Source organism: Rhodococcus indonesiensis (genome assembly GCF_047782815.1).
Taxonomy (GTDB): Bacteria; Actinomycetota; Actinomycetes; order Mycobacteriales; family Mycobacteriaceae; genus Rhodococcus; species Rhodococcus indonesiensis.
In genome coordinates, this window is the sequence record NZ_CP180630.1 from 57,672 (window position 1) to 113,300 (window position 55,629).

The 55,629-nt window shown below is 68.5% G+C and carries 55 protein-coding genes and 3 pseudogenes (2 of these 58 running past the window's edge); 27 read left to right on the plus strand and 31 right to left on the minus strand.

Annotated features, from left to right (window positions below; all coding sequences use genetic code 11):
* The 3 genes from ACM26Y_RS00250 to ACM26Y_RS00260 form a co-directional block, all read left to right on the plus strand.
* A protein-coding gene (locus ACM26Y_RS00250) for a glutamate synthase subunit beta (RefSeq protein ID WP_416062333.1) crosses the window boundary here: on the plus strand, positions 1-729 show its 3' portion. The gene continues 723 nt to the left of window position 1, outside the view; only the last 729 of its 1,452 coding nucleotides appear in the window; its start codon lies beyond the left edge, outside the window; the stop codon is at positions 727-729.
* 134 nt (positions 730-863) lie between these two features.
* The gene (locus ACM26Y_RS00255; RefSeq protein WP_416062334.1) at positions 864-1,661 is read left to right on the plus strand and encodes a PE-PGRS family protein; all 798 of its coding nucleotides are present in this window, start codon (positions 864-866) and stop codon (positions 1,659-1,661) included.
* A 94-nt stretch (positions 1,662-1,755) separates the two neighbouring features.
* Positions 1,756-2,667, plus strand: coding sequence for a cutinase family protein (locus tag ACM26Y_RS00260; protein WP_416062335.1), 912 nt, complete (start codon positions 1,756-1,758; stop codon positions 2,665-2,667).
* A 7-nt stretch (positions 2,668-2,674) separates the two neighbouring features.
* On the opposite strand, the gene ACM26Y_RS00265 is transcribed toward ACM26Y_RS00260, so the two are convergent.
* Both ACM26Y_RS00265 and ACM26Y_RS00270 read right to left on the minus strand, forming a co-directional pair.
* Positions 2,675-3,136: a DUF523 domain-containing protein gene (locus ACM26Y_RS00265; RefSeq protein WP_416062336.1), complete on the minus strand. Its 462-nt coding sequence runs from the start codon at positions 3,134-3,136 to the stop codon at positions 2,675-2,677.
* Positions 3,137-3,321: 185 nt separating this feature from the next.
* The gene (locus ACM26Y_RS00270; protein WP_416062337.1) at positions 3,322-4,236 is read right to left on the minus strand and encodes an SDR family NAD(P)-dependent oxidoreductase; all 915 of its coding nucleotides are present in this window, start codon (positions 4,234-4,236) and stop codon (positions 3,322-3,324) included.
* A 62-nt stretch (positions 4,237-4,298) separates the two neighbouring features.
* Between ACM26Y_RS00270 and ACM26Y_RS00275 the strand changes: the two genes are divergently transcribed.
* Together ACM26Y_RS00275 and ACM26Y_RS00280 are read left to right on the plus strand one after the other, a co-directional pair.
* The gene (locus tag ACM26Y_RS00275) at positions 4,299-4,592 is read left to right on the plus strand and encodes a putative quinol monooxygenase (RefSeq protein ID WP_054370876.1); all 294 of its coding nucleotides are present in this window, start codon (positions 4,299-4,301) and stop codon (positions 4,590-4,592) included.
* A 198-nt stretch (positions 4,593-4,790) separates the two neighbouring features.
* A complete protein-coding gene (locus ACM26Y_RS00280) occupies positions 4,791-5,084 on the plus strand; it encodes a hypothetical protein (protein ID WP_416062338.1) in 294 nt (97 codons plus the stop codon).
* Positions 5,085-5,198: 114 nt separating this feature from the next.
* Here the strand turns inward: ACM26Y_RS00280 and ACM26Y_RS00285 are convergent, their stop codons facing one another.
* From ACM26Y_RS00285 to lysX, 3 genes are all read right to left on the minus strand, one after another.
* Positions 5,199-5,543: a YtxH domain-containing protein gene (locus tag ACM26Y_RS00285; RefSeq protein ID WP_054370877.1), complete on the minus strand. Its 345-nt coding sequence runs from the start codon at positions 5,541-5,543 to the stop codon at positions 5,199-5,201.
* A 182-nt stretch (positions 5,544-5,725) separates the two neighbouring features.
* Positions 5,726-6,325: a histidine phosphatase family protein gene (locus tag ACM26Y_RS00290; protein WP_416062339.1), complete on the minus strand. Its 600-nt coding sequence runs from the start codon at positions 6,323-6,325 to the stop codon at positions 5,726-5,728.
* A 67-nt stretch (positions 6,326-6,392) separates the two neighbouring features.
* The gene (lysX, locus tag ACM26Y_RS00295) at positions 6,393-9,692 is read right to left on the minus strand and encodes a bifunctional lysylphosphatidylglycerol synthetase/lysine--tRNA ligase LysX (RefSeq protein ID WP_416062340.1); all 3,300 of its coding nucleotides are present in this window, start codon (positions 9,690-9,692) and stop codon (positions 6,393-6,395) included.
* A gap of 238 nt (positions 9,693-9,930) precedes the next feature.
* Between lysX and ACM26Y_RS00300 the strand changes: the two genes are divergently transcribed.
* Positions 9,931-11,229, plus strand: coding sequence for a DUF2254 domain-containing protein (locus ACM26Y_RS00300; RefSeq protein WP_416063752.1), 1,299 nt, complete (start codon positions 9,931-9,933; stop codon positions 11,227-11,229).
* A gap of 70 nt (positions 11,230-11,299) precedes the next feature.
* Here the strand turns inward: ACM26Y_RS00300 and ACM26Y_RS00305 are convergent, their stop codons facing one another.
* Together ACM26Y_RS00305 and ACM26Y_RS00310 are read right to left on the minus strand one after the other, a co-directional pair.
* The gene (locus ACM26Y_RS00305; RefSeq protein ID WP_054370885.1) at positions 11,300-11,653 is read right to left on the minus strand and encodes an HPF/RaiA family ribosome-associated protein; all 354 of its coding nucleotides are present in this window, start codon (positions 11,651-11,653) and stop codon (positions 11,300-11,302) included.
* A 105-nt stretch (positions 11,654-11,758) separates the two neighbouring features.
* Positions 11,759-13,831, minus strand: coding sequence for an MMPL family transporter (locus ACM26Y_RS00310; RefSeq protein WP_416062341.1), 2,073 nt, complete (start codon positions 13,829-13,831; stop codon positions 11,759-11,761).
* Positions 13,832-13,905: 74 nt separating this feature from the next.
* Here ACM26Y_RS00310 and ACM26Y_RS00315 point away from each other — a divergent pair, with 74 nt between their 5' ends.
* Positions 13,906-14,325, plus strand: coding sequence for a MarR family winged helix-turn-helix transcriptional regulator (locus tag ACM26Y_RS00315; protein ID WP_003936580.1), 420 nt, complete (start codon positions 13,906-13,908; stop codon positions 14,323-14,325).
* Positions 14,326-14,457: 132 nt separating this feature from the next.
* On the opposite strand, the gene ACM26Y_RS00320 is transcribed toward ACM26Y_RS00315, so the two are convergent.
* The 3 genes from ACM26Y_RS00320 to ACM26Y_RS00330 all read right to left on the minus strand — a co-directional run bounded on the left by ACM26Y_RS00320 (position 14,458) and on the right by ACM26Y_RS00330 (position 16,561).
* Complete coding sequence (locus ACM26Y_RS00320) at positions 14,458-15,201, minus strand: anti-sigma factor (protein WP_289380086.1); 744 nt, start codon at positions 15,199-15,201, stop codon at positions 14,458-14,460.
* The gene (locus tag ACM26Y_RS00325) at positions 15,191-15,766 is read right to left on the minus strand and encodes a sigma-70 family RNA polymerase sigma factor (protein ID WP_003936578.1); all 576 of its coding nucleotides are present in this window, start codon (positions 15,764-15,766) and stop codon (positions 15,191-15,193) included. Before ACM26Y_RS00325 ends, ACM26Y_RS00320 begins: the two co-directional genes overlap by 11 nt.
* Positions 15,767-15,931: 165 nt before the next feature.
* Complete coding sequence (locus ACM26Y_RS00330; RefSeq protein ID WP_289380087.1) at positions 15,932-16,561, minus strand: dienelactone hydrolase family protein; 630 nt, start codon at positions 16,559-16,561, stop codon at positions 15,932-15,934.
* Positions 16,562-16,708: 147 nt separating this feature from the next.
* Here ACM26Y_RS00330 and ACM26Y_RS00335 point away from each other — a divergent pair, with 147 nt between their 5' ends.
* The 3 genes from ACM26Y_RS00335 (at position 16,709) to ACM26Y_RS00345 (ending at position 20,078) form a co-directional block, all read left to right on the plus strand.
* Positions 16,709-17,386, plus strand: a complete 678-nt coding sequence (locus ACM26Y_RS00335; RefSeq protein WP_289380088.1) for a fasciclin domain-containing protein — start codon at positions 16,709-16,711, stop codon at positions 17,384-17,386.
* A gap of 23 nt (positions 17,387-17,409) precedes the next feature.
* Positions 17,410-17,991: a lipocalin family protein gene (locus tag ACM26Y_RS00340; RefSeq protein WP_003936574.1), complete on the plus strand. Its 582-nt coding sequence runs from the start codon at positions 17,410-17,412 to the stop codon at positions 17,989-17,991.
* A gap of 227 nt (positions 17,992-18,218) precedes the next feature.
* Positions 18,219-20,078 (plus strand): BCCT family transporter, encoded by a 1,860-nt coding sequence (locus tag ACM26Y_RS00345; RefSeq protein ID WP_054370974.1) that lies wholly within the window; start codon positions 18,219-18,221, stop codon positions 20,076-20,078.
* 51 nt (positions 20,079-20,129) lie between these two features.
* Here ACM26Y_RS00345 and ACM26Y_RS00350 read toward each other — a convergent pair whose 3' ends face one another.
* The 3 genes from ACM26Y_RS00350 to ACM26Y_RS00360 all read right to left on the minus strand — a co-directional run bounded on the left by ACM26Y_RS00350 (position 20,130) and on the right by ACM26Y_RS00360 (position 24,640).
* Positions 20,130-21,674 (minus strand): SDR family oxidoreductase, encoded by a 1,545-nt coding sequence (locus ACM26Y_RS00350; RefSeq protein ID WP_416062342.1) that lies wholly within the window; start codon positions 21,672-21,674, stop codon positions 20,130-20,132.
* Positions 21,671-23,035: a TIGR01777 family oxidoreductase gene (locus ACM26Y_RS00355; protein WP_416062343.1), complete on the minus strand. Its 1,365-nt coding sequence runs from the start codon at positions 23,033-23,035 to the stop codon at positions 21,671-21,673. Before ACM26Y_RS00355 ends, ACM26Y_RS00350 begins: the two co-directional genes overlap by 4 nt.
* A gap of 240 nt (positions 23,036-23,275) precedes the next feature.
* Positions 23,276-24,640 carry a cryptochrome/photolyase family protein gene (locus tag ACM26Y_RS00360; protein ID WP_203011318.1) on the minus strand — a complete coding sequence of 455 codons (1,365 nt, stop codon included), beginning with the start codon at positions 24,638-24,640 and terminating at the stop codon, positions 23,276-23,278.
* A gap of 68 nt (positions 24,641-24,708) precedes the next feature.
* Between ACM26Y_RS00360 and ACM26Y_RS00365 the strand changes: the two genes are divergently transcribed.
* Positions 24,709-24,933 (plus strand): RNA-binding S4 domain-containing protein, encoded by a 225-nt coding sequence (locus ACM26Y_RS00365; protein WP_054370894.1) that lies wholly within the window; start codon positions 24,709-24,711, stop codon positions 24,931-24,933.
* Between the two features lie 3 nt (positions 24,934-24,936).
* Here ACM26Y_RS00365 and ACM26Y_RS00370 read toward each other — a convergent pair whose 3' ends face one another.
* The 5 genes from ACM26Y_RS00370 to rraA all read right to left on the minus strand — a co-directional run bounded on the left by ACM26Y_RS00370 (position 24,937) and on the right by rraA (position 28,121).
* Positions 24,937-26,190, minus strand: coding sequence for an SLC13 family permease (locus ACM26Y_RS00370; protein WP_416062344.1), 1,254 nt, complete (start codon positions 26,188-26,190; stop codon positions 24,937-24,939).
* Between the two features lie 117 nt (positions 26,191-26,307).
* Positions 26,308-26,514, minus strand: a complete 207-nt coding sequence (locus ACM26Y_RS00375) for a hypothetical protein (protein WP_416062345.1) — start codon at positions 26,512-26,514, stop codon at positions 26,308-26,310.
* A gap of 74 nt (positions 26,515-26,588) precedes the next feature.
* Positions 26,589-26,993, minus strand: coding sequence for a hypothetical protein (locus ACM26Y_RS00380; protein ID WP_003936566.1), 405 nt, complete (start codon positions 26,991-26,993; stop codon positions 26,589-26,591).
* A 96-nt stretch (positions 26,994-27,089) separates the two neighbouring features.
* Positions 27,090-27,608: an acyl-CoA thioesterase gene (locus ACM26Y_RS00385; RefSeq protein WP_416062346.1), complete on the minus strand. Its 519-nt coding sequence runs from the start codon at positions 27,606-27,608 to the stop codon at positions 27,090-27,092.
* A gap of 18 nt (positions 27,609-27,626) precedes the next feature.
* The gene (gene rraA, locus ACM26Y_RS00390) at positions 27,627-28,121 is read right to left on the minus strand and encodes a ribonuclease E activity regulator RraA (protein ID WP_003936564.1); all 495 of its coding nucleotides are present in this window, start codon (positions 28,119-28,121) and stop codon (positions 27,627-27,629) included.
* Between the two features lie 146 nt (positions 28,122-28,267).
* On the opposite strand from rraA, the gene ACM26Y_RS00395 reads away from it, so the two are divergent.
* A complete protein-coding gene (locus ACM26Y_RS00395) occupies positions 28,268-29,020 on the plus strand; it encodes a FadR/GntR family transcriptional regulator (RefSeq protein WP_054370897.1) in 753 nt (250 codons plus the stop codon).
* A gap of 119 nt (positions 29,021-29,139) precedes the next feature.
* On the opposite strand, the gene ACM26Y_RS00400 is transcribed toward ACM26Y_RS00395, so the two are convergent.
* The 3 genes from ACM26Y_RS00400 to ACM26Y_RS00410 form a co-directional block, all read right to left on the minus strand.
* The gene (locus ACM26Y_RS00400) at positions 29,140-29,517 is read right to left on the minus strand and encodes a DUF5313 family protein (RefSeq protein WP_003936562.1); all 378 of its coding nucleotides are present in this window, start codon (positions 29,515-29,517) and stop codon (positions 29,140-29,142) included.
* A gap of 19 nt (positions 29,518-29,536) precedes the next feature.
* A complete protein-coding gene (locus ACM26Y_RS00405) occupies positions 29,537-31,375 on the minus strand; it encodes an AMP-dependent synthetase/ligase (RefSeq protein WP_416062347.1) in 1,839 nt (612 codons plus the stop codon).
* A 72-nt stretch (positions 31,376-31,447) separates the two neighbouring features.
* A complete protein-coding gene (locus ACM26Y_RS00410) occupies positions 31,448-31,696 on the minus strand; it encodes a hypothetical protein (RefSeq protein WP_416062348.1) in 249 nt (82 codons plus the stop codon).
* 138 nt (positions 31,697-31,834) lie between these two features.
* Between ACM26Y_RS00410 and ACM26Y_RS00415 the strand changes: the two genes are divergently transcribed.
* From ACM26Y_RS00415 to ACM26Y_RS00425, 3 genes are all read left to right on the plus strand, one after another.
* The gene (locus ACM26Y_RS00415; protein WP_416062349.1) at positions 31,835-33,001 is read left to right on the plus strand and encodes a tyrosine-type recombinase/integrase; all 1,167 of its coding nucleotides are present in this window, start codon (positions 31,835-31,837) and stop codon (positions 32,999-33,001) included.
* A 4-nt stretch (positions 33,002-33,005) separates the two neighbouring features.
* Positions 33,006-34,031 (plus strand): hypothetical protein, encoded by a 1,026-nt coding sequence (locus tag ACM26Y_RS00420; protein WP_416062350.1) that lies wholly within the window; start codon positions 33,006-33,008, stop codon positions 34,029-34,031.
* Positions 34,032-34,261: 230 nt separating this feature from the next.
* Entirely contained in the window at positions 34,262-35,080 is an 819-nt protein-coding gene (locus tag ACM26Y_RS00425) for a hypothetical protein (RefSeq protein ID WP_416062351.1), read from the plus strand.
* A 199-nt stretch (positions 35,081-35,279) separates the two neighbouring features.
* Here the strand turns inward: ACM26Y_RS00425 and ACM26Y_RS00430 are convergent, their stop codons facing one another.
* Positions 35,280-35,636 carry an amino acid permease gene (locus tag ACM26Y_RS00430; protein ID WP_416062352.1) on the minus strand — a complete coding sequence of 119 codons (357 nt, stop codon included), beginning with the start codon at positions 35,634-35,636 and terminating at the stop codon, positions 35,280-35,282.
* A 208-nt stretch (positions 35,637-35,844) separates the two neighbouring features.
* Here ACM26Y_RS00430 and ACM26Y_RS00435 point away from each other — a divergent pair, with 208 nt between their 5' ends.
* Together ACM26Y_RS00435 and ACM26Y_RS00440 are read left to right on the plus strand one after the other, a co-directional pair.
* Positions 35,845-36,279 carry a helix-turn-helix domain-containing protein gene (locus tag ACM26Y_RS00435; RefSeq protein WP_416062353.1) on the plus strand — a complete coding sequence of 145 codons (435 nt, stop codon included), beginning with the start codon at positions 35,845-35,847 and terminating at the stop codon, positions 36,277-36,279.
* A 1-nt stretch (position 36,280) separates the two neighbouring features.
* Positions 36,281-36,832, plus strand: coding sequence for a PIN domain-containing protein (locus ACM26Y_RS00440; protein WP_416062354.1), 552 nt, complete (start codon positions 36,281-36,283; stop codon positions 36,830-36,832).
* A gap of 175 nt (positions 36,833-37,007) precedes the next feature.
* Here the strand turns inward: ACM26Y_RS00440 and ACM26Y_RS00445 are convergent, their stop codons facing one another.
* Positions 37,008-37,274 carry a 5'-nucleotidase gene (locus ACM26Y_RS00445; protein WP_416062355.1) on the minus strand — a complete coding sequence of 89 codons (267 nt, stop codon included), beginning with the start codon at positions 37,272-37,274 and terminating at the stop codon, positions 37,008-37,010.
* Between the two features lie 35 nt (positions 37,275-37,309).
* Between ACM26Y_RS00445 and ACM26Y_RS00450 the strand changes: the two genes are divergently transcribed.
* Positions 37,310-38,118 (plus strand): IS5 family transposase gene (locus ACM26Y_RS00450; RefSeq protein ID WP_375295872.1). Its coding sequence is split into 2 segments (ribosomal slippage): positions 37,310-37,657 and positions 37,660-38,118, totalling 807 coding nucleotides; the frame shifts between segments, so codons are not numbered across the junction.
* Here ACM26Y_RS00450 and ACM26Y_RS00455 read toward each other — a convergent pair.
* Genes ACM26Y_RS00455 through ACM26Y_RS00470 form a run of 4 tightly spaced genes read right to left on the minus strand, consistent with a single transcriptional unit; the run spans position 38,037 to position 42,118 of the window.
* Positions 38,037-38,492, minus strand: coding sequence for an SDR family NAD(P)-dependent oxidoreductase (locus ACM26Y_RS00455; RefSeq protein WP_416062356.1), 456 nt, complete (start codon positions 38,490-38,492; stop codon positions 38,037-38,039). The genes ACM26Y_RS00450 and ACM26Y_RS00455 overlap by 82 nt on opposite strands.
* A gap of 49 nt (positions 38,493-38,541) precedes the next feature.
* Positions 38,542-39,582, minus strand: coding sequence for an NAD(P)-dependent alcohol dehydrogenase (locus ACM26Y_RS00460; protein ID WP_416063753.1), 1,041 nt, complete (start codon positions 39,580-39,582; stop codon positions 38,542-38,544).
* Positions 39,582-40,736, minus strand: coding sequence for a serine hydrolase domain-containing protein (locus ACM26Y_RS00465; protein WP_416062357.1), 1,155 nt, complete (start codon positions 40,734-40,736; stop codon positions 39,582-39,584). Before ACM26Y_RS00465 ends, ACM26Y_RS00460 begins: the two co-directional genes overlap by 1 nt.
* A 14-nt stretch (positions 40,737-40,750) precedes the next feature.
* A complete protein-coding gene (locus tag ACM26Y_RS00470; protein ID WP_416062358.1) occupies positions 40,751-42,118 on the minus strand; it encodes a flavin-containing monooxygenase in 1,368 nt (455 codons plus the stop codon).
* 216 nt (positions 42,119-42,334) lie between these two features.
* Here ACM26Y_RS00470 and ACM26Y_RS00475 point away from each other — a divergent pair, with 216 nt between their 5' ends.
* Together ACM26Y_RS00475 and ACM26Y_RS00480 are read left to right on the plus strand one after the other, a co-directional pair.
* On the plus strand, positions 42,335-42,970 hold the full coding sequence (locus tag ACM26Y_RS00475; protein WP_416062359.1) for a TetR/AcrR family transcriptional regulator: 636 nt from the start codon (positions 42,335-42,337) through the stop codon (positions 42,968-42,970).
* Positions 42,971-43,203: 233 nt separating this feature from the next.
* Positions 43,204-44,070 (plus strand): annotated as a pseudogene (locus ACM26Y_RS00480) (IS5 family transposase).
* Between the two features lie 655 nt (positions 44,071-44,725).
* Here ACM26Y_RS00480 and ACM26Y_RS00485 read toward each other — a convergent pair.
* The 4 genes and pseudogenes from ACM26Y_RS00485 to ACM26Y_RS00500 form a co-directional block, all read right to left on the minus strand.
* On the minus strand, positions 44,726-46,201 hold the full coding sequence (locus tag ACM26Y_RS00485) for an FAD-dependent oxidoreductase (RefSeq protein WP_317551263.1): 1,476 nt from the start codon (positions 46,199-46,201) through the stop codon (positions 44,726-44,728).
* A gap of 82 nt (positions 46,202-46,283) precedes the next feature.
* Positions 46,284-47,122: pseudogene (locus tag ACM26Y_RS00490) on the minus strand (VOC family protein).
* A 198-nt stretch (positions 47,123-47,320) separates the two neighbouring features.
* A protein-coding gene (locus ACM26Y_RS00495; protein ID WP_375295872.1) for an IS5 family transposase occupies positions 47,321-48,129 on the minus strand; the annotation gives its coding sequence in 2 pieces (ribosomal slippage) (positions 47,321-47,779 and positions 47,782-48,129; 807 coding nt in all).
* Between the two features lie 113 nt (positions 48,130-48,242).
* On the minus strand, positions 48,243-48,878 hold the full coding sequence (locus ACM26Y_RS00500; protein WP_416062360.1) for a TetR/AcrR family transcriptional regulator: 636 nt from the start codon (positions 48,876-48,878) through the stop codon (positions 48,243-48,245).
* A 65-nt stretch (positions 48,879-48,943) separates the two neighbouring features.
* Between ACM26Y_RS00500 and ACM26Y_RS00505 the strand changes: the two are divergent.
* The 7 genes and pseudogenes from ACM26Y_RS00505 to ACM26Y_RS00535 all read left to right on the plus strand — a co-directional run.
* Positions 48,944-49,051, plus strand: a pseudogene (locus tag ACM26Y_RS00505) (IS21-like element ISAau2 family helper ATPase IstB); the annotation flags it as partial.
* A gap of 430 nt (positions 49,052-49,481) precedes the next feature.
* Positions 49,482-50,429: a TauD/TfdA dioxygenase family protein gene (locus tag ACM26Y_RS00510; RefSeq protein WP_317550722.1), complete on the plus strand. Its 948-nt coding sequence runs from the start codon at positions 49,482-49,484 to the stop codon at positions 50,427-50,429.
* Between the two features lie 39 nt (positions 50,430-50,468).
* A complete protein-coding gene (locus ACM26Y_RS00515) occupies positions 50,469-51,944 on the plus strand; it encodes an MFS transporter (RefSeq protein WP_416062361.1) in 1,476 nt (491 codons plus the stop codon).
* 258 nt (positions 51,945-52,202) lie between these two features.
* A complete protein-coding gene (locus ACM26Y_RS00520) occupies positions 52,203-52,892 on the plus strand; it encodes a nitroreductase (protein ID WP_317550724.1) in 690 nt (229 codons plus the stop codon).
* A gap of 81 nt (positions 52,893-52,973) precedes the next feature.
* Positions 52,974-54,575, plus strand: a complete 1,602-nt coding sequence (locus ACM26Y_RS00525) for an acyl-CoA synthetase (RefSeq protein WP_416062362.1) — start codon at positions 52,974-52,976, stop codon at positions 54,573-54,575.
* A complete protein-coding gene (locus ACM26Y_RS00530; RefSeq protein ID WP_317550726.1) occupies positions 54,572-55,399 on the plus strand; it encodes an enoyl-CoA hydratase-related protein in 828 nt (275 codons plus the stop codon). Before ACM26Y_RS00525 ends, ACM26Y_RS00530 begins: the two co-directional genes overlap by 4 nt.
* A gap of 93 nt (positions 55,400-55,492) precedes the next feature.
* On the plus strand, positions 55,493-55,629 hold the beginning of the coding sequence (locus tag ACM26Y_RS00535; protein WP_317550727.1) for an aldehyde dehydrogenase family protein. 1,234 nt of this gene lie beyond the right edge of the window; the window shows 137 of its 1,371 coding nt (coding positions 1-137); its start codon is at positions 55,493-55,495; its stop codon lies off the right edge, out of view.

The window sequence follows — 55,629 nt, forward strand, 5'->3', positions numbered from 1 at the left end:
GCTCGTGACCTGCCGATTCCGGGGCGTGAGCTCGACGGCATCCACCAGGCGATGGAGTTCCTGCCGATCGCCAACCGGGTGCAGCTCGGCGACCTGCCGGAGCCGACCATCACGGCGAAGGGCAAGAAGGTCGTCATCATCGGTGGCGGTGACACCGGCGCCGACTGCCTCGGTACCTCGCACCGTCAGGGCGCGGCCAGCGTGCACCAGTTCGAGATCATGCCGCGCCCGCCGGAGGAGCGCGCCGAATCGACGCCGTGGCCGACCTACCCGCTGATGTACCGGGTGTCCTCCGCGCACGAGGAGGGCGGCGAGCGCGTGTTCTCCGTCAACACCGAGGAATTCGTCGGCAGGGACGGCAAGGTTGCCGCCCTGAAGGCGCACGAGGTGCAGATGGTGAACGGCCGCTTCGAGAAGGTCGACGGGACCGACTTCGAGCTCGAAGCCGACCTGGTGCTCCTGGCCATGGGCTTCGTCGGCCCCGAGAAGCCGGGCCTGCTCACCGACCTCGGCGTGGACCTCAACGAGCGCGGCAACGTCGCCCGCTCGACGGAGTGGGCCACCAACGTCGACGGCGTCTTCGTCGCCGGTGACATGGGCCGTGGTCAGTCGCTCATCGTGTGGGCCATCGCGGAGGGTCGTTCCTGCGCGGCGGCGGTCGATCGGTACCTCGAGGGCGCAACGGTGCTCCCTTCGCCGATCACCACCACCACGATGCCGCAGCGCTGAGCGCTCGATTGCGGCAGCGCTGAGCGCTCGATTGCGGCAGCGCTGAGCGCGCGGGGCGCGTCCGCCGGAAATCCGGTGGGCGCGCCCTTCCCGTTTCGTCCGTTCGGGACGGTTCGCGCGTTATGGTCGTGCGCATGGGTCACCGCATCACGATGCGCATAGGTCACCGCATCACGAGACGATCACTTGCGGCAGGTGTCCTCGGCGCCGGCACCGTGGCGGCCCTGGGTGCCGCCCCTGCCGGCGCGCAGGTCCCCGGCGAGTGTGTGCGCAACGTCGGCGGTGCCGTGACCGTCGACGGCGTTCCGCAGGCGCCGCCCGTGGTCGGGTACGACGGCCTTCGGCTCCTCGGAGTCGATGGGGGAGCGGGTAATTCGTGCATCACCAACGTGGGGCCTGGCGTCGTGACCGTGTCCGTGCCGCCGCGTCCGGCTGCCGCTGCGACGCCGTCCGGAGCACCGGTCGAGATGCGCGTGGACGGCGGTAACGGCAACGTCGCGGTCACCAACCTCGGCGTCGGTACGGTGACTGTCGACCGTGACCGGGTCCTGGCGGGTCCGCCCCCGGCTGCGCCGAGCCCGGCGGCCTCGCCGCCCGCGGATCTCACCCCGGAACTCACACTCGACGCCGGGACGGACGGTGTCTACGTGACGAACCTCGGTGCCGGCCACGTGACGATCGCGGACCACGATGCGGCGGCCGGTCCGCTGCCGCCGGAGGTGCTGCCGCCCGGCGTCGTGGTCACGGATCCGTTGACCGGCAACGTCTTCGTCACCAACATCGGGGGTTCGGCGGTGACCGTCGTGGACCGTCCGGGGCAGCTGCAACGGGTCGTCGATCGCGGCACCGTGGGGACGGCAGTCGACTACGGGGCGGGGAACGTGTTCGTCACCAACATCGGTGGGGGAGCGGTGACCGTCCTGCGGGAGTAAAGATGGTCTCCCGTCTCGTTCATCTCTGTGTCATATTGCATGTGCATCATTTCGTGACGACGTCGAGATCGGCAGGAGACCTCAGGGGGCAGCGGTGAGGCTGAGAAGTGCATTGACGCTGGTGGCGGCCGCCGCGGCCACCGTAGTGGGGTCGGTGGTGTCGGCTCCCGCGGTCCAGGCGGATCCGGCCGGGTGCCCGTCGCTCCAGGTCGTCGCCGTGCCGGGCACGTGGGAAACCTCGAACACGCCCGCGCCGCAGCGAGGCAACGGCATGCTCGCGGCGGTCACCTCCGGACTTCCCGCCGGGGCCCGGGTCGACTACGTCCGGTACGCCGCGACGGCCTTCCCATGGGAAGGCGACGTCTACGGCGTGTCACGGCAGCAGGCCGTCGACAATGCCCGCGGGATCATCGCCGCCACCGCGGCCGCATGTCCCGAGGCACGGTTCGCGCTCGTCGGCTACAGCCAGGGTGCCGACGCGGCCGGCGATCTCGCTGCCGAGATCGGCACCGGTTTCGGTGTGGTTCCGCCGCATCGGCTCGCCGCGGTCGGCCTGCTCTCCGACCCCCGTCGGTCCGAGGCGGACATCCTGATCGGACCGCCCGTCGCGGGTAACGGTGCCGGCGGGCCCCGCATCGGCGGATTCGGGTTCGTCAGCGGCGACGTCCGCACCTTCTGCGCCGTGGGCGACCTGTACTGTTCGACACCCAAGGACGATTTCGTCACCCGCGCTGCGGGTTTCCTCGCGATGGCCTCCGGGGGCGACCCGTCCGCCATCGACCGGTACCGTGCCGAGGCCGACGCGATCTACCTGGACCTGATGAGCGCGGGCGGGCTGCCCATCCTGCAGTCCCAGCTCACCGAGCAGGCGAACGACGAGCGCGAGATCAAGATCCGACAGTTCTACGAGTCGCAGATCCACCAGGACTACACGAACTACGTGGTCGAGCCGAACGGCACCTCGGCGACGACGTGGCTGCGGAACTGGCTGGCGTCCAAGGTCTGACGGTCCGTCAGGTCCGCGAGCCGCGTCGCGCGCGCACGGTGATACCGCGCGCGGTGAGCAGAGCGGCGAGCACGCCGTCGCCGTCGGTCACGGTCCCCGAATGCGTTCCGTCGTAGATCGCTCCGCAGCCACAGGAGGGACTGCGTGCCTGCAGGATCGCCTCGCGCACGTCGTGCTCGGCGGCGATCCCGGCGACGATCTCGGCCCCGCGGACGAACGGATCGGTCAGGTCCGCTCCGGTGTCGCTGACGACGCGTGCTCGGCCGGCGAGGACGTCCTGACCGTCGCCGCCGACGATCTCGGCCGGTGGGCGCGGTGTGGGAAGCCCACCCAGCACCTCCGCACACACGGCGATCGCGCGTCCGGCCGCCACGTCGGCGACCACGTCCTCGTCCGGCCGGGCCTCCGCGTTGTATCGGCACGGGACGCCGGCCAGGCAGGCACTGACGAGAATCGGACGATCCGGCACAGGGTCAGGTTACCGGCAGGCCCGAGTCGGGACCCGGCCCGGAGGGACCCACCGCGCTCGACCCGGCGACCACGGTTCCGGGCACACGGCAATACCCGTTCACGGTCATCCCCTGAGCGGTGCGTCGCCGGCCGCCGACAACGTGGAGATCGAGTTCGCCGTGCACGGGCGGGGGCGCACGGCGCTCAGCGGTCCGGCTCGAAGCGGGCGCCGAATCGCATCGCCTCCGGGGCGAGGCGGCTCACCCACTGCCGGGTCTTCGCTTCCGGGGTCACGGTCACCAGCGCGCGGTTGTGCCGCACCGCGGCGACGATCGCCTCGCCGACCTTGTACGGCGGATAGCTGCGCGTGCGGTACAGCGCCGTGACCCGCTCGCGGAGCGTGCGCTGCTCCGGTGCGCCGAGGCCCACCATCTCGGCACCGGGAACCAGGTTCGTACCCACGAGCCCCGGACAGATCGCGCTCACACCGATCCCGTGGACCATCAGTTCGGCCCGCAGGCACTCGGTGAACATCAGGACCGCGGCCTTGCTCGTCGAGTAGGCGACGAGGCTCTTCTGAGGGGTGAACGCCGCCGCCGACGCGACATTGACGATGTGCCCGCCGGTGCCGCGCTCGCGCATCTGGTCTCCGAAGGCCCGGCACCCGTACACCACGCCCCAGAAGTTGACGTCCATGACGTGCTCGAATGTCTGCTGCGGTGTGGCGGTGAACGTGCCGATCACGCCGATCCCGGCGTTGTTGACGACCACGTCCGGCACGCCGTGCTGGGAACGGACCGTCGCGGCGAACCGCCGCACCTGCTCCTCGTCGGCGACGTCGAGTTCGTAGGCGTGCGCGCCGCCACCGAAGACCGCCCGCGAGCCGCCGCCGCCGGGGACGGGCGCGTTGAGCATCTCGGCGGTCTCGCGGGCAGTGTCGACGTTGCGGTCGGCGACCACGACGATCGCCCCCGCGTCGGCGAACGCCCGGGCCGTCGCGCGGCCGATGCCGCTGCCCGCCCCGGTGACCACGACGAGCGTCCCGGTCAGGTCGTGCAGGCGCTGATGTACCACTGTCCCTGCGCGCCATCGACGCATCTCCGCGATCCGCGATCTCATGGGCTACATCTTCCTCGTCCGAGCCGCTCGTGCACGGCAACCGCACGCGGTACCGTCGAGCGATGACGGAACTGCGTGTGGTGGCAACCATTCCGGCGAAGCCCGGTTCGGAGGACGCGGTGCGGGGCGCGCTGGTGGCGCTGGCCGCGGCGAGTCGCGACGAGGACGGCTGCGTCTCGTACGAGCTGTTCGAATCCGGCTCGGCGCCCGGCACATTCGTGACGGTCGAGGTCTGGTCGGGTCAGGAGGCGCTCGACGCGCACATGACCTCCCGACACGTCACGTCCGCCCTGGCGACGGTGGGGGAGCATCTCGCGTCCGCTCCGGTGATCCATCCCCTCACCGCCGTCGCGTAGCCGGACCGGCCGCTCATCGCTCCCCGGATTCCTGTCCCGACACGTCGCGGGCCGGTACGACGACGGTGCTCAGCAGTCGTCGGCGCCGGCCCGGGCCGGGTCCCAGCTCGACGTGACGCGTCAGCAGCTGCCGCATCTCGGTGACCAGGGCGAGGGCCTCCTCGTCTGCGCCGCGCGGGGCGCAACGAACTCGTCGCCGTGCGGCGCGGGCAGCCCGCCCTGCGCATGGAACTGTCGGGGCACAAGCGCGACGCCCTGGTCATCGGCGTGGACGACGCCGAGCAGTGGGCCGAGCGACTGCGAACCCGCGCGGCGCGCCTGATCTCACCCGTTCTCGACGTCGGTGGACGGGCCCTCGTCGGTGGCACCGCCTTCACCGGCCCACTCGGCCGGATCGGACAGGACGTCGTCGTCGGCACCTCGGGAGCCGCTGTCGGTGTCTGCGGTGGCAGGGTCGCCGTCGCCGTCGGGTCGGGTCATGTCGCCTCCTGAATCGATGGTGTGAGCCCCGCCTGCGTGGGCTCGGTGTGCCCGTACGCGAGTGCACCCGGCGGTGCCGCACCGGAACTCACCCGGTGCGGCACCGGGCCGGTATGCGTCCGGGCGCTAGAGGGAGTGCTTGCCCTCGGTCGGAGGCGGGACGATCGGTGCGCCCGCGGCCGGGGGAGTCACAGCCGGTCCGCCCCCGGCGGCGTCGGGAGCCATGTTGCCGCCGCCAGAGATGTGCGCCTTCTCGGCGGCCTTCTTCGCCAGGTCGCCGGCCTTCTCCTGCACCTGGGGCGCCTTCTCCTGCACGGTCTCCTTCGCTTCGGTGACCTTCTGCTGCACCTCGGGCTTGTTCCACAGCTGAACGGACTGATCGCGCATCTTCTCGTAGGTCTCACGCCCGGCCCTGGTGCCCAGCACGAAGCCCACGGCGGCACCGGCGGCGAAGGTCAGAGCTCTCATCATGGCAATCTCCTGCTCGTCGAATCTCGGGGCCCGGCGTCGTCGACGCCGGGCGGTGGTCGCGGCCCCGACGGCTACCTACCGCCCGGCTGCTACGCCCTCGCGGCGGCCGCCTCGTCGCGGTTCCGCCCACGTCGTACCGATACCCGGATCCGAGCCGGTTCACACCGGTTACGGCGAACGGATCAGACGCGCAGCATGTCGCGCACGTGCCCGGTCTCGTTGACCGAGGCCGCCCGCCGGGCACCGGTGCGGGAGACGAGGATGCGGGTCACCGACGTGTACTCGATGGGGAACATCAGCGGCCGGTCGAGCCCGAGCAGGTCTTGGAGCAGGACGTTGACGACACCGCCGTGGGCGAACACGGCGACGGTGTCGTCGTGCGCGCAGGTGTCGACGATGTGCTGGGTAGCGGCGAGAACGCGGGTGCGGAATTCGTCCGCATCCACGAAGTTGGGTAGGTGACCTGCGCGGATGCGCGCCACGGCGTCCGGGGCGAGTTCCTGCGCGAGGTGGAACGGAATGTAGTGGTCGAGGTGGTAGTCGTACTCCGCCAGGCCCTCGAGCCGGGTGACGGGGAGCCCACGGGCCTCGGCGAGCGGCGCGGCGGTCTCCAGGGCGCGGCGTTGCGGGCTGCTGAACACCCGCGCGATCCGGTAGGGCTCGAGTGCGGCGGGCAGCCGCGCGGCCTGTGCGCGGCCCTCGTCGGTCAGCGACGGGTCGGCGCGTCCCTCGCTGACCCGGGAGATCTCGGGTAGGGCGTGTCGAATCAGGAGAAGCTGCACGTCACCACGATCGCACGGCGACCGATCGCGCGCTCGGTCGGCCCGGTGTTTCACGTGAAACCGGCACTCACCGCCGTGCGCGGGGCTTGGCGAGGGGGAAGGCGAGGGACTCGCGGATGCTGCCACCCGTGATCAGCATGACGATCCGGTCGACCCCCATCCCGAGACCCCCGGTGGGCGGCATGGCGTGCTCGAGCGCCTGCAGGAAGTCCTCGTCGAGTTCCATCGCCTCCTCGTCGCCCCCCGCGGCGAGCAGCGACTGCTCGGTGAGCCGCGCCCGCTGATCGATCGGGTCGGTCAGTTCGCTGTACGCCGTCCCCAGCTCGATTCCCCACGCGACGAGGTCCCACTTGGCGGCGACGAGCTCTTTGGTGGGGTGCGGGCGGGTGAGCGGGGAGACCGACGTGGGGAAGTCGGTGTAGAAGGTGGGGAACTCGGTGCGGGATTCGACGAGGTGCTCGTACATCTCCTGCGCCGTCGCACCGGCATCCCACTCGGGGTTGTACGGGATCTCGTGCTCGTCGCACAGCCGGCGCAGCTCCTCGACGGGGGTCTGCGCGTCGATCTCGGTGCCGAGCGCGTCCGAGACCGCCCCGTGGAACGTCTTCACCGGCCACTCGCCGGAGATGTCGATCTCGACGGGCGTCCCGTCGGGGCCGGGCCGGACGATCACCTCACGTCCGTGGGCCGCGACGGCCGCGGCCTGGATCAGCTCGCGGGCCAGCACCCGCATGACCTCGTAGTTCGCGTGTGCCTCGTAGGCCTCGAGAATGGTGAACTCCGGGTTGTGCTTGAAGTCCGCACCCTCGTTGCGGAACACCCGGCCGATCTCGAAGACCCTTTCCATGCCTGCCACACACAGACGTTTGAGGTACAACTCGGGTGCGATCCGCAGGTACAGGTCGAGGTCGTAGGCGTTGATGTGGGTGGTGAAGGGCGCCGCGTTGGCGCCGCCGTGCACGGGCTGCAGGATCGGGGTCTCCACCTCGAGGTAGCCCCGCGCCTGCAGTTGCTCGCGCAGCGACCGCACCACCGCGCTGCGTGCCGCGAGCAACCGGCGCGCGGTGCGGTTGATCGCGAGGTCGACGTACCGCTGCCGCACCCGGGCCTCCGGATCGGTCAGGCCGCGCCACTTGTCGGGCAGCGGGTGCAGGCACTTGCCGTCGAGCCGCCAGTCCTCCGCGAGCACCGAGAGCTCGCCGCTGCGGCTGCGGCCCGTCACCCCACTCACCTCGACGAGGTCTCCGAGGTCGAACACGAACCGGCGGCCGCCGACGCGACTGCGGTCGACCAGGATCTGCACGTCCCCCGACCAGTCCCGCACCACCGCGAACAGCACGCCGCCGAAGTCGCGGAGCCGCAGGATACGACCGGCGATCCGCACCGCGGTGCCCTCGGGCGCGGTAAGCGCCGCCGCGCAGGTGTGCGACGGCGGGTTCGCCACCGGATACGGGTCGACGCCCGCCTCGACGAGCCGTTCGAGCTTCGCCATCCGCACCCGCACCTGCTCCGGACGGCGGGGGCCGCTGCGCGACTCCGGCACCGGCACGGCGGCGGGGGTGCTGCCGTCCTCCCGCAGCATGCCGGTCTCGACGAGCGCCGGAGGAGCGGACGTGTGGGTTCCGGTGTGGCGGCGGGCGCTGCGCTCCCGGCCGAAGCTGGGCAACGTGAGGAAGCCCTCGGCGATCGCCGACGCGATCCCGACCCGGGGCAGCACCCGGTTGTCCGCGAAGCACAGGAACCGGGGCACCCACTCGGGCTGGTACTTCACGTTCGATCGGTACAGCGCCTCGAGTTGCCACCAGCGGGAGAAGAACACCAGTACCGAACGCCACAGCCGCAGCACCGGACCGGCGCCGATCCGTGCGCCCTCCTCGAACACCGAGCGGAACACCGCGAAATTCAACGAGATCCGGGTGATCCCGAATTCGCCGCCGTGGGCGGCGAGTTCCGAGACCATCATCTCCACGACGCCGTTGGGGGCCTGCGGATTCCGCCGCATCAGGTCGAGCGACACGCCGTCGGCTCCCCACGGGACGAGGGACAGCAACGCCACCACCTCGCCGTGGACCGTCGCCTCCACGAGCAGGCACTGCCCGTCGAGCGGATCACCGAGCCGCCCGAGCGCCATCGAGAATCCGCGTTCGGTCTCGGTGTCGCGCCAGTCGTCGGAAAGGCGTATCGCCTGCGCCATTTCGGCCTCCGGAACATCCCGGTGCCGGCGGATGCGCACCGTCACGCCCTGCTTGTGCGCACGCGTCACCGCTTGGCGTACGGGCCGCATCTCCCGGCCGGACAGCGAGAACCCCGTGGTGTGGAGAACGGCCTCGTCACCCAGTTGCAGGACCGTCAGACCGGCCCGGCGATAGGCGGTGGCACCGGCCTCGCTCGCCCCCATCACCGCCGGAGCCCAGCCGTATCCCCGGGCGAGCGCGAGCCACTCGTCGATTGCGTGCGGCCACGCCTCCGGATTTCCGATGGGATCGCCACTGGCGAGACACACGCCGACCTCCACGCGGTAGGTCACCGCGGCCTTACCGCTGGGCGCGAAGACCACCGCCTTGTCGCGGCGGGTCGCGAAGTAGCCCAGCGAATCGTCGCCGTTCCGCTCGAGCAGCCCCCGGATGGCGGACTCGTCGTTCCCGGTCAGCGCGTTGGTCGCCCGTTGCGACCGGAACAGCACGATCACGGCCGCGATCAGCGCCAGCGCCCCCAGCAGGCCGAGCAGGGTGTTGACCAATCCGTGTGGGCGCCCGCTGAACTGATCGTTGTCGAGCAGGGACAGGGCGGTGACCCGGTTGACCGCCCACAGCAACCGCTCGTCGGGCGGCAGGGTGCCGGGAAACAGTTCCACCAGGCCCCACCCGATCAGGGTCCCGGCGGCCAGGCCGGCGACGAGGACACCCAGCGATTTCCACACCGCGCCGCGCCGGACCCGCGTGTAGAACTCCGGGTACGCCGCGAGCAGGATCCCCACCACCGCGACCTGTACCACGAGAGCGATCGCCGCGTCGATGTCGCGCTCCGACACCGCCACGTACCCGTTGTAGATCGCGAATCCGGCCAGGTACACGGTGAGGATCCACCATGCGATCCGCTTGCGGCTGGCCAGGGCCGCCGCGAGCAGACCGAGCACCAGTGCATACGACAGGCTGGTGTCGGGAGCGTCGAACAGGTAGGTGTCGACGTATTCGCGTGGGGTGTGGACGAAGTAGCGCAGGGTGGGGGAGATGGACCACAGTGCCACCGCGAAGGCGAAGATCCCGAGGGTCAGGCCCGCCACGTGCGGGACCGAGTTCAGGCGGCCGCGGGGCCGGGCAGACAGGTGGGGGTGCGCCGCAGGTGCCGCAGCAACGTCCGCTGACATGCGTCGACGGTAGCCCCGCACAGGGCCTCGTGCTGCTCGGAACCGACAATTCGGTACGAATCCGTCGTGTCGACGGATCGCCTCCCACCTCGGACGTGGTGACCCACCGTCGGGAATACATCGAGCGCACGACAACGGACGGAACAGCAGCGGGCGTCGGTACCCGGCCGCGCGAGCCCGACGGCGGATAGCGTCGGCGGGTATGAGAGCCCGTCCGAGACCGCTGCCGCAGCTGCGTATGGCGGCTGCCGCGTACCGATTTCGCGAGAGCCTGTTCGCGCTGCCGACGTTGATCGTCGCCGCCGGGGTGATCCTCGCCGAGGTCACCGCGTACATCGACCGCACCTTCCCCGCCGACGTCGCAGGCTGGGCCGTGCAGATGAGCAGCAACGGCGCGACGTGGCTGCTCAGCACCGTGGCGGGAGCGACGATCACCACAGCGGGGGTGGTGTTCTCGCTGACCGTGGTCAGCCTGCAGCTGGCCAGCAGCCAGTTCTCGCCCCGGGTGATGCGCTCGTTCATCCGGGACCGCGTGAGCCAGACGGTGATCGGCATGCTCGTGGCGACGTTCGTCTACTGCGTGCTGACGCTGCGGCACGTGGGAGCCGAGGCGGCCGAACCGGCGCCGGGGGCGTCGATGACCGTGGCCCTGGTGCTGACGGTGGCCACCGTCGTCCTGATCGTCGCCTATCTCGACAGGCTCGCGCACGGCCTGCAGGTCGGTGAGGTGGTGCGCACGATCGCCGGTGAAGCGGACGGGGTGCTCGCCGCGGCGGTCCGGGAGAGCCGCACGGAAATCCCGGCGGCGGCGGTGTCCCGGCCGGAATCCGACGCGATCATGACGGTGCCGGCGGTCCGGGACGGCTGGGTCACCCAGGCGCCGACCGAGCATCTCCTCGCGTCGGTACCCCCGTCGACGGTGGTGCGCCTGGAGACGCGTCCCGGCGCCTACATCCATCGTGGCGAAGTGCTGCTGCGGGTCTGGCCGGTCCCGGACAGTGCCGACAGGGTCCGTCGCCGGCTCGAGTCCGCGGTGGAGATCTCCGACACGCGCACGATGCAGCAGGACGTGGATTTCGCGCTGCGCCAGCTGGTCGACATCGGCCTGCGCGCCCTCAGTTCCGCGATCAACGACCCCACCACCGCGACCGAGGTGGTGCTCCGCATCGGCAGCCTGCTGCGAACGCTGCTGACCGCCGACGTGCCGCCGCTGTCGGTCTCCGGCGCCGACGGCCGGGTGCTGCTGCGCCCGTGGATGCTGTCCCCGGCGGAGTACGTCGAGCATGCCTTCGAGCAGATTCGGCAGGCGTGTCCGCGGCAACTGCACGTGGCCACCGCGGTCGCGCGGGTGCTGCGCATGTTGACCGACCATGTGCGGGCCGCCGGCCGGGACGAGCACCTGCCGGAGCTCGAGCGTCAACTGCGGTTGCTTGTGGAGTCCGTGGCCGCCGAGCCGGGGCACCACCCCGAGGACCTCGCCCGGTTCCGGACCGTGGCCGAGTCGCCGGTCGACCCGGCCGAGCACGAGGTGGAATGAGCCGTCGCGCGTGACCCGCGCAACCCGGAATCCGCCCGGTGTTTCCCGCGCGGATTCCGGGTCGCAGCCGTTACTCCTCGGTGCCCATGTGGCGGATGGAGGGACCGCCCTTGTGGTCGGTCGATCGGCCGAGCTTGGAATCGAGCAGGCTGCGCAGGCGGTGGACGGCACCGTCGAACGCTTCCTTCACCGAGCCGGCGTTGTGGGTGACGACGATCGGTTGCTGACCGGCGATGCGTGCCTCGAGGAGGCACCGCTTGTCCGTGGTGCCGAACTTCCCGGCGTTCTCGTCGCTGAGATGGATCTCGAGCCGGGTGATCCGGTCGGCGAACCGCTCGACCGCGGACGCCAGTTCGCTCTCGAGGCGGTCGGCGATGTCGTCGTCGATCTGGATGTGGCTGTCCTTGTTGAGCTGGATCTGCATCGATCTGTCTCCTTCTCGGTCCGGCGGTACGGCCGGGGGGATTCCCGGGCTCCGCACCGCGTCCGCTCCGATTCCACCCGAGCGCGACGGCGGGCGGCAACCCGTCTAGTCGGCGTTCTCGGGTTCGCGGCGGGAGAGCGCGCTCGGCCACCACACCCGCTTGCCGATGTCGATGGTCAGGGCGGGAACGAGCAGCGACCGGACCAGCAGGGCGTCGAGCAGCACGCCGAACGCGACGATGAACGCGATCTGCGCGAGGAACAGCAGCGGGATCACCGCCAGCGCCGAGAACGTCGCGGCCAGGACGATGCCCGCCGAGGTGATCACGCCGCCGGTCACGGTCAGGGCCCGCAACGTGCCGCGCCGGGTGCCCACGCGGGCGCTCTCCTCCCGCACCCGGGTCATCAGGAAGATGTTGTAGTCGATGCCCAGTGCGACGAGGAAGACGAAGCCGAACAGCGGAACCACCGGGTCGGCGCCGGGGAAGCCGAGCAGGTGGTCGAAGACCAGCGAGGACACCCCGAGGGTGGCGGCGAAGGACACGACGACCGTCAGCATCAGCAGCACCGGCGCGACGATCGCGCGCAGCAGCAGCACGAGGATCAGCAGCACCACGGCGACGACGACGGGAATGATGACCGTGCGGTCGCGAGTGGCGGTGTTCTTGGTGTCCAGATCCACGGCCGAGTTGCCCCCGACGAGGGCTTCGGCGTTCGGGATCCCGGACACCGCGTCGCGGATGCGTTCGACGGTGTTCTCGGCGGCCAGCGAGTCGGCCGGATCCGAGAGGGTCGCCTGCAGGGCGACGCGGCCGTCGACGACGGTCGTCGCGCCGTCCGGCCCGGTCACCGGCACCACCTCGGTGACGCCCTCGACGCGGGCGGCGGCTGCGACGTCGCCGGCCGCGGACTCACGGGTGACGATCACCGCGGGCGATCCGGTGCCCGCATCGAAGTGCCGGCCGAGCACCTCCTGGCCGGTCACGGACTCGGTCTCGAGCAGGAAGATCTCGGACTGCGCGACGCCGCCGGCCTTGAACTGGGGCAGCAGCATCGCGAAGCCGACGAGCACGATGCTCGACACGACCCAGATCCGGCGCGGGTGGGCGCCGACCTTCCGGGCGAGGGCACTCCAGAACCGGTGCGCCGAGGCGAGGTCGTCGCGATCGGCATCGGGGTCGACGGTGGGCCGCTTGGGCCAGAACGCGGCGCGGCCGAGCAGCACGAGCGCGGACGGCAGGAAGGTCATGGAGGCGACGAACGAGGCGACGATGCCGATCGCGGCGACGGGACCGAGGCCGCGGTTGGAGTTCAGGTCGGACAGCAGCAGGCACAGCACGCCGGCGATGACGGTGCCCGCCGACGCCGCGATGGGCTCCAACGTCGCCCGCCACGCGGTGCGCATCGCGGCGAACCGGTCCTGCTCGAGACGCAGTTCCTCGCGGTATCGGGACACCAGCAGCAGGGCGTAGTCGGTCGCGGCGCCGAAGACAAGGATGAACAGGATGCCCTGGCTCTGTCCGTTGAGGGCGATGACGCCGGCGTCGGCCAGCAGATACACCAGCAGGCTCGCCAGTGCGAGGGCGAACACCGCGGAGAGGATCACCACGAACGGCAGCAGCGGACTGCGGTAGACGACGACGAGGATCAGCAGGACCACGCCACCGGCGACCAGCAGCAGCAGGCCGTCGATGCCTTCGAACGCCGTCGTCAGGTCCGCGATCTGCCCGGCGGGACCGGTGACGTAGACCGTCAGTCCCTCGGGTGGGTTCGCGAACTGCGCGCGCAACTCGTCGACGGCCTCGCCTACCTCTCCGGTGCTGTCGACAGGCACGATCAACCGGGCGGCCTGACCGTCCTGCGACGGAACCGGCGGCGGGCCGACGGCCGCTCCCGCGAGGTAGGCGAGATCGTCGGGGGTGATGCCGGACGGACGTTCGGCCACGACGATCGCGGGCACGAACCGGGTGTCGGTGAAGTCCGCATAGAGTTCGCCCGCCCGCGTGGATTCCGCGGACGCCGGGAGGAAGGAGCTGTTGTCGTTCTGCTGGACGTCGCTGAGCTTGCCCGCGAAAGGCCCACCGGCGCCCGCGATCGCGAGCCACGCGATGAGCAGCACCGCGGGCAGCAACCAGCGGATGCGGCGAGGTGAACGAGCCGGCGCGGTGACGGTGTTCAATCTTCCTCCAGGAGAATGCGACTACGCCGAGCCCATTTTACTCAGCGAGCTGAACAATAGTGAAAAGGTATCTCATGACCGACGATCTCGAGAGCTGGCCTACCGGCCGGCTGCTGTCCACGGCCGCCCGGCTGGTGGAACAGGCCTGGGAATCGACTCTGCGCGCTCACGGTCTCACCCACGCCGGGCTGGTGGCCCTGCATACGATCGCCGACGGACCTCGCTCCCAGCGGGAGATCGCCCGGGCGTGCCGGGTGACCGACCAGACGATGAGCCGGACCGTCGAGCACCTCGAGCGGTCCGGCCTCGTCACGCGCACCGTCGATCCCGCCGACGAGCGGCGCATGCGTGTGCAGATCACCGAGTCGGGAAACGAGCTGTACCGGGCGATGATCGAACTCGAACGCACCGATGCGCAACCGACCGCGGTGGTATCCGACCCCGGCACCCTGCGCTCCCTTCTGATCGAACTGGTCCGATCGGCACAGCGCTGACCTGCCGCACCGCGGCTGCGTTTACCTGCCGCACCGCGGCTGCGTCGACCTGCCGCACCGCGGCTGCGTCGACCTGCCGCACCGCGGCTGCGTCGACCTGCCACGACGAGGCGGGCAGGTCCGTCCGGCGGGTCAGCTCAGCGGCAACTGCGCGAAGATCTGCGTCGGCTGCGTCGACCCACCCGGCGGTTCGACACTGAAGGCCAGCGCGGTCGAATGCCCGACACCCTCGAGGACGGCCGTGGTGGACGGCGCCACCGCCTCGGCGTCCATGATGCCCGCGGATTCCGGGCCCTCGGGGGTGATCAGCCACATCTGGTAGACACTGCCCTCGGCGGGTGGTGCCACGTTGTTCATCACCAGAACACCGGCGTCGGCTTCCTTCGAGTACACCACCGTGGCAACTCCGCCGCCTTCGATCTCACCCGAGGTGGTGCGCACGTCCTCCGCCGCGAACACCTGCTCCGAAGTGGTCGCAGTCTTCTCCTGCAGCTGGGTCACGACGGCGAATCCACCCACGGCGATCAGGATCGCGGCCGCCGCGGTGAGCAGGAAGTTACGTCGCCGGTTGCGCCGCTCGTCCAGCGAGACCGGTGCGGCGGGCGGACCGGACTCGGCCGCGACCGCGTCGAGCAGCCGCTCACGCAGACGTGCCGGCGGCTCGGAGGCCGTCGACGCGGACACCGTCGCCATCGTCTCCCGCACGGCCGCCGTCTCCCGGTCGAACGCCGTCACCACTTCGGGATCGGCGCCGGCGACCCGGGCCTCGATGTCGCGGCGCTCGGCATCGGATACCGCATCGAGCGCATACACGACCGCGAGGTCGATCAGTTCGCGGTCGGAATCGCCGAAACCGGGCCGGGCCTCACTCCTCATCGCCCTGCACCCCCAGACACTTGCGTAGACGGAGTAGTCCGTCGCGGATTCTTGATTTCACGGTCGGTAGCGTGACCGAAAGTTGTTCGGACACTTCGCGGTACGTCAGGCCGCCGTAGTAGGCCAGTTCGACGGACCGTCGCTGCAGATCGGTCAGGGTGCCCAGACAGTGGGTGACCTGCTGCTGATCCTCGCGCCGGGCCGCCTCCTCGCTGACGACGTCGAACGCCGAGTCGACGTTGCTCGCGCCGTAGCGGGCCTCGCGGTCGGCCCCGGACTGTTCGGACCGCACCCGGTCGACGGCACGGCGGTGCGCCAGGGTGATCAGCCAGGACAGCGCGGAACCCTGCGCGGCGTCGAACCCGGAGGCCGACCGCCAGACCTGCAGGTAGACCTCCTGCGCGGTCTCCTCGCTGTAGCCGGGATCGCGCAGGACCCGCAGGATCATGCCGTACACCCGGGCACGGGTCAGGTCGTAGAACTCGGCGAATGCAGCCGCATCCTGCGCCGCTACGCGCGCGAGCAACGCGTCGAGTGTGTCGGTACGTCCGCCGACGCCGGTCATCGGCTCTGTCCGCTCATCGAGCGAAAGCCTAGTCGGGCGATTCGGGCGGCTCAAGCCATCCGCCGGCGGACCGTCCCGGCGGCCGGGGCCGGGGGGCGGGGCGAGGGTCGAATCGAGCACCGCGATCACCTCCGGAAGAGCCCGAGGTCTACAACGTGTGGGACGTCAGACATGGTCGCCTCCGGTGGGACGGCCGGCCGGGGCCAGGGATTCCCGCAGGAACTCGGCGGTGACCGCATGCCACCAGCCCGGCTTGGTGAGCAGGAAGTGACCGCCGCCCGCCAGCGGCCGGAACTGGGCGTCGACGCCGCGCCCGCGGGCCCGGGCCGTCTGCACCGCGCTCACGCGCGGATCGCACCACGTGTCGGCGGTGCCGTGCACGACCAGGAGCCGGCGCTCGGGCGGGATCAGCGCGCCGTCGTCCTCGGGCCACCACGGTGCCAGCGCGACGACAGCCCCGACACCCGGTTGTGCCGCGAGGTGGGCCGCCACCCGTCCGCCCATGGAGTGACCCACGAGCCCGATCCGGACGTCGCCGCGCCGCCGGTGCACCTCGTCGAGGGCGCGCAGGGCATCGTGGACGGGACTCATCCGGTCCCCGTTCCAGCCGCGGTAGGTGTAGCGCACCTGGCCGACGGTGATGTCGTACATGCTCAGCCGGGAACGCAGGGACTCGGTCAGCAATGTCATCCGCAGCGCGGACAGGTGCCACGGCCGGGCGGCGGACGTGCTGACCGGCTTGCCGCCCGGGAGAACCAGCACGTGAGCGCGGGGCCGGTTCGATGCGATCTCCATGCCCGGTGTTCGGAGCGTGGCCCGAATCGGATGGGTCGAAAAAAATTCTCGACATCCACCCATCCGCCTTCCCGACCGTGCCGAATGGCAGATGACACACCTGACCGACGTGGTCGCACGGATCACGACACCGAAGGGAAGAGGGCCATGGTTATCAACACGCGAAAGAGCTTGGCGGCAGTCGGAATCGGCGCGATGGCGATGATGGGTGTCGCGGCGTGCTCGTCCGACGACTCCGGTTCGTCGACGGAGACGACGGCCACGTCGGCGATGGAGAACGCCACGTCGGCGATGTCTCCGACCACCTCCGAGGACGCCATGGCGGCGGGCCTCGTCGGCCCGGGCTGTGACGCCTACGCGGCCGCGGTACCGACCGGGCCGGGCTCGATCGAGGGTATGGCGCAGGAGCCGGTGGCCGTCGCCGCGTCGAACAACCCGGAGCTCACGACCCTGACCGCAGCGGTGTCGGGTCAGCTCAACCCCGAGGTGAACCTGGTCGACACGCTCAACGGTGGCGAGTTCACCGTGTTCGCGCCGGTCGACGACGCCTTCGCCAAGATCGATCCGGCCACCATCGAGAGCCTGAAGACCGACACGGCCACCCTTACGAGCATCCTCACCTACCACGTGGTGCCGGGTCAGATCGCGCCGTCGGACATCGAAGGCACCCAGACCACCGTCCAGGGCGGTACCGTCGAGGTGACCGGTGAAGGCGAGGAATGGAAGGTCAACGACGCCAACGTCATCTGTGGCGGTGTGAAGACGGCCAACGCGACCGTCTACCTCATCGACACCGTCCTGATGCCGCCGGCGCCGCAGCAGTGACCCGGTAGCACCCGAGGAGTGACGTGAGACGAACGATCCGAGGCCTCGCGGCGGCTGCTCTGGCCGCCGCGGGCGCCGCCCTCATGGCGGCACCGGCGCAGGCAGCTCCGCTCACCCCGGTGGCGGAGCTGGACGTGAACCGGTACATGGGCACCTGGTATCAACTGGCCGCCAATCCCGCGCCCTTCAATCTCGACTGCGTGCTCGACACCACCGCGAACTACACGCTGATCGACGAGCGCAACGTGCGGGTGGAGAACTCGTGCACCACCGTCACCGGTGAGCGGCGGGGAATCGTCGGCAACGCGCGGGTCAACGACACCGCCTCGTTGCACGTGAGCTTCCCCAGCGTGCCGACCCAGGATTCCCTGGACGGCCCGAGCAACTACATCGTCGCCTACCTCGCGGACGACTACTCGTGGGCGCTCGTGGGGGATCCGACCCGGGTTTCCGGGTTCGTCCTGTCCCGGTCACCGGTGGTCGACGCCGCCGCGTGGCAACAGATCCGGTCGGTGGTCGAGCAGCAGGGCTACAACAGCTGCCTCATGCTCACCTCGCCCACCACGGAGGGCCTACAGGAGATCAAGCCGCTCTGCACCGTGTGAACGATGCTCTGCGCGTAGCGGTCTCGCTCCGGCCCCGCCCGCCCGGCCGAATGTCACATTGCGTCGGTTCGATCGATCGCATGTGACATTCGGTCGCGTGCGGGCGGTGCCGGAGCCCGGATGCGTTTCCCCCGGGCACGCCCCGGCTCTGTTAGGTTCGATTCGCGACGTGGACGAGCCTTCCGATCGTCGGTCCCCGCTCGTCGCGACACGAGGAGCTGGTGAAGATGATCCGCGATGCATGGCGGGGTTTGCGTAAGCCCGTATTCGTTCCCGCCTCGCTCGTGATCCTGGGGATGATCGTATTCGCGGTCGTCTACGCGGGATCGGCAGAAGGGGCGGTCGACGCGCTCAACCGTGCCATCACCGACGGCGTCGGCTGGTGGTACATCCTGATCGCCACCGGATTCGTGATCTTCGCCCTGTACTGCGGCCTCAGCCGCGTCGGCAACATCAAACTCGGCCGCGACGACGAACAACCCGAATTCGGCCTGCTGTCCTGGTTCGCGATGCTCTTCAGCGCCGGCATGGGCATCGGCCTGGTGTTCTACGGTGTCGCCGAACCACTCTCGCACTACGTCGACCCCCCGCAGGCGGGCCGCATCCCCGGTTCGACGGATGCCGCCGCCAATCAGGCCATGGAACTGACCATGTTCCACTGGGGTCTGCACGCGTGGGCGATCTACGTCGTCGTCGGTCTCGGCCTGGCCTACATGACGTACCGCAAGGGCCGGCCGCTGTCGGTGCGCTGGCTGCTCGAACCGCTCCTCGGACGTGCCCGCGTCGAGGGTCCGATCGGGCACGCGATCGACGTGATCGCGATCGTCGGCACCCTGTTCGGCGTCGCCACCTCGCTCGGCTTCGGCGTCCAGCAGATCTCGGCGGGCCTCGACTACCTGGGCTGGATCGAGACGAACAACTGGCTCACCGTTGCACTGATCGTCGGGGTGACGGGCCTGGCGACCTTCTCGGTGGTCTCCGGCGTCTCGCGCGGTCTGAAATGGCTGTCCAACATCAACATGGTGCTGGCGGCCTCGCTTGCGGTGTTCGTCCTGCTGCTGGGGCCGACGCTGTTCCTGCTGCAGTCGTGGGTGCAGAACCTCGGCGGCTACGCGCAGGCCCTGCCGGAACTGATGCTGCGCACCTCACCGTTCGCCGAGGACGGCTGGTCGGGCGCGTGGACGATCTTCTACTGGGGCTGGTGGATGAGCTGGGCGCCGTTCGTCGGCATGTTCATCGCCCGTATCTCCCGCGGCCGCACGATCCGCGAGTTCGTCTTCGGCGTTCTGCTCGCCCCCACGTTCGTCGCGTCGCTGTGGTTCACGATCTTCGGCGACGCCGGAATCCTGCGGCAACGCGACGAGGGCAGCATGCTCGCCGCGGACGGCACCGTGGACACCGACACCTCGCTGTTCGTCCTCCTCGACGGCCTTCCGCTGGCCGTGCTGACGAGCCTGCTCGCGATCTTCGTGGTCGTGTTCTTCTTCGTGACGTCCTCGGACTCGGGTTCGCTCGTGATCGACATCCTCTCCACGGGTGGCAACCTCGAGACCCCGCGCATCACGCGTGTCTACTGGGCGGTGCTCGAGGGGATCGCGGCGGCGGTGCTGCTGCTCATCGGCGGAAGCGGCTCGTTGACCGCGCTGCAGACCGCATCCATCGCGACGGCGGTGCCGTTCTCGATCGTCATGGTGCTCGCCTGCGTGTCGATGCTCAAGGCGTTCCGCTACGAGGTGGCGACCGCGCCCCGGTACCTGCAGGTGGCGGTGGGCGCGGCGGCACCCGCCCCGGCCGGCCACGGCGCCCCGCACCGGCGGGGCATCTCCGCGACGCTCGCCGGACTCGACACCAACGGGAACGGCGCCGCAGCGCCGGACACCCGCGCACCGCTGGTCGTCGCCGTCCACGAGCTGCCGGCCAGTTCGGTCAGCGTCGACGCCGACACCGGACGGGTCGAGATCGACCACGGTGCCCGCCCGCAGGACCCGCTCGGTGGCGAGGTGTTCGACACCCCGGAGTTCGCCGAGTCCGCCGAGGGCGTGGCGCAACGGGAAGCCGACGAGCGACGCGCGGCCACGCGCGGCTGACGCTCGCCGCAACCTCCCGCCCGGACCCCCCGCCGCGGCGGCGACGCGATGTCACATTGCGTCGATCGAATCGACCGGATGTGACATCGGGTCGCCGGCAGACGAGGTGCGTGCCGGATCGCGGGCGGCTCGGTGCGCGGCGCCGGCGATGTTCTCGAGCATGCCCTTGAAGATGATGCCGTGGAACGGCACGAGCGCGTACCAGTAGACCCGTCCCGCAAGCCCCTTCGGGAAGAAGATCGCCCGCTGGTGCAGCCGGGCCCGGCCCGGATCGAGCGGTTCGATACGCCACTCGAGCCAGGCCCCGCCCGGCGCCCGCATCTCGGCCCGCAGCCGCAGCAGGGTGGGTCGCTCGAGGCGCTCGACGCGCCAGAAGTCCAGCGCGTCCCCGGTGTGCAGGGTGCGCGGATTCCGGCGGCCCCGGGACAGACCGACGCCGCCGGCGAAGCGGTCGAGCCATCCGCGGATCGTCCAGGCGAGGGGGAAGGAGTACCAGCCGTTCTCGCCGCCGATGCTCTCGACGACCTCCCACACCGTGCCGGCGTCGGTGTCGCAGTCGATGCAGCGTTCGTCGACGAAGACCACCTCGCCTGCCCAGTGCGGATCGGACGGCAGCGGTTCGGCCGGTGCGCCGACGGGTGACGCACTCGCCCAGGTGGTTTCGACGTCGCCGCGTTCGATCTTGCGCAGCGCCAGCCGGACCGCCTCGCGATAGCCGGTCAGTCCGCCGGGCGGCGGCGGGATCACGTCGTCGATGTCGTGTTCGGAGACCACCGCGTCGTTGCTCAGCGATTCGATCAGCGCCCGGCCCAGCGACGGTGGGATCGGGGTGACCAGCCCGATCCACAACCCGGCGAGCTTCGGAGTGAGCACGGGCAGCACCAGGATGCGCCGCCGGCGCAGACCCGCGACCTCGGCGTACACCTGCATCATCTCGCCGTAGCGCAGCACGTCCGGGCCGCCGATGTCGTAGGTGCGGCTGCGGGGGAGCGGAGCGGTGGCCGCGCCCACCAGGTAGTGCAGTACGTCGCGCACCGCGATGGGCTGGATCTTGTTGTTCACCCACTTCGGGGTGGTCATCAAGGGCAGGCGGTTGCTCAGGTGCCGGATCATCTCGAACGACGCGGAGCCCGAACCGATCACCACCCCGGCCTGCAGCACCAGGGTGGGCACCCCGGATTCGACGAGGATCCGGCCGACCTGCTCCCGGGACCGCAGATGGGTGGAGAGGTCGGCCGTGTCCGGATGCAGCCCACCGAGATACACGATGCGCCGCACCCCGGCCGCGCGGGCAGCGGCGGCGACGTTCTCGGCTTCCGCGCGCTCGGTGTCGATGAACTCCCCGCGCCCACCCATCGAATGCACCAGGTAGTACAGGACGTCGACGTCCCGGCAGGCGACGGCCAGGGACTGCGGATCGGTCAGGTCACCGCGCACGATCTCGACGTCGCCGGCCCACGGCACGTCCCGCAGCTTGTCCGGGGTGCGGGCCAGGACCCGCACCCGGTGGCCGGCGTCGACCAGCAGCGGCGCGAGCCGGCCCCCGATATAGCCGGTGGCCCCGGTGACGAGGATGCGCAACGCAGGGGTGTTCATTCGTTCTCCACGATGTGACCGAGCTGGTGTCGCAGGCAGGCTTCGAGCTTCGGCCGGCGGAACCGATGTCCGTGATCGACCAGGCACTGCGGAACGACGAACTGATCGGCGGTGGCGACCTCCCGCGCGCCCTCGTCGCCGAGCAGCAGCCGGGGCCCGAACCCCGGCACCGGCAACAGCGCCGGTCGGTGCAGTACCCGCGCGAGCGTGCGGGTGTATTCGCCGTTGCGAACTGGTTCGGGCGCAACGGCATTGATCGGACCCTTCACCCTCGGATCGGCAAGGGCCCGGTGGTAGACGTCGAGCAGGTCGTCGAGGTCGATCCACGACAGCCACTGCCGGCCGCTGCCGAGCCGGCCACCGAGGCCGGCCTCGAACAACGGGCGCAGCAGCTGCAGCGGCCCGCCGCGCGGGGTCTGCACGATGCCGGTCCGCACCAGCACCACGCGCAGTCCGCCGGAGGCCGCGGGGGCGGTGGCGGCCTCCCAGTCGGCGACGACGTCGGCGAGGAACCCGGACCCCCGTTGCGCGTCCTCGGCGAGCGGTTCGTCGCCGCGGTCGTAGCCGTAGAGCCCGATCGCCGACGCGGACACGAACGTCGCCGGTCCGTTGGGGGTGCGTGCCGCGAGTTCGGCCAGCAGCCGCGTGGGCCGGATCCGGCTGTCCCGGACGGCGGCCTTGTGGGCGGCGTTGAAGCGCCCGGCGATCGAGGCGCCGGCGAGGTGGACGACGGCGTCGATGCCCTCGAGCAGGTCGGGCGCGGGCGAGTCCGGATCCCAGCGACGTTCGTCGTCGCCGCGCGGTTCGCCGCGTACGAGCCGCACGACCCGGTAGCCGCCGGTGCTCAGGTAGGCGCTCAGCGCGGTGCCCACGAGACCGGACGCTCCGGTGACGGCGACCGTGGCGGGGCGTACTCCCTGCTCGAGGAACCACTGATGGGCGGCGAGGTCGTCGGCGAGCTGGCGGTGCCGGTAGTAGAAGGTCTGCTTCAGCAGCGACTCCGGGACGGGCGTGTCGACCCGGTCGACGACCCGGGTGCGACGGGAGCCGAGTGCCTCGAAGGTGTGCTCGTGCCGCCAGGACATCACCAGTCCGGCGGGCAGTGAGGTGAGCCCGTCGCGGCCGACGCTGTCGACGAACCGCGCCGGCGGGTCGTAGGCGTCGGCCTGGTGTTCGGCGACCCAGCGCAGTCCGCCGGGCAGGCCGAGCACGGCCCGGCCCGACTTCAGGGACTCGGCCTCGGAGATCACCCGCAGCGGCTGCCACGGGGGGAGCAGACGCATGATCGCGCCCGGTCGGCTGTGCCAGTCGAAGACGTCGTCGCGCGGCGCGTCGACGACGCTCGAATACGTGATGCCCATCGTGCCTTCCTCCGCCTGGTCCGGGTTCGCGGAAGCGGGCGCCGGGAGCGACCCCGGCGCCGCCGCGGAATCAGCTGGGGATCATGTTGATCAGGATGGTGTAGGCGTTCACCAGAGGAGTGTGGATTGCCATGAATGCTGCCTCGACGAGTTCTCGCACGGTGGTGTTCCTCTCGGTTGTCCGTCCGGGACGGGCGTTCCGTCCCCTCGGTATTCGGAGTAGCGCGCGACCCGGATGGGTCAGCCTTTTCCGGCGATCCGCCCGTACCGGTCGAGCGCTACTTGTCTCTCGTGGGCGTGGTCGACGATCGGCTCCGGGTACCCGTCCGGCGGACCGTCCGGGAGCCGGTGCACGCGTTTGCCGTTCACACCTCGCAGCTCGGGTACCCAGCGGCGCACGTATTCACCCGTCGGATCGAACTTTTCCCCCTGCGTGATCGGGTTGAACACCCGGAAGTAGGGCGCGGCGTCGGTTCCGCTGCCGGCGGTCCACTGCCACCCGTGCTGATTCGAGGCCAGGTCGCCGTCGACGAGCCGGTCCATGAAGTGCCGGGCACCCCACCACCACGGCAGATGCAGGTCCTTGGCGAGGAAGGACGCGACGATCATGCGGAGCCGGTTGTGCATCCAGCCCTCGGCGAGCAGCTGCCGCATGCCTGCGTCGACGATCGGGAAGCCGGTCCGGCCCTGCTGCCATGCGGCGAAGTTGCGTTCGGCGTCGGGTCCGCTGTCGTAGGCGATGTCGTCGAAGCGGCGGTTGTAGTTGCGGCGGGCCGTGTCGGGCCGGTGGTGCAGCACGTCCGCGTAGAAGTCGCGCCAGGCCAGTTCGCTGCGCAGACGGTTCGCGCCCGCGCTGCGGTCGGAGCGCACGTCGTGCAGGAGGGTGCGCGGATGGATGCACCCGAATTTCAGGTACGGCGAGAGGCGGCTGGTGCGATCGAGGTCGGGCCGGTCCCGGTCGGTGTCGTAGTGCGGCAGGTCGTCGTCGCGGAACTCGTGCCAGCGGTGCAGCGCGGCAGCTTCCCCGGCGGGTGGCAGCGTGGTGCCGTCGAGATCGTCGTCGGCGGGGATCGCTACGCGCGCGTCGAGATCGCCGGGGTCGATCCACTCGACGGTGCCGGCGTCGGTGGCGGCGGGTGCGCGCCAGCCGTGTTCGTGCCACGCCCGCTGGAAGGGGGTGAACACCTTGTAGGGGGTGTCGTCGGCCTTGCGGATGCGTCCGGGCGCGACGGCGTAGGGCGAGCCGGTGCGCAGCAGCGGGACGTCGCCGAGCGCCCGCTCGACGGCCTCGTCGCGGCGGGTGCCGTAGGGCCCGTGGTCGGCACTGACGTGCACCGCGTCGGCGTCGAGCTCCCGGGCCAGCGCCGGGACGACCGTGGCGGGGTCGCCTTGGGTGACGAGCAGACGTCCGCCGAGATCCTCGTCGAGGGTGCGCAGGCACCGCATCAGGAAGGTGCGGCGCGGGGACCCGGAGGGACGCAGCAGCGATTCGTCGAGCACGAACAGTGCGAGAGCACGGTCGGTGGAGTCGGCGACGGACAGCAGGGTGGGCAGGTCCCGCAGCCGCAGGTCGCGGCGGAACCAGACGATACCGGGGCGGCTCACCCGTCCAGTGTGCGGGAGAACGGGCCCGGGCGGGCGGGTAGCTGTCGGCCCGGTGAGAGACTGGCCCCATGTCCGACGTGTTCGAGGTGCCCATCCGCGACGAGTCCATCCGGCTCGGTCAATTCCTCAAGCTGGCGAGCCTGATCGAGTCCGGTGCCGAGGCGAAGGAAGTGATCGCCGAGGGACTCGTCAGCGTCAACGGGGAGGTCGAGGTGCGGCGTGGGCGGCAGCTGCACGTCGGGGACGTCGTGGAGATCGGGGCCGCGGCCGCGCGCGTGACGTCGGGGGCGTGAACCTCAGGTGACCGCCCACAGCGCCGCGACCGCGACGAGCAGGGTGAGCGGCGTCGTGACCGCGCCGAGCCGGGTGTAGGTGGACAGGTCCGGGCGGGCTTCGGAGCCGTCGAGCAGCCGTCGCCACAGCATCGTGGCCAGGGAGCCGACGTAGGTGAGATTGGGGCCGAGGTTCACCCCGAGCAGCATCGCGAGGATCAGAGCAGGCGGGGCCGAGGGGCCGAGCGCGGCCAGGAACATCAGTGTCGCCGGGATGTTGTTGACGAGGTTGGCGATCAGGGCGGCAGCGGCCGCCACCCCGAGCAGCGCGACGAACGTCGGTTCGGTGGGCAGCGCGGCCGCCAGTGCCTCGCCGGCCGCCCCGGCCGAGACACCGGCAACGACGACGGCCAGGGCGAGGACGAACACGCAGAACCACAGGTCGGCGGCGGCGAGGATGCGCCGGGGTGTGGTTCGTCGCCGGCGCAGTGCCGGGACGCCGAGAGCGACTGCGCCCGCTGCCGCGGCCCACACCGGTTCGATTCCCAGCGGGCCCGTGGCCGCGAACCCGGCGAGCGTGGCGGCGACGACCCCCAGGGCGTAGCGCGGGGCGTGGACGGGGACGGCCGGTGCCGCACCGGGCGACGTCGGCGACGGTGCGAGGTCGCGTGCGAAGAACCACCGGAACAACAGGGCCTCGACGAGCACGACCGCCAGCCACGGCAGCGCCATGAGCGCCGTGAAGTGCAGGAAGGTCAGCCCGGTCGCGGCGAAGGCCAGCAGGTTCGTCAGATTGGACACCGGCATCAGCAGCGACGCCGAGTTCGCCAGGTGGGCGGTGGCATACACGTGCGGTCGCGGTGACATCCGCAGTGTGGTCGCCGCGCGCAGGACGATCGGCGTGAGCAGGACGACGGTGGCGTCGAGGCTGAGCACGGCAGTAACGACGGCGCAGGTGACGAACACGGCGGTCAGCAGCCGCCGGGGGTCGCTGCCGGCACCTCGGACGAGGACCGACGCGACCCAGGTGAAGACACCGAGCGCGTCGGCGAGATGACCGAGCACGAGGATCACGGCGAGGAACGCGACCGTCGGGAAGAGCGTGTGTAGCTGCTGTCCGGCGAGTTCCGGCGTGACGATGCCGAGCGCGACGACCGCGACGGCCGCCGGCAGGGCGACGAACACCTCCGGCAGTCCCCACGGACGCACGACGGCGAAGACGAGCACGAGGGCGAGCAGCGCCGACGCCACGAAGGTCGCCGCCGCCACGGAAGTCACCGGGCCGATGCTGCCACGCGGCGCCGGCCGAACGGCCCCCCGGGTCATCGGCCCGGCGGCGACGTCCCGGTCCGCGAAATCCTCGACCCTCAGGGCTCAGGGCTCAGGGCACAGGACTCAAGGGACGTGCATCAGCTGCCGGGCAAGGGTGAACAGGCGGCGGGCGAGCCGCATGACGGGAATGCCCAGCGGTATGAGGATGATCGTCACGCACAGCAGGCCGCCGACGAGCCACACGACAGCCGCGACGATTCCCAGCACCGTGCCGAGCACGGCTGTCAGCAGTCCCAGCACCACATCGAGCAGGCCCCGTAGCGCTTTCATGACGACCTCCTGGTATCAGTGTGCGCTTCCGGGGGCCGCGGCGCTCGCGGTTCGGGTCGCCTCCTCGGGCCAGGTCAGCCGGTCTCGCCCGCGTCGGTCTCCTCGCGCCGGTCCAGGATCCCGGCGGTGACGCCGTAGGGCAGGAAGCGCACCGATCGGCGCGGGTCGGTGTTGTTCTTGTGCGCGCGCAGCGCCTCGAGTTCGCTGGGGAAGACCTGCTCGACGCGGGCGGTCCCGTCGTCGTCGAGTGTATAGATCACCCATACGCCGTCGCCGGTCTCGCCGGCGGTGGGCGGTGCCGGGCGGGTGCGGGGTGCGCCCGCGAGGTCGGGGAAGATGCTCGCCCACGGGATTCCGGCGTCCGGTTGTTCGACGAACCGGCCGATCTTGGCAGCCAGGTCGCGCAACCCTTCCCCGGCGTCGCGGAAGACACGGTCGAGGTCCTCCGGGTCGAATCCGAACGGGTTGTTCTCGCCCATGAGGGCCTCCTGAGGTCGCGGGCCGCGCGTGCGGCCGTGATTCCTCCAGTGTGGGCACTGCCGCCGAACCGCGCCACATTCCGGCGTCACGCGAGGTCAGGAGGCGTGCGCCGTGCGGACGTTCTGCGCCCAGTCGTGTACCCAGTCGGGCAGGTCGGGTAGATCGGTGAGCGCGGGGAACGTCTGCGCGAAGGTGTCCGGCGGGACGGAGCGGCCGTCGCGATCGAGCACGCGGAGTCCGATCACGGCCCGGGCACTGCTCGCCCCGTCCACCGTCACGTGCTGTTCGACGAACAGGTTCCTGGCATCCGTACCGAGAAGGCGGGTCGCCACGTCGAACTGCTGCCGATGCCGCAGCGACCGGTGGTAGGTCGCCGTCTGGACGACGACGACCGTCTGCCACCGGTGCCGGCGCAGCACCTGCCAGAGTCCGGTGCGGACGAACAGCTCGAACCGGCCGAGGTCGAGGATGGTGAGGTACCGGCCGTTGTTCATGTGCATCGCCGCGTCGAGGTCGGCGACGGCCACGCGGAACGGGGTGTGCACCGTCTCGTGCGGCCGGACCGGATCCGCCTTGCGGGCACGAAGGAAGGTCTGCGCCGTACGCAGCGCCATGAGCATGCCGGCCCCCGGTCAGTTCTCGGCGCGGACGACGATGCCGTCGTGGTCGCTGTAGAGCATCTCGCCCGGGTTGAAGGTGACGCCGCCGAACTCCACCGGCACGTTCTTCTCGCCGGACCCGGTCTGGGTGCTCTTGCGCGGGTTGGTGCCGAGCGCCTTGATGCCGATCCCGAGGGTGCGCAGGATGGCCGAGTCCCGGACGGCGCCGTTGACGACGACCCCGGCCCAGCCGTTGTCGACACCGCGGCCGGCGATGATGTCGCCGACGAGGGCGGTGTGCACGCTGGCGTCGCCGTCGACGACGAGGACGCCGCCGTTGCCCGGCTCGCTCAGGGTCTGCTTGACGAGCAGGTTGTCCTGGAAGCAGCGGATGGTGGTGATCCGGCCGGCGAAGACCTCGTGACCGCCGAACTGGATGAACTGCGTGTCGCAGCTCCGGATGTCGGGGCCGATCTCGTCGGCGAGGTCCGCGGTGGCCGGAACGTCGTTGGTGGAGGGTTCGCTCATGTCGCCGAGAGTAGTGGGGCGACGCCGTCCGTACGGCGCTGGGATGATACCGGCAGATCATCTGACTGTTTGGGTTTCATACCGGTAGATTCTTGTATCCTAAGAGCCATCGGGGCTGGGATGGATTACGCACACAGGACGGTCAAATGCCACTCGACGGAAGCTCTGCGGTCGTTCGCGTGCCCAAGGCAGGTGAGCTGATCGCCGCGAGCCTGCGCCGCCAGATCATCACCGGGGAACTGCACGCCGGCGAGCCGTTGCCGAACGAGGCCGCGCTGATGGAACGCTTCGGCGTCTCCCGTCCTACGTTGCGGGAGGCGTTCCGCATCCTGGAGTCGGAAGGCATCATCACCGTCCTGCGCGGCGCCCACGGCGGTGCCCGCGTGCAGGCACCGGACGGCTCGACCGCCGCCCGCTACACCGGATTACTGCTGCAGTACCGGGGAGTCCCGCTCGCCGACGTCTACCGCGCCCGCACCGAACTCGAGGTGGACGGCGTCGGCCTGCTCGCCGCCGCCCCGGCCGAGCGGATCGACACGCTCGCCGACCTGGTCGAGCGGGGCGAGGACCTTCTCGGCGACCCGGCGGCCTTCGCCAAGTACGACACCGAGGTGCACCGCGCGGTGATGGAACTGGCCGGCAACCAGACGATGGCGGCCCTCGCGGGGATGCTGCTCGACATCATGGACGCCCACAACGCGCTCTATCTCTCCACCCGCGCCGATGCGGCGGAACGCCCCGGAGCGTCGGCGGCGTTGCGCGCCAACCGCAAGCTCGTCACGTTGCTGCGCGAAGGTGATTCCGAAGCGGCACAAGCATTCTGGCGCAGGCACCTCGACAGCGTCGAGCGGTACATGACGGGCGATTCGGCGACCACGCTCGTCGAGGTCCTGTCCTAGCCGCGCCGTCGAACCGGGGGGAACCCGCGGCGAGCGGGCGGTTGTCGCGCCGACGTGCGAGTGAGATCGACGGAAACGACCCGTTCGGCGGCGGAACCTCCCGTTCGGTCTGCGCCGGATCAGCGTCCGAAACGTCGCTCGTACTCGTCGCGTTCGCGGTCGGCCCGCACACGAGCCTTCTCGCCGAGCAGGTTCGGGTCGAGGCCGTGCTGCTCCAAGCGGTGCCGCCGCCAGATCTGCATCAGGGCGATCGCGAAGTACACCAGGGGGATGAACAGCAGCGCCATCATCGCCAGCGGCACCCACACCGGTCCGGGGATGAGCAGGAACAGCGCGAGGAACGGCACGATCGGCAGGGTGAACCGCACGAGGTACCGCACCGTCGCCCCGGGCCCGACGAGGTCGTTGCGCACCCAGTCCTGAAGCGAGTCGGGGAGCGTGCGGCCGAACAGGTATCCGACGTACTGGGTGAAACTCGGTCGCGCACTACTCCTCATGACACCGAGGATAGGCCGCTCATCCGTACAGCCCGCTGAGCCGGTCGGAGAAGTTGTCGATGACGATCTTCCGGCGCAGCTTCATGCTCGGCGTGAGGTCCCCGGCCTCCACCGAGAGCTCGCGGTCGATGATGGTGAACTTCTTGACCTGCTCCCACCGGTTGAGCTGCTCGTTGAGCTGGTCGATGTAACCGCCGATGAGGTCGCGGGTCTTCTCGTCGTGCGCGATCTCCTCGAACGATTTGCCGCCCAGGCCGTTCTTCTCGGCCCACTCGTGGATCGCCTCGGGCTCGAGGCCCACCAGAGCCACACAGTACGGCTGGCCTTCGCCGTGGACGATGATCTCGCTCGCATAGGGGCACATGCCCTTGAAGGTCGCGGCGATGGCGGACGGCGCGACGTACTTGCCCTGCGAGGTCTTGAACATGTCCTTCTTGCGGTCGGTGATCCGCAGGAACCCCTCGGAGTCGATCTCGCCGATGTCGCCGGTGTGGAACCAGCCGTCGTCCTCGAACGCCTCGGCGTCCGCGTCGGGACGATCGTGGTAACCGCTCATCACCCCGGGACCCTTGACGAGGATCTCACCGTCCTCGGCGATCTTGACCTCGGTTTCCGGGAAGGGCCAGCCGACCGTGCCGAAGCGGTACGCGAGCGGCCGGTTGAGGAACGACGCCGCGGAGGTCTCCGACAGCCCGTAGCCCTCGAGGACGATGATGCCGACGGCATCGAACCACTGTGCGACGTCGCGGTCCAGCGGAGCGGACCCGGAGACGAAGAACCGCAGCCGGCCGCCGAACCGCTCCCGGATCTTGGTGAAGACGAGCTTGTCGGCGAGCTTGTACTGCAACCGGTCCAGCGGCGACGGGTCGCGGTCCTCCTGCTTTGCCTTGGAGACCCGCGTTCCGACGCCGACGGCCCAGTCGAAAATCTTCTTCTTGGCGCCGCCCTCCTCCTCCATCATCGCCTCGATGCGTGCGTGCGCCTTCTCGAAGACGCGCGGCGCCGCGCCCATGAAGGTCGGCCGCACCACGGCGAGATTCTCCACGATCTTCTCGACCCGGCCGTCGATGGCGGTGGGCATGCCCACCTGCAGTGGCAGGCTCAGCAGCACCTTGCCGAACACGTGCGACAGGGGCAACCACAGGTACTGCAGATCGTCCGGACCGAGGATGCCGAGGGCGTCGACGGCGGCGGCGGTGTACGTCCACGCCGAGTGCGGCAGCCGCACGCCCTTCGGCTTGCCGGTGGTGCCGGACGTGTAGATGAGGGTGGCGAGGTGATCCGGCCGGATCGCCTGGACCCGATCCTCGACGACGTTCGGCGATTCCGCGATCAGTTGGCGGCCCCGCTCCTCGAGGTCCGCCAGGGTGATCACCCAGTCCCCGTCTCCGGCGCCGTCGATCACGACCACCTGCTGCACGTCCGGCAGTTGGGCGCGTTGCTCGACGAGCTTGTCGACCTGGGCCTGGTCCTCGGCGACGACCACGCGGCTGCCCGAGTTGGACACGATGAACGCCACGTCGGGAGCCTTGGTGGTGGGGTAGACCGTCGTGGTGGCGGCGCCCGCGCACATCACCGCGAGGTCGACGATCACCCACTCGTACCGGGTCGACGACGCCAGTGCGATCCGGTCCTCGGGCTCGACACCGAGCGCGATCAACCCGGCCGCGAGCAGACGGACGCGGTCGCCGACCTGCTGCCAGGTCACGCTCTCCCACCCGTCGTCCTTCGGGAACCGGAACGCCTCCGTGCCCGGACTGGCCGCGATCCGGTCGAGGAAGAGCTGAGCCACCGACGGGGCCCGCTTCTCGATCTTCGAGTGGTCGACCGGCTCGTCGGAGATTCGCAGCGCTGTCATACCCCGAGTTTAGAAAGGCCGCTCGAACCGTGGGGAGGGTTTGGCCTGTTCGTTCCGGCTTCCGGTCCATGCTCACCGCGCCTGCCGGTGCTGCCGGGCGTGGGCGAGAGCCACGGCCGTCCGCAGCACCCGCGGTGCGCGCCGGGCGGTGCGGAGGACGGCCCGGTCGAGCACGGACAGATCGAGGAATAGGTATGCGATCGGGGGCGGGTCCGTGATCGCGGCGGTGAGCCGCACCCACTGCGCGACGAACCTGACGGCTGTCTCGGCGGGGTCGTCGTTGCCTGGGGGTGCCGTCCGCTTGCGGGACGATGAAGACATTTCTGCATTCGGTCTGGATCTACGACTTACAGATAGTGATGAAAATTCCCATTTACGCAGCTATCGCCGGGAACCCCCAGCTGAGCGTGTTTTTACGTTCGGGGACGGTGTCGGCGCCGTCCGGTAGCGTTCCCGCCCGTGAACGACGAGACGGATGACGCGGTGAACGGGCAGCTCGTGGTGCCCGGGACCCCGGCGGGGCCCGCGGTGCCGGACCTCGCCCCCGATACGGCGGCGCGGATCGCCGAGTCGGTGGCCGCGGCGCGGGCCGCCGGCACCCGCCGCACCTACGCCTCGGCGTGGCGGGCCTTCACCACCTGGTGCGCCGCCGAGGGCCATGTCGCGGTGCCGGCGCACCCGGTCACCGTCGCCGCCTACCTCATCGCGTGCGCCGACACCGTCACCGAGGCGGGACAGCGGGCCTACGCCCCGGCCACCCTCGCCCATCGCCTCGCCGCGATCGCCCACCACCACCGCCAGAGTGGACACCCCAACCCCACCGGCGACGACCTGGTCCGCCAGGCGATGTCCGGGATCCGGCGGGACTACGCCACCGCCGGTGACCGGCCCCGCACTCCGCGGGCGCCGCTGCTCACCGCCGACATCCTCGCCATCGTCGACACGGCCCGCGCCGACTGCCAGGGCTGGGCCGACGAGGTGGCCGAACGCCGCGACACCGCCCTCCTCCTGTTGGGGTTCGCCGGGGCGTTCCGCCGCAGCGAACTCGTCGCCCTCACCTGCGGCGACGTGTCCCTGCACCGGCTCGACGGCCTGCACATCAAGCTCCGGAAATCGAAGACGGATCAGGAGGGCCGCGGCACCGTCCGGGCCCTGCCCTTCACCCACAGCCACGCCAGCTGCCCGCCGTGCGCGTGGCTGCGGTGGGCCCAGATCGTCGCCGCGTTCGACACCGCCGGGCGCCCCGGCGTGATCCGGTTGCTGCGGGGCGCCGAGCCGTTCGCGGCGCACGTGTGCCGGGGCACCCGCCCCCGCACCGGGGGCGGCGCGCCGCTGCTGCGCGCGATCCGCAAGAACGGCAACCTCTCCGACACCGCGCTGTCGGGGGCGGCGGTGCACCACGCGATTCGCCGCCGCGCCCAACACGCCGGCTACGACCCCGAGATCGTGACGCAGTTGGGTGGGCATTCGCTGCGCGCCGGGTTCGTCACCCAGGCCTTCCGCAACGGCGCCTCCGCGCACGCGATCATGCGCCAGACCGGACACACCACTCCCGCCATGCTCGAGGTCTACGCCCGCGAACACGCCCCGCTGCTCGGCAACGCTGTCACGAATTTGGGTTTGTGAGCCGATGACCAGCACCGATAGCGCGGCCATCCGACGCAGCGTCCCCCGCGATGCAGACCTGGGTCTGCGGATCCCGGCGCGGTATCGGCACGACTGGGCGCTGTTTGCCGACTGGGGCACCGCCACCGACCACCGGCTCATTCCCGCTGCACCCGAGGCATTGGCGCTGTTCCTGCATGAACATCCCGCCGCGGTCGCGACGCAGCGGCGCCGCCTGTCGGCGATCAACGCCGTCCACACCCGGCACGGCTACCCGGCCCCGGGGCGGACCGAGACCGTGCGCCGGCACCTCGATGCCAATCGCGCCTCCCGCCTCGACCGGCTCGCCCGACTACTCCTGCAGCGAGCCGCTGAGCTGCCCACCACCGGCTGGCCGAGCGGGCTGTTCGGCCGCCGCGACGCGCTGCTGTTGGTCCTCGCTGCCACCGGCATGACCTTCACCGACATCACCCGGCTACGTCGCCGCGACATCCGCCTCACCGGCGACGCCCTGGTGGTCACCACCTGGGCCGATGAACGCGTCCGAATCGCACCGGATCCCGAGACCGGGGACAATCCCGCGGTTGGGATCTACCGGCGGTGGGCGCAGATCCAGGCGTTTCTCGACCGGTACCCGGGCACGCATCTGCTGCGCCACCACCTCACCGACCCCACCGACATCGTCACCGATCCGCTCGATGTAGAACAGGCCCGGCAGCCCTTGTTGTGTCCGATCGATCGTTGGGGGCACCTCCCGCACGCGCAATCCATGACCGCGCAGTCGGTGTCGATGCTGGTGCGGGCGCATCTGTCGGGCCGCGCCCCGCTACGTCGGGCGCTTCCCGTTCCCCCACAGGACGACATCGGTGCGCCGGTCGAGTCCGACTTCATCCTCGATTCCGGCTACTACGACCGCGGCATCGCTACTCGTCGCCGCGATCATGAGGCCCTCAAGGATCTCACCGATGTCTTCGACGAGATCGAACAGCGGGCCGACGCCTTATTAGATGAGCTGCTCGCTGTGCTGGAGGGGCCGCAAGTCTGCAGCTGATGGAGCAGCACGCAGCGCTTCGGCCGCGCCGGCATATGCATTGCGTTGCACGCACGCCGTGCATACGACACACGCACTTCCCGAACCGACACTGCGCTCGACGCCGGACCGCGACGGTGACATAGCGAGGTTCGCCGCGATAGTCCCGATGAACACCGCTGGCTCGTCCCTGCGCCCGGCGTCTCACCGTAGACCGCCGCACCACCACAACGCCGAGGCAGAATGGGGCGATGAGCGATGCCGTTGTCTTCGACAGCTATTGCGGTGAGCCCATCGCCTGGTTGCGAGTCGGCGACCCTGTCATCGGGTACGAGTGGACCGAGCACGGCAACAAAGCGATTACCGAACGTCTGAGCCCGGCCGACGCGGTACGGCGGTACGGCCCGATCACCGAGGTGGAACTGGGCCGAAACGGCGGCTTCAAGTCGGCCACCTACGGCGCCACGAAATTCTTCGCACGATCCCTGGACCCACGCGGCACCCGGTTGGACGACGACGCTCTCGTCGTAGTGATCGACTCCGTCCGCGAGAACCACGAATGTCCCGTCTGTAACGCTGCGCCCGGCGCGCAATGCGTCAGCAAGAAGGGAAAGCCCTGCGCGACACACAACCCACGATCGCACGGCCGCAGCCGCTGGGAAATCGAGCAAGCCCGGGAAGCCGATCGCCTCGCCCGGCAGCAAGCCCGCGCCGCCGAACAGTGGGAACGCGAGATGGCCACCCCACCCGTCATCGGATCGGTCATCGAAATCAAGCGATGGACGCCGCCCGAACCACCCTCGTGGGAGCGGCGTCCCGACACCCCCGAACGCGTGACCGTGCAGCGAACGTATGCCAACCGCACGATCGACGGTATCGCTGAGAGCGGCGAGCGCAGGTTCCTGGCGCGCAACGAAGCCACCGGCGACTGGCACGTCATCTGTGGCCAACCCACCTCCCCCCGTTTGCCGTGCAAGAACGGCGGCACCGGTCTTCCGTGCCGGACCCGACACAAGGCTGGCGTACACCTGCGTGAAGACGCACCGTGGCTCGCGGCGCCGACTCAGTAGAAGGTACTGAAGAACCGGCACTTCCCTCCCGTCCGGCATGAGGAAGCTGCACCGGACTGGCGTGGAGCACGGCTAAACGGGACAGTCGGCAACCGCTCTGAGAGACCCGGCGGATGCCACCGGGCTGCACAAGGGAGTCCCGGTGGGCGATCGGCCTGCAACACCCCCCAGCCGACGTAACACCTCGGCAACAGCGGTGTCACACCCGGCGGCGCCGCCAGGCCCACACGCACAACCCGATTCCCACAAGCGAGACCACCGGCAGCACCCATCTCCACCGGCGCAGTGTCACGAACCGCTGGTACTGCTCGCTCGACAAGAACTGCAGACCGGGTCGATTCGCAGTGGGCGGTTCCCACCAGTAACTTCCCGAGCCGGTCAACACTTGAGGCCAAGCGAAGACGCCGATCGCGGTCGCGATGACGATGCAGGTGACGGGGAACGCCACCCAGAACCACGGAAACCCTGGCGCGCTACCGAGCCGGGCTCGTCGTGGCACCACCACGCCCGCCGCCAACACCACCAGTGCCAGAGCACCAAGCATCAACCACGCCATATCGTCGGACGATACGGCGCTTTCGTCCGGAGGTCTGGAAGCTCCACACGGTGTGCTGTTGAAGGATCGTTAACAGCACACCCATGAACCCGAACCCGAACACAGCGGGCCCGGCAGATTTCCACCACGGCAGACTTGCAGCTCGAACACCGCCCACTTTTGCGTTTGTTTCGTTTGCTGCGTATATTTCACTTAGAGGAGGTGGGGCATGTCCGCGATCGAACATCCGAGTGCCGTCGAGCAGGAACAGGCACGACAGGCGCTGCACGCTCTCCGCGACGTGAAACCGAGTAACGACACGTTCGATGTCACCGTCGGCGGAACGTCGGAGTCCGTGCACCTGCCGAGTTCCGCCCTGGAGTTGATCAAAGACGTACTGGCGAACATGGCAGCCGGTCAGGGCGTGACCGTGGTCCCTGCGCATGCGGAGCTCACCACCCAACAGGCCGCCGAGCTACTCAATGTGTCGCGCCCGCACGTGATCAAACTCCTCGACCAAGGCCTCATCCGCTACCGGCTGGTGGGCCGGCATCGCCGCATCCTGGCATCCTCACTGCTCGAGTACCGACGCACCCAGCAGGGCGATGCGCGGCGGGCCGCCGACGACCTCGCCGCCCTGTCCGAAGACCTCGGACTCTACTGACGTGACCTTCACCGTGCTCTACGACGCGAATGTGCTTTACCCGAACGTGCTTCGCGACGTGCTGATTCGCCTGGCCCAGACCGGACTGGTGCACGCCCGGTGGACCGACCGGATTCTCGACGAGACGTTCCGCAATCTCGCCGCCGACCGACCGGACATCCCCACCGACACCCTGGCCAGGCTGCGGGAGCTGATGAACCGAGCGGTCCCGGACTGCCTAGTCACCGGGTACGAGGCACTCATCCCGGCGCTGACGCTGCCTGACGAGGACGACCGGCATGTACTCGCCGCGGCGATCCGCTGCTCAGCGCAGGTGATCGTCACCGCGAACCTGCGCGACTTCCCCGAAAGCGAACTCGCCCAGTTCGGTATCGAGGCCCTGCATCCGGACGAGTTCGTCATGGACCTGTTCACGCTCGACGGGGCGCGGGTGCACCAGGCGATCAGTGCTACTGCCGCAGCGTGGCGCAACCCACCCGGCACACCGGCCGACGTATGCGACCGCCTCGCCGCGGCGGGTCTACCGATCTCGGCCGCGGCATTGCGTCGCTGAGACTCTACGACGCGCCTCCTGCGGTCTGGTTGTTCCGAAAATTGTTCTCGTACCGATGTTTCGAGACCTTGTTTCGGAATCAACTTGTGAGACGTCGCGAGCTGGGTCGATTCGATCCCGCGTGCACGCCGGATGGCTATCTTACTGCCAAGGAAGTGAGACGGTCGCCGTGTGATCAGTTTGGAGCGTCGTGTCCGGCCGCGCCCTCTGCGGTGATTGCATCCGGCGATCGCTCGTCCGGAATTTCGGGCACCGACGTGTTGGTAACACCGAAAGGAACATGCACGCAGGGGGCGACCGTGGTTGCTGGAAGTAGGTGCTTCGTCTGGTCGTCGAAGAAGATGTGCGGTTTGAGGATCTCAAGGATCTTCGCTTTGGATACTCCGCCGAGGAAGAATGCGTCGTTGACGGTCACACCCCAGCTCTTTAGAGCGTGTCTCACGTGGATGAAGTGGGTTGTGATGCATGATGTAGTTCGTGGTTGACGAGTTGTCTATCCGGTTGGTGCCGGATGCGTTGTGGGAGATCGCCGAACCGCTGATTCCGGCCTTCGCCCCCCGACCGCAGGGTGGTGGCAGTGCGCCGGTCGACGACCGGGCGGTGTTCACCGCAATCGTGTTCGTATTGACCAGCGGCTGCGCCTGGCGGCACCTGCCGCCGTCGTTCGGGGTCAGCGTCCCGACCGCGCATCGCCGCTTCACGGCCTGGGTACGCGCGGGGGTGTTCGAGAAACTGCACCGCGAGGTGCTCGATCGACTCGGCGGCTCGGGTGAGCTGGACTGGTCGGCAGCGATCCTGGACGCCGCGAGTGTCCGGGCGAAAAGGGGGGATCTTTGACCGGGCCCAGCCCGGTCGATCGCGGCAAGAAAGGATCGAAGATCCACGTCCTGTCCGAGGCCGAGGGAATTCCGCTGGTTGTCGGCGTCTCTGCAGCGAACACCCACGACAGCACCATGCTGCGGCCGCTGGTCGAGGCCATTCCCGCGGTCAGGTCCCGTCGTGGGCCGCGACGACGCAAACCGGGTCGCCTGCGCGCCGACAAAGGTTACGACTCCGCCGCTCACCGTTGCTGGTTGCGGGAGCGCCGGATCGTCCCGCGGATCGCTCGTCGCGGCATCGAACGCAACGACCGCCTCGGCCGGCACCGATGGAAGATCGAACGCACCCTCGCCTGGCTCACCGGCTACCGCAGGCTCACAATCCGCTACGAACGCCACGCCGAGCACTTCACCGGCTTCCTGCAACTCGCCGCGGCGCTCACCTGCTTCAAGAAGCTCTCCACATGAGACATGCTCTTAGTGCACAGGAACACGCCCTTTTGCACCAGGTCGACGGTGAAGTCCCAATCCTTCTCGTCCAGGTCGACGATCGGGGCGACTCGCGAGGCCCCGGCCACGTTGAAGGCGAGGTCGATCGAACCGAACCGCTCCGCCCCGGCATCCAGGGCGGCCGCGACCTGTGCCTCCTGCGCGACGTCCGCCCGATGCGGGGCGAAGGCGGTGCCGAGGGTCGTCGCCATGGTGTCGAGGGCCTGTTCGGCGATGTCGATGCCCACGACGTTCGCGCCCTCGGCGACGAGCCGAGTGGCGATGGCGGCACCGATCCCGGAGGCTGCACCGGTGACCACCGCGGTTTTGCCGGAAAACCTGTTTTCACTCATGTCCCCACAGTCCTTTCGGTGAACGTCGTCGGTCTGGCGTTGGCGCGGATCAGGGAAGCAAGACGGCACGTCCGGAGACCAGCCCCCGCTCGAGTCGGCCGAGGGCGTCGACGCCGTCGGCCAGGGCATGCTCCTCGACCTCTATCCGGAGCTTGCCGGCCCGGGCCAGCGCGATGGATGCGAGGAGGTCACTCTTCCTGCCGGCGTATGACTTTCGCACCGAGGCGCCCCACGGCCAGCCGGGACCGCCCGCCGGGTCCGCCGTGACGCCGGGCACGCCGCCGCCCAGGCCGACCATCCGGTAGGCGCCGTTCGGCGCTACCGACTCGACCGCCATCCTCGCGGTGGCGTCGATCCCGACGAAGTCGAAGACCGCGTCGGCACCCCTGCCCTCGGTCAGATCGAGGATCTGCGCTGCGGCCTCGGGACGGGAGAGCAGGCCCAGGTCGGCACCGCAGCGGGCGGCGAGATCGAGCTTGTCCCGGCTCGTGTCGACCGCGATCACCCTGGTCGCGCTGACCGCGCGGAGAATCTGCACCGCGACGTGTCCGAGCCCGCCGACACCGATCACGACCGCCGTGGAGCCGGGACCGAGGTGCTCTCGTGCCCCGTCGACGGCGTGATAGCTGGTGAGAGCGGCGTCGGCCAGCGGTGCCGCCTGCGCGAAGTCGAGGTCGTCGATCGGCACGAACGAACTCGCCGGGATCCGGATGAACTCGGCCATTCCGCCGTCCGGTCCGAGACCCGGGCACGGCGGCATGGCGGTGCGCCCGGCTGCGATGCACACGTTCTCGTTGCCGCTCACGCACTCCCGGCACTCCCCGCACGACCAGCACAGGTAGACCAGGCCACGCTCGCCGGCCCGAAGGGAGCTGACATCGGAACCGAGGGCCTCGATGGTGCCTGCCACCTCGTGACCGAGCGTCATCGGTTCCGCCCGCATCCTTGTCGGGGCATGTAGCACGTGCAGGTCGGAGTGGCAGATGCCGGCCGCACCGACCCGCAGCAGCAGATCGCGGGGACCGATCTCGGGAACCTCGACGTCTCGCAACTTGAGGACGCCCGGCGCGGTCAACTGCAGCGCCTGCATCATGAGACCACCCCGAACGCTGCACGAAGGTAGGCATCCGCGCGCTCCGAACCGATGATCTGCGGGGACATCTTGTTCATCGCGTAAGCGAAGGTGACGCGGCGGTCGAGATCGTTCACCACGAACGACCCGCCGATTCCGGTCCACCAACACACCCGACCCTCGGGTACCGCAGGAGCGGTCTGCGCATGTGGCAGACCGAAGCCGATTCCGAACCGCAACGGAACCATGAGGGCAAGGTCCAGCCCGTCGGCTTGCTGCCGGAAGATCGAATCGATCGTCCTGTCCGACAACCAGTTTCGACCATCGAGCACGCCCGAGTTCGACACGATCGACTGAAGTCGGGCGATCGAACGGGCATTGCCGTGCCCGTTGACGCCCCCGATCTCGGCCTGCCGCCACGCGGCATCCGAGGTGCGCGCGTAGTCGAGCAGCGGGGAGGTCAACGTCTTGATCATGATGCTGTCCGGATCGAGGGCGGACATGTCGAATTCGGCGGGCGGCGGTGGCACGATCGGCGCGATCCGGTCGAAGTGCGCCGGGTCGGTACCGATGTGGAAGTCCGCGCCGAGCGGGCCGGCGAGTTCCTCGGCGAAGAAGCGACCCAGGGACCGCCCGTCGACGCGCCGGATCACCTCACCGATCAGGTGGCCGTAGTTGATCGCATGGTAACCCGACGCCGTGCCCGGCTCCCACCACGGAGACTGCTCGGCCAATCGGGCGGCGGCGGACTCGTGGTCGTAGATGTCCTCGAGTTCGATCGGCCGCTCCCATCCCGACACCCCGGAGGTGTGCGAAAGCAGGTGTCGAACTTCGATGTCCGCCTTGCCGTTCGACGCGAACTCCGGCCAGTAGTGTGCGACCGACTCGTCGAGATCCAACAGGCCCCGGTCGACCAGGAGCAGCGCACTGAGCGCGGTCATCGTCTTGGTGATGGAGAAGACGTTGACGAGGGTGTCGCGCTCCCAGGCGCTCGTGCGTGCAGCATCCGTGTACCCACCCCAGATGTCGACGACAGGCTCACCGTCCACGGTCACGCAGATCGACGCGCCCAGTTCCTCACCGGAAGCCAGTGTGCGTTCGAGCTCGTGGCGGACCGGCTCGAAGTCGTCCCGGCACACGCCGTGCGTTCCGGGTATCGATGTCGTGGTCATCGTCAACCTCGCTTTCAGGCGTTCTGCAGCGCTCGGGCCGGCACCGGAAGTCGGTTGCCTGCGGTTTCGGCGCGCTTACGTCCCGATTCGATCTCCTTGGTGATCTCACGGACGTAGCGGTCGAACTCAAGCTGGATGGTGTGCCGCGGGGACTTGTAGAACGGCCCGAGGTTGTAGGCCTCGTCCACCTCGATGATGCTGTGCATCTCGGCGTGGGAAGGCAACCGGTAGGTGCCGCTGAGGTAGGCCGCAAGCAGCTTGCTCTGCTGTTCGGCGAAGTTGACGAGCGTCGGCATCGCCTGGGCTAGACCCATGAAGAAGAGGTTGTCGATGCCCGGCTTGACCATCCGCTTGAACAGCGGCATGCGCTGCTCACCGTCCGGCAGCAGGTCCGGGTCGGTGAAGAACGGGAAACTGATGTCGTATCCGGTGGCACAGATGATCACGTCGACGTCCTCGACGCTGCCGTCGACGAACCGAACCTGGCTGCCCTCCAACGCCTCGATGGCGGGCTTGAATGCGATGTCGCCGGAGCCGGCGCGGCCCAGGAATTCACCGCTGCAGCTCGGGTGTGCCTCGAACGGACGGTGATCCGGACGCGGCAGACCGTAGCCCTCCATCGGACCAAGGGTCTTGTTCAGGAAGCGGCGGCTGAGCGCCAGGCGCAGCGTGCGCGGCATCCAGGCCGGGGCGATCTCCTTGTCGCCGGCCTTGCCGTTGACATACTTGGGCATCACCCAGACACCGCGGCGAGCCGAGACGGTGAGCTTGTTCGCCAGATAGCGCTGGGACAGTTCGGACGCGATATCGAGGCCGGAGTTGCCCATCCCGACGACGACAACGTTCTTGCCCCGCATGTCGATCGGGTCGAACGGGTCGTTGTAGGCGTGGCTGTGCATGAGCACGCCGTCGAACTCGCCCGGGTATTCGGGAAGTCGGGGATCCCAGTGGTGCCCGTTGGCGACCACGAGCGCGTCGTAGATGCGACGCTCACCGGTGCTCAGCGTAACGTCCCACAACCCCGCTGCGGTGCGTTCGGCGGTGACGACCTTGGTGTTGAAGGTGATCTTCTCGCGCAGACCGAAGTGGTCCACATAGTCCTTGAAATACTGGAACAGCAGCGAGTGGTGCGGGAAGTCCGGCCACTGCGCGGGCACCGGGAAATCCTCAAACGCCAGGCGCCACTTCGAGGTGTCGATGTGCAGGCTCTGGTAGCAGGCGGACATCCCGTTGGGGTTCTTGTAGTACCAGTTGCCCCCGACCTCGTCCGATGCCTCGAAGCAGTCGAACGGGATGCCGAAATCCTGTAGGCGTTTGGCCACGGTGATGCCCGAGGGTCCGGCACCGATGATGCAGGTCAATGGCAGCTCGGACGAGCTCATGTCGCTCTCTTTCTGTGACTGAGGCGGGCGGCGGGAGGCGGGAGGCCGTCGCAGAGGCAGCTCGCTGCCAGAGCGGGCGTCGTCCCGCCTTGGGTGGAGGGATCAGTCTTGTGATCCGCGGCATAGAATATGCATTCGCTGACAATCTGTCAATCACCGACACATCGTCAGTGAATGTTTCGCTCGTAGCCGTAGAATCCGAGAGGTGAGGAGATCATGAGCACTGCAGCCGGACGCCGGGTCAGACGCGGCACTCTCCGGGACGAGCAGAAGCGGACGACGCGCGCCAAGCTCGTTGCCGCCGCGCGGACACTATTCGAGTCCCAGGGTTACGCAGCTGTGACAGTGGACGATATAGCAGCCGAGGCCGGCTGCAGCCGGGCGACTTTCTATGTTCACTTCCCCGGAAAACTGGAGGTCCTACAAGCGGTCAATGCCGAAGCCGCGAGCGTCGTGTCCTACTACGAGGACCTCGATCGGGTCCTGACGACACGGTCGCGCACCGAATTCGCGAAGTGGCTCAACCGCGCCTTCGAGTGGTTCGACGACAATCGCCGGATGCTGCCTGCATACGACGAAGCCGTCGCTCTCGAACCCGAGTTGCGAGACCTGAGCCGCCAGGAACTCATGGCGTTTCCGAACGCCATGACCAACTATCTCAAACGGTGGCCGCAGGAACGCCAGGACGAAGCACGGCTGCGTATCGAACTGCTGCTGTCGCAACTCGAGCGATTCTTCATCCGGTGGGCGATCCAGGGAACCATCGACGTGTCCGCCCAACGGGCAGCCGACGTCCTCACCGACATCTGGTTCCCCGCACTGACCAATCCGGGCCGCACCGCCGACGACTGACCCAGGCCATCATACTTTTAGGTTCGCTGTTGAAGAATATGGCGCGCAACACTCGATCACCGCGAACAGATGGGAGGAGCGATCCACGCCATATAGCGGGATCTCCGACCGTCGAATAGGCATCGCTCGATACCAGCAGCCGATCCGGCCATGCGGCGAACGCGGTGTCGATTCGGGAACCGGCTAGGACGTGTCCTGTGAATCGGTGAACATCCCCGTGATACAGATTCGGGGTGGTAGGACGCGGCGAGCTGACCGACAAGGCATGGGCACAGATCGAACCGCTGCTGCCCGCCTCGGGGAGAGGTGGGCAGTGGCGTGATCACCGACAGGTGATCAACGCGATCTTGTGAAAACTGCGTACCGGCGCACCCTGGCGGGACCTTCCCGAACGCTACGGGCCATGGAAAACCGCCAACGAGCGGTTGCGCAAGTGGACCATGGACGGCACCTGGGAGATGATCCTCGATGCCGCGGTCGTCAAGGACGACGCGGTCGGGGCGGTCGAGTGGATCGTCTCGGTCGACTCGACCGTGGTCCGGGCACACCAGCATTCGGCCGGTGCCCGGAAAAAAAGGGGCTGCACACCAGCAGTCGAAGCGCTCGCCGTCGACGGAGAATGCCTCGGACGCTCCCGCGGAGGACTGAGCAGCAAGATCCATCTCGCGGTCGACGGACGCGGCATGCCGATGAGCGTGGTCCTCACTGCCGGCCAGGCCGGTGACAATCCGCAGCTGGTGCCGTTGCTCGACCAGATCGAGGTCGCCCGTCCCGGTGGCGGGCGCCCTCGATCCCGCCCGGAGGCGATCGTGGCGGACAAGGCGTATTCGCATCCGAGTGCCCGCGTGCTGCTGCGGGGCCGCGGAATCCGGTTCACGTGCCCGGAACGGACGGACCAGAAGGCCATCCGAGCGGTGAAAGGTTCACGTGGTGGGCGCCCACCGGCTTTCGATCGCGTCGAGTACACCGGTCGCAACGTCGTCGAGCGCTGCATCAATCGGCTCAAACACTTCCGTGACCTGGCCACTCGCTATGCCAAACGGGCTGCCTACTTCCGGTCTGAGTTGATCATCGCTGCGATCGTCCTATGGCTTCGATGATTCACAGGACAGGCCCTAGGCCGGAACGGCGCCTTTCAAGTCGGTCACTTACGGTGCTACGAAATTCCTCTCGCGATTCGAGCATCTCGACGGACCCTGGTACCGATATTGGTTGACCATGACCTTCTAGACCCTCCCGCCGTCCGATCTATCCCCCGGCACGATAACGCTCTCCAGAGCAGGAACTCGTCGCACCTCAGCACGTCACTATTCCAGTTTAAAACTGCTGCAGAGCAATGGTTTTCGCTCGGCGTTCTCCAGGCTAGCCGCGAGGCTGTTGGGTCGGAGGCAACGCGGGTGAAGCCTTCTGGGTGGCGCACAGTTACTCCTCGACCCCCGTCTGAGGGCGCAGGGGGTGGCCGTCGCAGATCGCGGCTGCTTCGAGCCGAGTGGTCATGGGGGCTCCGGGCGTGATGGCGGCTCGGGCTGAAAGGGAACCCCGGCAGCCTGGCTCGCGGGCTGCCCCTCGGTCCGGTGAGGGGTTCCGAACCGATGTATTCCAATAGGAATAGGCTATTGATACCACGGCTGGTGTGGCCTGTCACGCACGACCTTGAGGTCTGTTTTTCCGCTACATGGAACAAGGGCCCCGGCTCGACCTGTGTCGATCCGGAACCCTTGCCCTGGACCTGCGGTTATCGACCTCTGAGCGGGATCACCCCTTGGCTGCCGACCGCCCCGCACGACGCCCGAAAAAGCTTCCGTCCCCGAGCGACGCACCGCTCGCGTAGCCCCCCGCGGATACGCCGGCGGTGCACCGGCCGGCCGCGAACAGACCCGGAATCGGCTCTCCGGAGACGTGCAGCACCTCCGACTCGACACTCGTGCGCAGACCGCCGAGCGTGAACCCGCCGGTGAACCCACGCAGGTCGATCGCCGCGACCGGCGAGCCGATCGGGCGGACCCACTCGGACTTCTTGCCGAGCACCGGATCCTCGCCGTTCGCGGCGTGCCGGTTGTAGACCTCGACGGTGGCCTGCAGCGTGCCGGCGGGCAGCCCCATTTCCGACTCAAGCTCCTCGACGGTCTCGCACACCCAGCTCGGCTGGTGCCGCAGCTGCCCGGTCGCGGTGGGCGCGGCCATGCCCTCCTCGTACGCGGCCTCGTCGATCACCAGGAACGACTGGTTATGGTTCTCGATCAGCGTGGCCTGCCCGACCCGGCCGGGGTAGGTGTCCTCGTTGATGTAGCGCTGGCCGCGGCCGTTGACCAGGATCCCGCGGATGAACAGCTGTGGGTCGCAGAAGAACGCCACCTCGGTCGCGTCCATGTGGGCCAGATCGGCACCGAGGGCCTGGGCCATCTGGATGGCCTTGCCGTCGTGTTCCTCGATCGCCGCGGCCGGCCGGCCGACCAGCCGCGGCGCGTGGGCCTCGACCATCCGGTCGTTATAGGCGAAGCTGCCGGTCGCGAGCACCACGCCGCGGCGGGCCCGGATGGTGACCTCCTTGCCGTACTGCGTCGCGACCAGGCCCACCACCCGGCCCGACTCGTCGACCACCAGCGTCTGTACGCGGGTGTCGTACACCGAGCGCACCCCGAGCTCCGTCGCGGTGTCGGTGAGCGGCTTCATCAGCATGTATCCGCCGCCGCGCTCGCCGCTGGACTGCTTGTCCGCCATCTGCGGCACGTGGCCGCGCGGCGCGGGCGGGATGGTCGCGGCGAACGGGGCCGCGTTCTCGCCGCCGGTGTACTGGAGGCCGTCGTCGCCCGGCGGCTCCCAGCCCGGCTCGCCCCAGAAGCTCTCCTTAAACGGCACACCGCACTCGACCAGCCAACCGTAGTGGTCGACGCTGCCCTTGCAGTAGGCGTCGATCTTCTCGGCGTCGACGCCGGGGCCGAGCGCCGCCGTCATGAACGCCTTCATGCTCTCGACGGAATCCTCGAAGCCGCACGCCTTCTGAAGCGGAGTTCCGCCACCCAGATAGATAAACCCGCCGGCCATCGCGGCCGCGCCGCCCCAACCGCCGGTGCGTTCGAGTACCAGCACGTCGGCGCCCTCCTGGGCCGCAGCCACGGCCGCGGACGCGCCCGCGACACCGTAGCCGGCCACGACGACGTCCGCCTCGTGGTCCCACCGTGTGATCTCGCCTGCCGCCCTGGGGCGGACAGTCGCAGCACTGCTCGTCATTGCGATCAACTCCTGTACTGGTCTTGGATACACCACGCGCGCGGCTCCGGTGGAACCGCGCGCGAAGGTGAGGGGTCGGGTCCTACATCGCCGCCAGCGGCTCACTGCCGGACCAGTCGCGGCCCCAGTAGCTGTCGGCGGTGATCTCCTCCGCGGAGTAGTACTTCCCGTCTACCCGCATTCCCTCGGTTCCGAACTCGACATCCCATCCTCCGGGAGTCCGCACATAGAAGGAGACCATCTTGTCGTTGGTGTGCCGACCGAGCGTCGAGGACACCGAGAAGCCGTCCGGGACGACCCGGTCGAGCGCCTGGCCGACCGCGTCGAGGGTGTCGACCTCGACCATGATGTGCACCAGTCCGGGCGCGCCGCCGTGCGGAGCCGGGCACAGCGCCAGGCTGTGGTGCCCCTCGTTGACGCCGAAGAACCGCACCCGCATCGGGCCGAACTCCGCCGGAGCCGGGATCCGGAACGCGCCGCGCGGCAGGAAGCCGAGCACGTCGGTGTAGAAGTTGAAGCTGCCGTTCGGGTCCATGGTCGGGAGCACCACGTGTCCCAGGCCCTGGTCGCCGGTGACGAACTTCCCCCGAACGGGGTCACGGCCGGGCTGTGGTCGAGCACCGCACCGTGGAAGATCTCCAGCGTCGCACCGGTCGGATCCTGGAAGGTGATGACCTCCTCGACACGGCGGGCGTCGGCCTCCTCGCGGGATCGGCTCGACCGCGATGCCGGCGGCCTCGACGGCCTTCTGCACGCACACGAAGGCGGCGTGGTCGCGAACCTCCCAGCGATGGTGACGATCTCGTCGGTGTCACTGGGCACCACCGTGATGCGGGCGGAACGCTCGTCCATCCGCAGGTAGAGGGCGTTCTCGTCCGGGACCGAGCCCTCGGCGAAGCCGAGCACGTCGAATGCGAACATGCGTCAGCGCTTACGTAGAGACTGTGTCCTCGTTGGTGACTCTCACGGCACAGACAAGCCTGTCGCACGCTCGATCACGCGTTGTCCTTCCCGCATCCGCAATGCACCACAACATCTAAATGACAGGGAAACGAGGGCTTTCGGCCGGTCGACGCGCCGAAGGGTCTCAGAATTCACGCTACCCACTAAGAGCATGTCTCATGTGGAGAGCTTCTTGAAGCAGGTGAGCGCCGCGGCGAGTTGCAGGAAGCCGGTGAAGTGCTCGGCGTGGCGTTCGTAGCGGATTGTGAGCCTGCGGTAGCCGGTGAGCCAGGCGAGGGTGCGTTCGATCTTCCATCGGTGCCGGCCGAGGCGGTCGTTGCGTTCGATGCCGCGACGAGCGATCCGCGGGACGATCCGGCGCTCCCGCAACCAGCAACGGTGAGCGGCGGAGTCGTAACCTTTGTCGGCGCGCAGGCGACCCGGTTTGCGTCGTCGCGGCCCACGACGGGACCTGACCGCGGGAATGGCCTCGACCAGCGGCCGCAGCATGGTGCTGTCGTGGGTGTTCGCTGCAGAGACGCCGACAACCAGCGGAATTCCCTCGGCCTCGGACAGGACGTGGATCTTCGATCCTTTCTTGCCGCGATCGACCGGGCTGGGCCCGGTCAAAGATCCCCCCTTTTCGCCCGGACACTCGCGGCGTCCAGGATCGCTGCCGACCAGTCCAGCTCACCCGAGCCGCCGAGTCGATCGAGCACCTCGCGGTGCAGTTTCTCGAACACCCCCGCGCGTACCCAGGCCGTGAAGCGGCGATGCGCGGTCGGGACGCTGACCCCGAACGACGGCGGCAGGTGCCGCCAGGCGCAGCCGCTGGTCAATACGAACACGATTGCGGTGAACACCGCCCGGTCGTCGACCGGCGCACTGCCACCACCCTGCGGTCGGGGGGCGAAGGCCGGAATCAGCGGTTCGGCGATCTCCCACAACGCATCCGGCACCAACCGGATAGACAACTCGTCAACCACGAACTACATCATGCATCACAACCCACTTCATCCACGTGAGACACGCTCTAAAGACCGAAAACTTCAAACCGAGCAAGGATTCGATGAAGCCGACAGGGTACGCCGTGACTCATTCACGGAAGGACTTCCTCTGATTTCGATGTAGTCGACGAATTCGGAGCTTCGAGGACTGCCACACAGCTGTCGATGAGGTCTGAGACGACTTCTTCAGTCTCCACAGGGGATCGAGCTCGCCCTTCGTGAGTAGCAAGTACAGCCATGACAAACACCACAACGTTGTTAGCTCGGCGCAGCGCGCCGCTACACGAGGCAGTGTTGAGTTCGACCATCAATCGATGGACTTGTCTATAGCTTTCGGCATTCAGGTGCTTCGGCAGGATCCGACCAAGCGTGGGGTCTGTCAGTGCATTAACGATGAACCGTGCGTATCGACTACCTGGACGGCCCAACGTTTCGGCGGCGAGCGGACGAACGAGAGCCTCCACAGCTTGCCGAAGAGTCACCGGCTGTCCCAGGTTCTCTAGGTCATCGAGCAATTCCTGCCGGCGCGCGTCAACGGGAGCCATGCGGGCCTCGACGATAGCTTCCAGCAAGCCCTCACGAGAACCGAAGTGGTACTTGGCTGCTGACTTGTTGGCCTGATTCGCCGCGAGCTGCACCCCGTTCAAGGTCATCGAAGCAATACCTTCTTCGGCCACGATCCGCTCTGCGGCGTCAATCATCGCTTGACGGGCTCCCCGTTCGCTCACGACCGCAATAGTAAGTTGTTTACCTTAACTGGTCAACGACTGCTCGCGAACCACTCGGCTCGCCGAGCCATCACAGTGGCCGGCCGGAAACCCAGCTGGTCAACCTAGGCCGCGCTCCGTTGCTCGTGATCGACGAGGTGGGCTACCTCGCATTCGAGGCGGAGGCAGCGAATCGAGCCGTCCTCGCCATGCGCAGGTTGGTCGCGGCATCAGCTCCCGTGTCGGAGGGTTCGCTGCACGAGACCTTGACACCTTAAGGACCTTCCCTTAATGTTATTGGCGTGACCCGGACCACAGTCTTGCAGGCGAAGGCAGAGGCCGGCGAACGGAACGTCGGCGAACGCCGAAGGCGTCCTGACGGCCCAGAACGCGCGAGGGTCGACCGATCCAGACGCCGCTACGCGAACCTCCTCGTCCCGGCCGGCGCTGATCTAGATACCGCACCCCCACGTAGTCCTGCCCAAAACGATGGATTCCATCGCACCGGAATGCCCGGATCAGACCTTTCAAACGCCACGGTGACCGGCTCCGGCCGGCCTCCACATGACCGCACTCAAGGCGCCGACCTCGGCGTTTGCCACTGGATTCCTAGGAGTGGACCCCATGACGTATGCACTTCCGGCGACCGCCGCACCCACACCGACCGACCCACTCGCCTGCTTCGGGCCCATCGTCGCCGCGCGGACCGCAGCAAACGTGGAAGATCGCCCCTACGAACTGTTCTCGCTGGAACCGCAAACGCCGACGATCGGGGCCGAGATCTTCGGCATCCGCCTCGGCGGCGACCTGACCGACGAGGTCATGGCCGAGCTCCGCCGCGCACTCATCGAGTGGAAGGTGCTGTTCTTCCGGAACCAGGACATCACCCGTGAGGACCATCGCGCGTTCGCCGAGCGGTGGGGCGACCTCGAGCAGCACCCGTTCTTCAAGTACACCCAGCCCGGCCAGAGCGATGTCAATGTCGCAACCCTGGCCAAGGACGCGACCGCCGTCGGCGCCGAGAACGTATGGCACAACGACGTCACGTGGCACGAGTTCCCCTCGTTCGCAGCGGTTCTGCGGGCGGTCGAGATCCCCCCAATCGGCGGCGACACGCTCTGGGCGGACATGGGTGCCGCGTACGACCTGCTGCCCGACGACATCAAGTCGCGGATCGACCAGCTCGAGGCCGAACACGACTGGATCACCTCGTTCGGTTCCGGAATGCCGCAGGACGCGATCGACATGCTGCGGCCTAACTTCCCACCGGTCACCCACCCGGTCGTGCGGGTGATCCCCGAGACCGGCCGTCGCGTTCTGTTCGTCAATGTCGCCTTCACGCAGCGCATCCTCGGTGTCACGGAGGACGAGTCGAACGAGTTGCTGCGCACGCTCTACCGCCACGTCATGCGTCCGGAGTTCCAGGTTCGGCTGCGGTGGCAGCCGGACACCATCGCGTTCTGGGACAACCGGACCTGCCAGCACTACGCTTCGAGCGACTACTATCCGGCACGCCGGGTCATGGAGCGTATCTCGATCGTCGGCGACCGGCCGGTCGGTCTCACCATCTAATCAGAGGCTCCAAACACTATGAATGTCCACAATGTTTCGATGAGTAGATGGCGAATCGTTGCGGTTCTCGGTCTCATCATCCTCCTCTCCGAGATCGCCACCTTCGAGATCCTCATGGTGCTGCCGGCGTTGCCGCACATGGTCCCCGAGTTCCAGACCCTCAACATCGCGTGGGTCGTCTCGATCGTGACCCTGGCGGGCGCGACGATGATGCCGCTCGTCGGCAAGGCATCTGACAAGTGGGGCAAGAAGCGCGTCATTATCGCGATGGCAGTCCTGTTCGTCGCAGGCAGCATCGTGTGTGCGCTGGCCACGTCGTTCCCCGTAATGCTGACAGGTCGTGCGCTGCAGGGCTCCCTGATGGGCATCGTGTCGGTCTCCTACGGGCTCGTGCGCGACATCATCCCGCGAGAGGTCGTCCCGATCGCCCTCGGTGCCGTCGTCACGGGAATCGGCATGTCCGCTGTCGCCAGCCCGTTCATCGCGGGCTGGCTCATCGACAGCACCGGCTACCAGGGCATCTTCTGGTTCATGGCCGCCTACGTCGCAGTGCTCCTGCCGTTCTACGCGCTGGTTGTTCCCGAGAGTCCCGTTCGACTCGACCGCCCGGTCGACTACCTGGGCACCGCACTGCTGGGACCGGGCATCGGCGTGCTGCTCCTCGGGGTCACGAAGGGCACGCAGTGGGGCTGGACCTCCGCGGCTACCCTGACCGCCCTGATCGGTGGCGTGGTGATGCTTGTCGCGTTCGTCGCCTGGCAGCGCGTCGCCCCGAACCCGCTGATCGATTTGAACGTCCTGCTGGGCCCCAAGTTCGGTCCAACGGTGCTTGCGGTGTCCTGCATCTCGTACATGATGAACGCGCACGCGCTGATCATCCCGACCATGCTGCAGACACCCGCCGGTCTGCCCGGTATCAGCTATGGCTCGGGCCTGTCGGCTACACAGCTCGCGATCTGGACGTTCCCGGTGGGACTCGTGTCGATGATCATGGGCCCGGTCGGCGGCATCCTCGCCAAGCGCATCGGCGCCCGGTACGTGCTGATGAGCGCGGCGATCCTGTACCTCGTCGTAATGTTCCTGGGCTCGCGCCTGTTCACGATTCAGTGGCAGGTCGCCATCATGAGCACGATCGCCGGCCTCGCCGTCGGCTTCGTGCACTCGTCGAACGCGAACCTGGTGCAAGATGCACTGCCTGCGTCGCAGGGCGGTGTCGGCAACACGATCGGCGGGATGGGCGCACTTCTGGCTGGGGGCATCGCGACGACGCTGACCGGCACGGTGATGTCGAATCACGTTCTCGCCGTGAATCCCCAGACTCACGCGGTGCTGTACGCGGACGAGGCGATCACCCGCAGCTACCTGTATGCGGCACTCGTCGGGGTCGTCGGTCTGGTCGTCGTGCTGATCATGAAGCACGGCCGCCAACCCGCCCAGGGCGGTCTGCAACAGGAAGCCGTGGCCACCTCGAAGCCCGCCACCGACACCGTTGCACCCGTCGCGGTCCGATCATGAAACCGGCAGCGTGCAGGGGGGAGTACTTTCCGCCGCAGTGTGCACGGCCAGCCGCCCCGCAGTCGGACAGGGGCACAAATTGACAGCTCTGGCCTGCTTCAGGACTTTGAGCCAATGCAATGCGCGTTGAACATCGGCGACATCAATAAGGCTTCAATGTCAATCTTGGAAGCCGGCGTGCCGGCGCCAACCTCCACCGTAGGGAATCCCGTCGTTGCCGGACGCGCTGCCTGTCCGGCCGCAAGTAGGAGTGTCATCGTGACCGAAGCGCCCACCTCGAGTCATCCCGCCGATCTGGGGTCCCTGCTCGAGACGCGCAGCAGCTGCCGCGCCTTCCGCCCGGACCCGGTGCCGCGCGCGACGATCGAACGGATCCTCGAACTGGCGCAGCGTACCCCGTCCTGGTGCAACACCCAGCCCTGGCAGGTGTCGATCACCGAAGGTGAGGGCACCGAACGGTTCCGGAAGGGGCTCGGCGAGTATGTTCGGTCGTCCGCGCAGGAACCGGACTTCCCCTTCCCCGCCGAGTACCGGGGCGAGTATGGCGCACGCCGCAAGGAATGCGCGATGCAGTTGTATGCGAGCGTAGGCATCGCGGCGGGAGATCGGCGTGCCTCGGCCGAGCAGACGATGAAGAACTTCGACCTCTTCGACGCCCCGCACGTCGCGATCATCACCTCCGACGAGGCGCTTGGAGTCTACGGCGCCGTCGACTGCGGGCTGTACGTCAACACCTTCCTCCTCGCCGCGCACAGTCTCGGCGTCGCCGCCGTCCCGCAGGCCGCGCTGGCCGGCAGCGCGCCCTACCTGCGCAGCTTCTTCGACCTACCGGCCGACCGGAAGGTGGTCTGCTCGATCTCCTTCGGCTACGCCGACGACACCCACCCCGCCAACGGTTTCCGCACCACCCGCGCCGACATCGGAACGGTCACCACCTGGGTGTCCTGACAAGCGGACCCGACAGTTCGAGTCGCGTGGCCGGTGATCAGTCCCGCCTTCGTCCTTCATCTACTTCAAAGGATCTTCCTCATGTCGTTGAACCTCGCAGACCTCTTCGAAGCCGTCGTCGATGAGATTCCCGACCGCACAGCCCTGGTCTGCGGCGACGAACGTCGCACGTTCTCCCAGCTCGATCAACGAGCAAACCGACTCGCGCATGCGCTGATAAGTCGGGGGATCAGGGCGGGCGAGCACGTTGGCATCCACATGCGCAACAGTGTGCAGTTCGTCGAGGGCATGTTGGCGTGCCTGAAGATTCGGGCAGTGCCCGTCAACATCAACTACCGCTACACCGAAACCGAACTCACATACCTGTACAACAACTCTCAGGTTGTCGCGGTGGTCGCCGACGGCGAGTTCCTGCCCGTCATCGAAGCGGCGCTGCCGTCCTGCCCTGCCCTCTCCACCCTGGTGACGTTCGGCCCCGCCGGCAACGCCGAGACACCGGCCGTCACGCACGTCGATTTCGACGAGTCCCTCGCCGGACAGCCGGCCACGCGAGGTTTCGCTGCGCGTAGCGACGACGACCACTTCATCATCTACACCGGCGGCACCACCGGCATGCCGAAGGGCGTCGTGTGGCGTCATGAAGACTTCTTCATGGCCGCCCTCGCCGGCGGCAACCATAACGGCGCGCCGTTCACCGACAGTCGGGACCTGGCTGCCGCCGCAGCCGCCAACGCCAATCGCATGACGTTCATCCTGCCCGCACCGCTGATGCACGGCGCGGCCGTGTACTCGGTGTTCAGCGGGTTCTTCAGCGGTGCCAAGCAGGTCTTGATGCGCGCGTTCGACCCGGTCGAGGCCCTGCGGCTCATCCAGGACGAGCAGGCGTCGTGCATCACCGTCGTCGGCGATGCGATGGCCCGTCCGCTCGCCGATGCGATTGCCCGGCTGGGGTCATCGTATGACCTCAGCTCGCTGATGATGGTCAGTTCCGGCGGCGCGTTGTGGTCGCGCAGCTCCAAGGACCAGCTGCTCGAACTCATGCCAAACCTCTTCCTGCGGGACGGCTTCGGCGCGTCCGAGTCCGGTGTCGACGGCACCCTCGAGACGGATGCCGACGGCAACATGCGGGTCGTGGGCAATCCCAACATGTCGGTGGTGGACGAGAAGCTGCGTCCGATCGAGCCCGGATCCGGAGAATTGGGATACATCGCCCGTAGCGGGCACGTGCCCCTCGGCTACTTCAACGATCCCGACAAGACCGCCCAGACGTTCCCCGTGATCGACGGTGTGCGGATGTCCATCCTCGGTGACATGGGACGGGTCGAACCGGACGGGTCGATCGTGCTGCTCGGCCGCGGCTCGGTGTGCATCAACACCGGCGGCGAGAAGGTGTTCCCGGAGGAGGTGGAGGCGGCAATCAAGAGCCACCCCGCCGTCATGGACGCCGTCGTCGCCGGGCTCCCTCACGAGCGGTACGGAGAGCAGGTGTCCGCGGTCATTCAGCTACGTGAGGGTGTCGCGGACATCGACACCGATGACGTCGCCGAGCACTGCCGCGTCTCGATCGCGGGCTACAAGGTGCCCCGCTCGATCGTGGTCGTCCCCGCCATCGTGCGTTCGCCCGCAGGAAAGGCGGACTACCGCTGGGCCCGCACCGTCGTCGCGGAGGCGGTTGGAGCATGAGCGTCGTCGTCGAACAACGGGGGAGAATCCTGGTCGTTCGCATCGAGCGCGAGGCGAAGCGCAATGCGATCGACCGCGCCACAGCGGAGGGACTCGACGCCGCGCTCAATCGTCTCGACGACGATCCCGATCTGTGGGTCGGAATCGTCACCGGAACACCAACGATCTTCAGTGCGGGCACCGACCTCAGTGCGGGCGTCGACCTCCGTACCGAACGCGGGGGCGAATACGGGATCATCAGACGAGAGCGCAGTACCCCGCTTATCGCGGCTGTCGAAGGACCGGCACTCGGCGGAGGATTCGAGATCGCACTCGCCTGCGACGCGATCATCGCATCCTGTACAGCGAGTTTCGGCCTTCCGGAGACCCGCCGCGGACTCGTTGCCACATCGGGCGCACTGTTCCGTGCCGCCCGAGCACTACCGCCGAACATCGCACGAGAACTACTCATCTCCGGCCGCACGCTGGGGCCTGATCGTGCCTACCAACTCGGCCTGGTCAACGAGGTGACCGAGGCGGGGAATGCACTCGATCGAGCCTTCGCCCTCGCCGAGGACATCTGCCTGTCCTCCCCGATGTCGGTACGCGAAAGCCTGCGTGCGCTACAAGCCCTCACAGCTACCGAGGACGCACTCGGATGGCAGGTAACCGAACGGGCGATCGAGGTCTTCCTCGCCTCGGACGACATGACAGAGGGCATCCACGCCTTCTTCGAGAACCGTCCGCCCCAGTGGCGCAATGAGAGGGCAACCGCCCAGGTTCACAGAGCCTGCACCCGTCCTGACGTGGCCGACAACCTCGTGAGGAACCACGTCCCGCGGTGAGGGCTGACTTACGGAACTCGTGCGACACCAACGCTCAGGGCTGCGACAGTCGCACACCGGAAAGATCTACCTACGAACGAAACGGAGTCGATCATGGCTGAACTGATCTCCCACAATCCCGCGACTTTGCAGGAAGTCGGCCGGGTACCGGCCTCCACCCTCGAGGAGGTGGACAGTGCTGTCGAACGCGCCCACGAGGCGTTCGCTTTGTGGCGCAACGACCGTCGCCT

Bases quoted from the DNA above. Each gene is read 5' to 3' on its own strand.
- ACM26Y_RS00470 (WP_416062358.1), bottom strand. From the start codon at position 42,118: ATGAGCTCGTCCGAGCTGCCATTGACCTGCATCATCGGTGCCGGACCC.
- ACM26Y_RS00275 (WP_054370876.1), top strand. From the start codon at position 4,299: ATGACGGAACTGCGTGTGGTGGCAACCATTCCGGCGAAGCCCGGTTCG.
- ACM26Y_RS00395 (WP_054370897.1), top strand. From the start codon at position 28,268: ATGCCACTCGACGGAAGCTCTGCGGTCGTTCGCGTGCCCAAGGCAGGT.
- ACM26Y_RS00400 (WP_003936562.1), bottom strand. From the start codon at position 29,517: ATGAGGAGTAGTGCGCGACCGAGTTTCACCCAGTACGTCGGATACCTG.
- ACM26Y_RS00385 (WP_416062346.1), bottom strand. From the start codon at position 27,608: ATGGCGCTGCGTACGGCGCAGACCTTCCTTCGTGCCCGCAAGGCGGAT.
- ACM26Y_RS00435 (WP_416062353.1), top strand. From the start codon at position 35,845: ATGTCCGCGATCGAACATCCGAGTGCCGTCGAGCAGGAACAGGCACGA.
- ACM26Y_RS00285 (WP_054370877.1), bottom strand. From the start codon at position 5,543: ATGATGAGAGCTCTGACCTTCGCCGCCGGTGCCGCCGTGGGCTTCGTG.
- ACM26Y_RS00475 (WP_416062359.1), top strand. From the start codon at position 42,335: ATGAGCACTGCAGCCGGACGCCGGGTCAGACGCGGCACTCTCCGGGAC.
- ACM26Y_RS00315 (WP_003936580.1), top strand. From the start codon at position 13,906: ATGACCGACGATCTCGAGAGCTGGCCTACCGGCCGGCTGCTGTCCACG.
- ACM26Y_RS00430 (WP_416062352.1), bottom strand. From the start codon at position 35,636: ATGGCGTGGTTGATGCTTGGTGCTCTGGCACTGGTGGTGTTGGCGGCG.
- ACM26Y_RS00330 (WP_289380087.1), bottom strand. From the start codon at position 16,561: ATGGAGATCGCATCGAACCGGCCCCGCGCTCACGTGCTGGTTCTCCCG.
- ACM26Y_RS00325 (WP_003936578.1), bottom strand. From the start codon at position 15,766: ATGACCGGCGTCGGCGGACGTACCGACACACTCGACGCGTTGCTCGCG.
- ACM26Y_RS00405 (WP_416062347.1), bottom strand. From the start codon at position 31,375: ATGACAGCGCTGCGAATCTCCGACGAGCCGGTCGACCACTCGAAGATC.
- ACM26Y_RS00335 (WP_289380088.1), top strand. From the start codon at position 16,709: ATGGTTATCAACACGCGAAAGAGCTTGGCGGCAGTCGGAATCGGCGCG.
- ACM26Y_RS00525 (WP_416062362.1), top strand. From the start codon at position 52,974: ATGTCGTTGAACCTCGCAGACCTCTTCGAAGCCGTCGTCGATGAGATT.
- ACM26Y_RS00425 (WP_416062351.1), top strand. From the start codon at position 34,262: ATGAGCGATGCCGTTGTCTTCGACAGCTATTGCGGTGAGCCCATCGCC.
- ACM26Y_RS00375 (WP_416062345.1), bottom strand. From the start codon at position 26,514: ATGAAAGCGCTACGGGGCCTGCTCGATGTGGTGCTGGGACTGCTGACA.
- ACM26Y_RS00300 (WP_416063752.1), top strand. From the start codon at position 9,931: ATGGCGGCTGCCGCGTACCGATTTCGCGAGAGCCTGTTCGCGCTGCCG.
- ACM26Y_RS00380 (WP_003936566.1), bottom strand. From the start codon at position 26,993: ATGGGCGAGAACAACCCGTTCGGATTCGACCCGGAGGACCTCGACCGT.
- ACM26Y_RS00305 (WP_054370885.1), bottom strand. From the start codon at position 11,653: ATGCAGATCCAGCTCAACAAGGACAGCCACATCCAGATCGACGACGAC.
- ACM26Y_RS00465 (WP_416062357.1), bottom strand. From the start codon at position 40,736: ATGACCACGACATCGATACCCGGAACGCACGGCGTGTGCCGGGACGAC.
- ACM26Y_RS00455 (WP_416062356.1), bottom strand. From the start codon at position 38,492: ATGAGTGAAAACAGGTTTTCCGGCAAAACCGCGGTGGTCACCGGTGCA.
- ACM26Y_RS00355 (WP_416062343.1), bottom strand. From the start codon at position 23,035: ATGGGCATCACGTATTCGAGCGTCGTCGACGCGCCGCGCGACGACGTC.
- ACM26Y_RS00460 (WP_416063753.1), bottom strand. From the start codon at position 39,582: ATGCAGGCGCTGCAGTTGACCGCGCCGGGCGTCCTCAAGTTGCGAGAC.
- ACM26Y_RS00255 (WP_416062334.1), top strand. From the start codon at position 864: ATGGGTCACCGCATCACGATGCGCATAGGTCACCGCATCACGAGACGA.
- lysX (WP_416062340.1), bottom strand. From the start codon at position 9,692: ATGTCAGCGGACGTTGCTGCGGCACCTGCGGCGCACCCCCACCTGTCT.
- rraA (WP_003936564.1), bottom strand. From the start codon at position 28,121: ATGAGCGAACCCTCCACCAACGACGTTCCGGCCACCGCGGACCTCGCC.
- ACM26Y_RS00515 (WP_416062361.1), top strand. From the start codon at position 50,469: ATGAGTAGATGGCGAATCGTTGCGGTTCTCGGTCTCATCATCCTCCTC.
- ACM26Y_RS00365 (WP_054370894.1), top strand. From the start codon at position 24,709: ATGTCCGACGTGTTCGAGGTGCCCATCCGCGACGAGTCCATCCGGCTC.
- ACM26Y_RS00345 (WP_054370974.1), top strand. From the start codon at position 18,219: ATGATCCGCGATGCATGGCGGGGTTTGCGTAAGCCCGTATTCGTTCCC.
- ACM26Y_RS00270 (WP_416062337.1), bottom strand. From the start codon at position 4,236: ATGAGATCGCGGATCGCGGAGATGCGTCGATGGCGCGCAGGGACAGTG.
- ACM26Y_RS00420 (WP_416062350.1), top strand. From the start codon at position 33,006: ATGACCAGCACCGATAGCGCGGCCATCCGACGCAGCGTCCCCCGCGAT.
- ACM26Y_RS00510 (WP_317550722.1), top strand. From the start codon at position 49,482: ATGACGTATGCACTTCCGGCGACCGCCGCACCCACACCGACCGACCCA.
- ACM26Y_RS00320 (WP_289380086.1), bottom strand. From the start codon at position 15,201: ATGAGGAGTGAGGCCCGGCCCGGTTTCGGCGATTCCGACCGCGAACTG.
- ACM26Y_RS00530 (WP_317550726.1), top strand. From the start codon at position 54,572: ATGAGCGTCGTCGTCGAACAACGGGGGAGAATCCTGGTCGTTCGCATC.
- ACM26Y_RS00350 (WP_416062342.1), bottom strand. From the start codon at position 21,674: ATGAACACCCCTGCGTTGCGCATCCTCGTCACCGGGGCCACCGGCTAT.
- ACM26Y_RS00485 (WP_317551263.1), bottom strand. From the start codon at position 46,201: ATGACGAGCAGTGCTGCGACTGTCCGCCCCAGGGCGGCAGGCGAGATC.
- ACM26Y_RS00410 (WP_416062348.1), bottom strand. From the start codon at position 31,696: ATGTCTTCATCGTCCCGCAAGCGGACGGCACCCCCAGGCAACGACGAC.